Below are 57671 nucleotides of genomic sequence, written 5' to 3'. Positions count from 1 at the left end.
TTCGCGACCAGGAGGACGACGGTCAGGCCATGGCGCGATGGCCTTCAAGTCCTGATACACCAGCACACGACGCTCGCGGGCATCCAGGCCGATTCCAGGCTGATCGAGGCGGGAGCCAGGCTGCGCCACGCCTACCGGCAGCATGGCTGTACCAGTGGCGCTCTCCGTACTGTCCATCTGAGCGTGATCCATTCCCGCCATGCTCGAGTGGTCCATACCGGTCATCGAGCCATGATCCATGCCGCCCATGTTCGAGTGATCCATACCGGCCATCGAGCCATGATCCATGCCCGTCATGCTCGAGTGATCCATGCCCGCCATGCTCGAGTGATCCATGCCCGCCATGCTCGAGTGGTCCATACCGGCCATCGAGCCGTGATCCATGCCGTCATGGGCTCCCATGGCCTCCATTCCTCGATCGGCGATACGTCGGCGTTCCGGCACCGGCGCCACCATCCCCATACGCGGCGCCAGGGTCCCCCTGGCAAAGCCGCTTCGGTCCATGGACTCGGCAAAGATGGTGTAGGCCACATCGTCTTTCGGCGTCACCAGAACGTCATAGGTTTCCGCCACCCCGATGCGGAACTCCTCGACGGGCACGGGCCGGACCGGCTGGCCGTCGGCCGCCACCACCGTCATTTCGAGCCCCGGAATCCGCACGTCGAAGTAGCTCATGGCGGAGCCATTGATGACACGTAGCCGCTGCGTCTCGCCGGGGCGAAACAGGGCAGTCCAATTGTCATCGGGTGAATGACCGTTGAGCAGATAGGTGTAGGTGGCGCCGGTAACATCGGCGATATCACGGGAGCTCATGCGCATCCGGCCCCACATGGCACGCGCTTCCCAGGTGGAGGCGAGCCCCTGACGATCCACATCGGCGATGAAGTCTCCCAGGGTGCGCTCCTGGAAGTTGTAGTACCCCTCCCCGGTCTTCAGGTTGTGGAAGATGGTCGAGGGGTCCTCGAAACTCCAGTCGGTCAGCAGCAGCACGTGCTCGCGGTCATAGCGAAAGGGTTCGCGCTGTTCGGCGTCGATGACCAGGGGGCCCACATGGCCAATCTGCTCCTGCAGTCCTGAGTGGCTGTGGTACCAGTAGGTGCCGCTTTGACGGAGGGGAAAGCGATAGGTAAAGGTTTCGCCCGGCATGATGCCGGCAAAGCTCACGCCGGGGACGCCATCCATCTCAGGCGGCAGGAGAATGCCGTGCCAGTGAATCGAGGTGGGCTCGTCCAGCAGGTTGGTCACCCGCAGCGTCACGTCCTGCCCTTCCTTGAGCCGGATCAGGGGGCCAGGGCTGGTGCCGTTGAGGGTAATCGGCCGTGCAGACTGGCCAGCGATGGGCACGCTCTGGCGACGAATGGCCAGCGAGATATCCGGACCGCTTTCCACCCCCTTGGGGTAACTCGAGGTCTGCCCCCAGGGGTTGGCCCAGGCAGGCGCCAGACCGAGGGCGGCGGTGCCGATTCCCAGGGCTGCGCTTCCCTTGATGAATCCTCGTCGTGATAGCCGATGTGGCGGCAGAAGTGTCGTCGACATGGGTGCTGTCTTCCTGTGCGATGAACTTCTGCCATCTTCCATCGCCAAGCTGAAAGCCAGCTGAATCCTTAACGCACGGCCTCTCTCTCGGAGGTTGACGCCAGCGCCAACGGCAAGCGGATGGTCACCTCGAGTCCACCGCTGGGCGCCGCCCGAAAGCCGACCTCTCCCCGGTACTGCTCGACCAGTTCAAGCAGAATCGACAGGCCAATGCCGTTGCCTGGCCGCCCTTCATCCAGCCTCTGCCCTCGCCGGCCCAACAACGGCAGCAACTCCGCCGCCACTCCGGGGCCATCATCCTGGATCTTCAGCTCTAGACATCGCCCCAACGTCAGCGCGAGCCACACCGACTGGTTGGCCCACTTGCCCGCGTTGTCGAGCACGATGCCGATCATTTCCAGGAAGTCCTGTCGCTCCATCTCGATGCAGGCATCCTCGGCGTCCCCGAGGGCCATGACGAAGCGCTTGTCGGGGTAGAGGCTTCGAAACATGTCGAAAAGCTGGTCGAGTTCCCGCTTGACCCGGGTGTGCTGGCCGCCACCGGGGCCCGCCAGACGCGCCTGACGCAGGTGGGACTCCATCAACTCCTGCATCAGCGTCAACCGCTCCAGCAGACGCTCACGGCGGGATTGATCAAGCTCACGCTTGCTGCGCAGCGCCTGCATCACCGCGGTCAGAGGGGTCTTGAGCGCATGGGACAGGTCGGCAACGGCGTTACGCGAACGCACCAATCGGCGCTCCTGGCTGTCCATCAGACGATTAAGCTGCGAGACCAGAGGGCGGAACTCCTGCGGCACCTTCATTCTGAGACGCTGTCGCTGACCACTTCGCAGCTCGGCCAGCTGGCGCTGCAACAGATCCAGTGGCCGCAGGGCGGCATTGACCGCCAACCCGTTAAGCAGCGAAAGAGCCAGCAGCACCAGACCTGCGATGGCGCCAATCCACCAGTGCAGTGCCGCAAGGCCTTCCTCGACGCTGTCGAAGGATTCTCCGATGAGCAGCACCCCAGGCCTGCCGTCCACCGTAAAGGTTCGCCTCAACACCAGCAGGTGACGCCCCTCCAGGTGCACATCCAGCAGCGACCTGTCAGGCCCATCCAGATGGGGCGTCAGCGCCGACAACCAGGTCGGATGGGAGGTGGTGACGATCTCGCCGCGCTTGAGCACGTAAAGATGATGAAAGACCTCGGCCGACAGGCTCGAGGGCAAGGTGGGGGCCGGTACCGGGTCTGCGGCTTGACGCAGTTGCGCCAGGCGATACTCCGCCTCCTGCCGCAGTCGATCACCCAGAAAGTCCCGCGCGGTCTCGCGCAGCAGCAGGCCATGCATGAACCAGGTCAATCCCATGACCAGCAGGGACACCGCCCCGAGGCTGACCAGCAGGCGCAGACGGAGACTATTGCGTCTAATGCGAAACAAGCACGTACCCCTGGCCTCGGCGGGTCTGGATGACATGCTTGCCCAGCAGACGCCTCAGGCGCGCGATATAGACCTCCACCAGGTTGGGCGCCGGGGCATCCTGCTCCAGGGCGTAGAGCTGATCGAGCAGCTTCGTCTTGGAGTGCACCCGGTCAGGGTGGTGCATCAGGTAGCGCAGCAGGCAGAACTCGGTGGCGGTAAGCGTCTGCCATGGGCCTCCCGCGCAACTGACCTGGCGCTGCTCCTCGTCAAGGCGGATGCCATTGACGATCAGCCGCGCCGTCAATTCGGTACGCCGCCGCAGCAACGCCTGTATCCGCGCCAGCAGTTCCTGTTCGTGAAAGGGCTTGGTGAGGTAGTCATCAGCCCCCCGACGCAGGCCGTCCACCTTGTCCTGCCAGGCATCGCGAGCCGTCAGGATCAGCACCGGAAGGCCTAGGCCGTGTTCACGCTGGAACTCGAGCCAGTCGAGCCCCGAACCATCGGGCAGGCCGATATCCAGGATCATCAGTGCATACTCTTCGCTGTGCAACAGCGCCTTTGCCACGCTCAGTCGCTCGGCAACGTCGACGCGATAGCCATGATCATCCAGCGTATCCTTCAGACTCTCGCAGAGCAGGTCATCGTCCTCGACCAGCAACAGCTTCATCACCATCATCTCCCTGCCAGCGGGCCCCGGCATGCCACGCCTCACTCGAGCCGGACGGGGTGGCCCCGTCCCAGGCTTGCCGCCTATTCTCCCACACTCAGGGTGCCATGCATGCCCGCTTCAAAATGTCCGGGTACATTGCAGGCGAAGGTCAGCGATGCCCCCTGCTCCGGCGCCTGCCAGACAAGCGTCCTGGTCTCTCCCGGCGCCAGAGTCACCGCCGGCATGTCCATGGCGCCTTGCATCTGACTCATGTCGTGGCCGTCACCGTGCATGCCATGCCCTCCTCCCGAGGCCATCTCACGCATCATCTTGCGGTGTTCGTTCTGAGCCTCGGCGGAGCCGATCACGAACTCGTGCTCGAGCTGACCGCTGTTGGTGACCTCGAAGGCCACCACCTCCCCGGGGGCAACGCTCAAGCTTTCCGGGCCGAACCAGATATCGCCGGCCTCGACGGCGATGGTGCGATCCGCCTGATCGGGGTCCATGGCCTCCGATTGAGCGTGGCCGGGACCTGCCAATGCCTGGGTCGACAATAGGCCAAGAGCGACCACCATCAGTGTGCTGCGCATGACGTCATCCTTCCGTTTTGGGTGTCTCCCTCTGTTTGTAGCGCAAGAACCTGAATCCATACTGAATCGGCGATAGATGGCCACGCTGTTCACTGCGCCTACGAATGCTTCCACTGTTCCAGCAGCAGATCGATAAACAGCTGGGCGGTGCCCGAGATACTGTGCACGTTGCTGCGTACCAGGCCGATGGTGCGCTGGATGCGTGGCTCCGGCAGCTCCCGCGAACACAGGATCTCGTGATCCGGGCCCGGCATGGTCATGCGCGGCAGAATCGCCACCCCCAGGCCCGACTCCACCAGCCCCAGCGAGGTGGACAGATGCTGTACTTCGTAGAAGCTGTTGAGGTGGATGCCCTCGGCGGACAGCGCATTGTCCAGCAGGGTGCGATTGCCGCTGTCGCGACTGACGGTGATCAGCCGCACCTGCTCGAGGTCTGACCACTCGATTTGCTCCCTGGCCGCCAGAGGGTGATCGGAGCGCAGCGCCAAGACGAAGGGGTCTCTCATCAACTGGGTGAAAGACACCTCAGGCCGCTGGGCGCTGAACATGTTGATGCCGAAGTCGGCCTCGCCGCTGATGACCTTCTCGAGACCCTCGTTGGCGCTGACATCCAGAATACGAATACGGATGCCCGGCCAGGCCTCGCTGAACCCCCTGATCACGCTTGGCAGAAAGTAGAAGGCAGCGGTCGGCAGGCAGGCGATGGTCACGGTGCCGGTCTGGTGGGTGGCCAGCTCGCGGATACCGAGGATCGAGGACTCGTACTCTTCGATCATCCGTCGCGCCCGAGGCAGAAAGTCGGCGCCTATCGGCGTCAGCCGCGTACGCCGGGTGGTGCGCTCGAGCAGGCCCACCTCCAGCAACTCTTCGAGCTTCTGGATTCGCCGTGACAGCGCAGGCTGCGACAGGTGCAGGCGCTGAGCCGCCTCATGGAAGGAGCCCAGCTCCGCGACCTGGATGAAGGCCTGCAGATCGAGAAATTCAAGACGGTGCTGCATCGGGTCACTCTTGCATGAAGGCTTTTGGACTAATAACCATAGCGCATTAATCCTCATTTCGCATTGATAGACGCCAAACTTTGCATTTGAAGCATCAATAGACGCCTGACAAGCTGATACCACGACCTCCAACAACGGCGTGGCATCACGATGATGAACAGCATCCCCTGCATGATCATGCGCGGCGGCACCTCCCGCGGGCCCTTCCTGCGCATGAGCGACCTCCCCGACGACGAGCCCGCCAGGGCGGAAATCCTGATCAGCCTGATGGGCTCCGGCCACGCCCTGCAGATCGACGGGATCGGCGGCGGCGACCCGCTGACCAGCAAGGTGGCCATCGTCGAGCGCTCCAGCCACCCGGACGCCGACGTGGACTACCTGTTCGCCCAGGTGGACGTGCTCAACCGCCGTGTCGACTTCAACCCCAACTGCGGCAACATGCTGTCTGCCGTCGGCCCCTACGCCATCGAGTCCGGCCTGGTGGAGCCGCAACCGGACTACACCCTGGTGCGGGTACGCAACCTCAACACCCAGCGACTGATCGAGTGCCACGTACCCACCGACGCCGGCCAGGTCCGCTACGACGGTGACACTCGCATCAGCGGTGTTCCCGGCAGTTCCGCCGCCATTCAACTGAGTTTTCTCGACATCGTCGGAACCAAGACGTCGGGACTGCTCCCGACCGGCCAGGCCGCCGACACCATCGACGGTGTCACCGTATCCTGCCTGGATGCAGCCACCCCGATCATCATGATCGACGCGCGAGAGCTTGGACTGAGTGGCCGCGAGACGCCGCTCGAGCTGGATAGCGACAGCGACCTGCTCAAGCGTCTGGAGAGGATCCGTCGTCATGCAGGAGAGCTGATGGGGCTTGGTGACGTCAGCGACAGCGTGCTACCGAAGCCCGTGCTGGCCTCGCCCGCCGAGGATGCCGAGCGCACCCTGTGCACCCGCTACTTTGTCCCCCATCGCTGTCACAAGGCGATCGCTGTCACCGGTGCCATCGCTGTGGCGAGCGCCGTCAGCGTCCCTGGCACCGTCGCCAATCGCATCGCCATCGATGCAGGGCAACTCAAGGCCGGTGACCTCAAGGCGGCCGTCAGCCTGGAGCACCCGTCGGGCTTCATCGATCTCCAGGTGGAGCACCGCGACGGCGACCCCGGCGATATCGCCCGGGCCTCATTGATCCGCACCGCCAGAAAGATCATGAGCGGCACCCTGTTCTACGCCCTGCCCGACCCTACTCTGCCCGGCACGTCTTCCAGCCGCCCCGGCCCGGACTGATCTGCACCGACAAGGACGCTGCCGGCTGCGCCGAGCGCCGCCGCGCCCGACAACCACAACCGCCATAACAATCACCACCTCCCCAACCGACATAACAATCGTCACAACGACCGTCAGGAGACACGCCATGAAGACCCGTAAACCTTCCTCGTTCACCGCATCACGCCTCGCCTTGTCCCGCGTTACCAGGGCCGCGGCACTCGGCATCGCCATCGCAGGCACCAGCCTCGCCGGCAATGCCCAGGCCGCAGAGGTCGAGGTACCCGCCAATATCAAGTGGACCGTGCCGTTCGGCGTCGGCGGCGGCACCGATGTGTGGGCGCGCTTCTTTTCGCCCTGGCTCAGCGACTATATCCCCGGCGAGCCGACCATCATGATCGACAACGTCCCGGGAGGCGGCTCGATCAATGGCGCCAATCTGTTCGCCATGCGCGCCAAGGCCGACGGTTCAAACTGGCTCGGCACCTCGGCCTCCACCCAGTACCCGGCGATGCTGGATGATCGCCGCGTACGCTATGACTACAGCGAATGGACGCCGATCCTGGCAACCCCCACCGGCGGGGTGGTCTATGGCCAGCCGAGCCTTGGCGACACCGCCGACGCGGCGATCGATGCCCTGCTCAGCCAGCCGGTCAAGCTGGCCGCCCAGAATCCCACCGGTCTCGAGCTGCCCGTGCTGATCGCCCTCGACCTGCTAGGCGCCGACGTCCAGGCGGTGTTCGGTATGCGTAGCCGCGGCGAGGGACGACTGGCCTTCGAACGCGGCGAAGCGGACATCGATTTCCAGACCAGCTCGGCCTACCTGAGCAACGTCACCCCGCTGGTCGAGTCCGGCAAGGCAGTGCCGCTGTTCTCGCTGGGCCTGCTCGACGACGACGGCAAGATTGTTCGCGACCCGGCCTTCCCCGACCTGCCGACCTTCAACGAGGTCTACCAGGCGCGTCACGGCGAGGCGCCCTCCGGGCCTGCCTATGAGGCATTTCGCAAGTTCTTTGCCTCTGGCTTCGCCCTGCAGAAGCTGATCATGGTGCCCAGGGACACCCCTCAGGAGCTGGTCGACGCCTACCGTGACGCTGCCCGCGAGTTCGTCGCCACCGATGAGTTCAAGCAGGACGCAGAAGCCCAGCTCGGCCCCTATACCCCGGTCATCGGTGACGTCATTCAGCGCCACCTGGAAGACGCCATGTCGATCGATGAGGCGACCCGTGAGTGGCTGGCCAAGTGGCTCGAGGAGAAGCACAACGCCAGGATCTGACACCGTTCGGGAAGCGCCGGCCACGACGGCCGGCGCCTCCTGGCTCAACGACTTCAACAAGACGCCCTCGGGCGTCACCAACAACTCGAGAGCCACACGCCATGCTTGATATCCTTCTTTCCAGCCTGGGACAGCTGTTTACCCTGTCCCATCTGCTGTTCATGACGCTGGGGGTGCTGGTCGGCCTGGTCGTCGGCATCATTCCAGGCCTCGGCGGCATCGCCGGCATGTCACTGCTGCTGCCCTTTCTCTACGGCATGGAGCCCACGGTCGCACTCGGCATGCTGATGGGCCTGGTGGCGGTCATCCCCACCGGCGACACCTTCGCCTCCGTGCTGCTGGGCATTCCCGGCTCCAGCGCGTCACAGGCCACCGTCATCGACGGTTTCTCCCTGGCCAAGAAAGGCCAGGCCGCACGGGCCCTGTCCAGCGCCTTTCTGTCTTCGATGATCGGCGGTCTGATCGGTGCCGTGGTGCTGACCGGCTTTATCCTGATCGCAAGACCACTGGTGCTGTCGTTCTCGTCATCGGAACTGTTCATGCTGACCCTGCTCGGGCTTTCCATGGTGGCGGTGCTGTCGGGTGCGGACCTGTTCAAGGGTCTGGCCGCCTGTGGCCTGGGTCTGCTGGTGGGCGGTATCGGCATGGCACCAGCCACCGGAGAATTTCGCCTGAACCTCGACATCGACTACCTGTTCGATGGCCTGCCGCTGGTGGTCGTCGGCCTCGGCATCTTCGCCCTGCCGGAGATCATCGATCTGCTGGTCAAGCGAGGCGCCATCGCCGAAAAGCCCTGCCGTCTCGGCGAAGGCTGGCGTCGCGGTATCCAGGACGTCGGCCAGCAGCGCGGGCTGGTCGCACGCTGCGCCGCCATCGGCAGCCTGGTCGGCACCATTCCGGGGCTCGCTGGCTCGGTGGTGGACTGGCTGACCTACGGCCATGCGGTGCAATCGGCCAAGGACAGCTCCGAGTTCGGTAAGGGGGATATTCGCGGCGTCATCGCCCCGGAGTCGGCCAACAACGCCTGCGCCTGTGGCGCCATGGTGCCGACCTTGCTGTTCGGGGTGCCCGGTTCAGGCACTGCGGCGGTGTTCCTCGGCGGCCTGCTGCTGCTCGGCCTGCAGCCCGGGGTCGGCATGATCGAGACCCATCTGGACCTGACCTACACCATCATCTGGTCGCTGGCCCTCGCCAATATCCTTGGTGCCGCGCTCTGCCTGATCCTGGCCCGCCCCGTGGCCAACCTGACCCGGGTGCCCTTTGCCACCCTGGCGCCACTGATCACGGTGCTGATCATGTTCGCCGCCTTCCAGGCCACCCGCGCCACCGGCGATCTGCTCGCACTGGGCGCCATCGGCGTGCTGGGCGTGCTGTTCAAGCAGGCCAACTGGTCACGTCCGGCCTTCCTGATCGGTTTTGTGCTGGCACCGGGCGCCGAGGCCTACTTCTACCAGGCGGTCCAGTTCCAGGGCACCGACGCTTTCCTGCGCCCCGGCGTGCTGATCATCGGCGCCATGATTCTTGCCGCCATGTTCATTCCGGTGATCGGCAAGCAGATCAAGAAGCGGCGTCAGCCGATGTCGGTGGGCGCCGCGGCCACCGAGCCTAAGCCCGACGCTGAATCCCATCGTCTGGGGATCATCGATATCGTGCTGCTGGGAGCCCTGCTGGCGCTGGCGGCCAGCGCCTGGGTCAACGTCTCGGAGCTGTCACTGATCGGCGGCATCATGCCACGGCTCGCGATTGCCATCATGGCCCTCGCCTGCCTGGCCGAGATCGTCCGCAGCGTGGTACGTCGCCCCCGCTGGGAGCGTCAGACCTTCGCCCGAGAAGCCATCTGGCTGGTCGGCTTCTTTGCCCTCGTCGCCGCCATGCTGACGCTGGGCTTCATCACCACGGCCACACTGTTCACCCTGGTGTTCCTGCTGGCCATCGCCAAGCTCAAGCCCTGGGTCGCGGTGCTGATGGCGCTGGGGGTACTGGCATTCCTGCTGGCCATGGCAGAGTTTCTGACCCTGACCTATCCCCAGGGCATCCTCGACCCGCTGTTGTTCTACTGACCCCCGAAGCGACCCGCAGCAGCCCTGCGAGTACGAAAGCCACCGCTGTACACCGTTGTAAAGAGATAAGCCCCGCCTCGGCGGGGCTTATCCTGTAAAGACGTGCGTGAGGGGAACACCATCGAGGTCGACGAGCATCGTCAACGGGGCTCGCTCGCTGGCCGGGCTATCGATCATAGCGAGAGCCACGAACTTGGCCTGAGCCACCTCGAGATTCACCAGCGTCGGCAAGATCCCCTCTGGCGGCAACGAGCCTTAGGAAAACGACTGACTGTCAGCCGCCTGGTGGATACGATTGGACTCGGGCGTGCCATCTGGACATGACCACCGCGCCCCGGCTAGCTTGACCACATGTCGTTCGGCTCGACGCTACTGCCGCACACGACTTCCGGCCGAAAAACCTTCGGCAAGACACTGTCATATAGGCGAAACCGTGGAGATAAGAGCATTTCGAGAAGCTGACAGGAGCGCTACTATTGCGCTATGGCAGAAGTGCAGACTGACCCGCCCCTGGAACGATCCTGACACGGATATTTCCAGAAAGCTCAGCGTCCAACCTGAGTTGTTTTTCGTGGGCGTTGTCGAAAAAGAGGTGATGGCTTCTGCCATGGCCGGATACGACGGGCATCGAGGCTCCGTCTACTATCTGGCTGTCTCGCCGACTATCCAGGGGCTCGGCTATGGAAAACTGATGATGCAAAGGGTCGAAGATGCTCTCAAGGCCATGGGCTGCCCGAAGATCAACATCGTCGTTCGTAAGTCAAATGAAAGCGTGCTTGAGTTCTATGGCCGTCTCGGCTACGCGACAGATGAAGTGACCAACCTTGGCAGAAGATTGATTCCCGATCTGTGACACCCGCATACCGGTGCAGTACTGGCCCTTCTCGGTCGCAACAACAAGAGACGGCGTGGGGGAAGCTCGCCCCCTCAGTGGCTCCCCTCGAACATGCGATGACGGGCGTTGTCGATATGGGCGCGCATGGCGGCTTCGGCGCGCTCGCCATCCTTGTCGCTGATCGCCTCGACGATCGCCAGGTGCTCATCCTGGACCAGCTTCAAGCGCTCCTGAGAGGCCATCAATGACAGCCCCCGGGTCAGGTTCATGCCTTCCTTGATGCTCTCGTTGAGCGACTTCAGCACGGTGATGTAGTAGTGGTTGCTGGCCGCCTCGGTGATCGCCAGGTGGAAGCGATAGTCCTCGTCGGTGGCCAGATCGTGGCGGGCGTTGGCCTCATCGATGATGTCGTAGCAGCGACGGATCTGGTCGAGCTGGTCCTGGGTGCGTCGCAACGCCGCCAGGTGCGCCGCCCGCGCCTCGACATTGGTACGAAACTCGAAGCAGCGCTGGATATCGGCGATGCTCGAGATCGGCGCGAACTTGAGCACCGCACTGTCGGGCTGACGGATCACGAAACTGCCGGAGCCCCGCCGGGACACCACCAGTTCGTCTTCCTTGAGCCGGGCTAGGGCATCACGCAGCACCGGCCGGGACACTTCGTAGCGCTGGCACAGTTGCGCTTCGGTCGGCAGCTTCTTGTTGACCGGATACTGGCCCTCGATGATCGCTTCCAGAATCTTCTCGTAGACCGCCGAAGCCAGTGAAAATTTTTCGTCTTGTGCCATCTTGCCCTGCTCCGGTTCTCTGTTCCCTGGAAGCCGCCTGGCTTGTACCATCAGGCGCCACCTCCCTTTTACCACTGCAAAAGGCGCCCCGCATTGGGCCTTTAGGCCACACAGGGCGCCTCTCACCTCTTCCTGCCCTGTCCGGGCGGATCACCACTACTCGCTGGTCAGGATGCCTCGGTGGTGACTCCGCCGCCCTTACCGGCCTTGCGGCCCTTCCACACGCCGTTGGCGATGATCAGGGTCCAGGTCAGGATCGCCAGCCCCGCCAGCACCATGGCGATGGGCCGGTCGACGAAGGCCATCAGGTCGCCGTCTGACTTGAGGATCGAGCGCATGAAATTGCTCTCGATGATCGGGCCGAGAATAAAGGCCAGAATCAGCGGGCCCAGCGGGAAATCATTCTCCATCAGGAATACACCGACCAGCCCCAGGCCGAGCATCACCCAGACATCGAACATGCTGTTGTTGGCGGAGAAGGCCCCCACGATACAAAACATCAGGATCAATGGGTAGAGAACGCCAGTGGGCACGGCCAACAGCCTGCCGGCGCCCTTGATCGCCATCAGCCCCAGCGGCAGCAGCAACAGGTTGGCCAGCACGAACACCATGAAGATGGCGTTGACCAGAGCCCCCTGCTCGGTGAAGACGTCGGGGCCCGGGGTGATGCCCTTGGTGGTCAGCACACCGATGATGATGGCGGTGACGGTATCACCCGGAATGCCGAACACCAGGGCCGGGATATAGGCGCCGGACAGGGCCGCGTTGTTGGCGGCGCTGGCCGAGACCAGCCCTTCCGGATGGCCGGTGCCGTACTTCTGCGGCTCCCGCGACAGCTTGCGGCTGATGGCATAGCTGATCCAGGAGGCGATGTCGGCGCCGGCGCCCGGCAGTGCACCGATCATGGTGCCGAGCAGCCCGCCACGGGCGACGCCGCCCTTGTAACGCCAGGTGGTACGGGCCACGCCGTCGAGCAGCTTGCCCTTGGGCGTTTCCACCCTTGAGGCGCGCTGCCCGGCGCTGGGCAGGCTGCGCAGCAGCTCGGTGATGGCGAACAGGCCGATCAGCACCGGCAGCAACGAGATACCCGCGAGCAGGTCATAGCTGCCCATGGTGAAGCGCATCTGGCCGGATACACTGTCCATGCCGATCATCGCCAGCGACAGGCCGATCAGCATCGAGATGGCGCCCTTGAGCGGATCACCGCCGGCGACCAGGATCGCACAGGACAACCCCAGCAGCGCCAGCCAGAAGTACTCGTCGCTGGTGAACTGCAGGGCAAATTCGGCGATCCGCGGGGCAAACAGCGCCAGCACCGCGACCCCGATGATGCCGCCGAGCATCGAACAGGTGACGTTGATACCAAGTGCCAGGCCGAGCTTGCCCTTCTTGCCCATCAGGTAGGCTTCGTCGGCGTAGACCGCCGACGCTGGCGTCCCCGGCATGCGCAGCAAGGCACCGGGAATGTCACCGGCGACGATCGCCATGGCGGTGGCGGAGACGATGGCGGCGATGGCCGGCAGCGGCTCCATGAAAAAGGTCACCGGCACCAGCAAGGCGGTTGCCATGGTGGCGGTGAGACCAGGGATAGCCCCCATGAAGAGTCCGAACAACGAGGCGGCGACAATCACCAAAAGCACCTCGCCGTCGAGCACCATGGCAGCGGCTTGCATCAATTCATTCATCAGTAGAGCACCCGTTCAAGCAGTCCTGCCTCCAGCGGCACGTGCAGAAGCTGTGCGAACAGCATCCAGATCACGGTCGTGGCAATCACCGCGATCAACAGCGCACGCCCCCAACCACGACGGTGATAGGCGCGAAACAACAGCGTCAGAAGCGCCACCGCAACGATCGGAAAACCCAGCAGCGGCGTGAGCACCACGTAGGCGATGACACTGGCGACCACCGCCGCCAGCGCCAGCACAAACGCACGGCCGGATACCTTGGAGGTCCAGCGCGCCCAGGGCTGGCGTTGGCGCAGGCCCTTGAGCACCAATAGCCCTCCCATCAACAGCAGCAGGGCCCCCACCACCTTGGGGAAGGTGCCGGCGCCATAGACCTGGCGCGGCAGCGGACTCAAGTCCGCGGAAGCGACGATGAGGGCGGCCCCGAGGGCCGCCGCCATGGTTCCCGATACCGCGTCACTGGTACGCATGATGACGATCTCCCGGGCGTTACCGCACCTTTGTCAGTGCGCCGCCGATGCGGCGCTCAATCGGGTGTATTGCAGACTGTGCCAGCCGACCGCTCGATGAGCTTTCTGTCACCGAGCGGTCTGTCACTGGGCTCTCGTTTACTGGGCCTTCAGTTTCTGGACTCTCGGTTACTGGGCCAGGCCAAGCTTGTCGATGATGGAGGCGTTGTTGGCATCCTGTTCGGCCATGAATGCCTCAAAGCCTTCCGGTCCTTCCCACACGGCGCCGAAGCCGCGGCCTTCCATGAACGACTGGAAGTCCTCGGAGTTCCACACCGTCTCGGCGGCGCTCAACAGGCGCTCGGAGATGTCTTCAGGCAGTCCCTCGGGGCCGACCAGGCCACGCCAGGACCCGTGGGACCAGTCATCACCGGTCACCTCGCCGGCCGCCGGGATATCCGGGAAGGCTTCTTCGCGTTCACTGGACAGCACCGCCAGAGTGCGGACGCGATCGGATTCACGCATGGACTCGGTTTCCGGCAGCGACGAGAAGACGATGTCGACACCGCCCGCCGCCAGCTCCTGCAGGCCCGGCGCGGCGCCTTCGCTGGGTACCAGATTGACGGTATTCGGATCGATGCCCTGCTGATCGAGGAAGCCGGCGAACGACAGGTGGTAGGCAGCACCTGGCGCAGAACCCGATACGGTGTACTCGTTGGGTGACTCGGCCAGGTCGGACAGGGCGTCTTCCAGGTTCTGCCAGGGCGACTCGGCGTTGACAGTGAAGGCCGCATAATCGAGGTTGAGCAGCGCGATCGGGGTAAAGTCCTCGTAGGACAGGTCGGCGGTGCCGATATGGCGATAGGTCGCGATCTCGGCGGTGCCCAGGCCCAGGGTATAGCCATCGGGACGCGCCATCTTCATCGCCATGTGGCCGACCACACCGGAGCCACCGGTACGGTTGACCACGTTGACCGGCTGCCCCAGCTCTTCCTGCAGACCGGCGGCAAACTGACGACCGACGGCGTCGGTGCCGCCACCGGCGGACCAGGGCACGATCAGGGTGATCGGCTTGGAGGGATAGTCGTCACCGACGGCAACCGTGGAGGTGGCCACCAGCAGGGAAGCGCAAAGCAGGCGTGGGAGCGTTCGCATGAGTTATCTCTCTTGTCGTCGAGCGTCTGGGGATCCGGTCAAGGTCGTGGCGACCCGCCACCGGAAAGAACGCTTGCAAGAGTGCCGCCACGGCGCCAACTAGACAAGTTATTACAACTTATACTTTATGCTAACGGGCCCCGTAAACGAACCGTCACCGCCACCTGACGAGAGGAAAAACCGATCGCCGACGCCCTACCAAAACCTTTTATTAACAATGTTTTAACAAAACTCTCAATCGTAAGCACCGGGCTTTCCAAAGTTCTCTTTGACAGCAGCTCCCTGCCCACAAGACCAAAGTACCATGCCCACTTGTTAGTATTTGTTTGAAGTCCATCAGGCGCTAGGCTAAGGTTTATCCCACAATCCCAGGCTGGTCGCGCTGCGCCCTCCTTTCTCCTATCAACATCCATGATGCGGCCTGTTGCAGGCCCGATTCGTTCAGGAGCACTTCATGTTCGCCGATCTCAACGACAAGACCGTCCTTATCACCGGCTCCACCAAGGGCATCGGTCGTGCCGCCGCGGTGGCCTTCGCCCGCCAGGGTGCCATCGTCGGCATCAACAGCAGCCAGAAGGACAGCGCCGCCGAGGAGCTGATCGCCCAGCTGGAGTCCGAGGGTGCGCGCTTCGCCTACTATGAGCGCGACCTGACCAAGAGCGGCGAGTGCGAGACCCTGGTCAACGAATTTGTCGATCAGTTCGGCAGCCTTGACGTGCTGGTGAACAACGCCGGCGGCCTCGGCGTGCGCAAGGGCCTCGAGTCCCTCGAGGACGACGACTTCAACCTGGTGATGGACCTGAACCTGCGCTCGGTGATCATGACCACCCGCTTCGCCATGCCGCACCTGAAGGCCTCCGCCGAGAAGCGCGGCGAGACCGCCAGCGTCATCAGCACCGGTTCCATCGCCGGTCGCGAAGGCGGTGGCCTCGGCGCCTCCCTGTACGGCGGCTCCAAGGCCATGCTGCACAACCTGCATCGCAACTGGGTGAAGGAATTCACCAAGGACAACGTGCGCTTCAACATCGTCGCACCGGGCACCATCGACACCGCCTTCCACGCCGACAAGAGCGCTGAGGTGAAAGAGAAGATCGCCTCCACTATCGCCATGGGCCGCCTTGGCACCTCCGAGGAGGTTGCACCGTCCTTCCTGTTCCTGGCCTCCCACACTGCCAGCGGCTACATCACCGGCCAGGTGATCGACGTCAACGGCGGCCAGATGTGCCCCTGAGGCATATCGCAGCATCCCGGGCCACCGGCGTGACGGCGCTATCGACGTCTACCCCTTGAGCCCCGAGCGGCCGGACATGCTTCCGGCCGCTTCGCTATCCACTCCCCTACTCGGCGTTCGTGCGTACTGCGATCGCAGGTTTCGTGCGCGTCGACCCCGGTTTGGCAGCGGCCGCCCCTTGCCACCTTTCATCATCTTCACTGCGCAATAACAGGAGTCCCCATGACACTCGAAGGTCATCATCTGATCGGCTTTTCCTCGATGGCCGGTGCCACCGACGGACGCACCATCTCGGCGGTCAACCCCGCCTCCGGCGAGACCCTTGCCCCGGCCTACCCCCTGGCGGGCCAGGCCGAGGTCGAGCGCGCCTGCCAGCTGGCCGAGGACGCCTTCCTGGCCTACCGCCGCCTGCCGCTTGCAGACCGCGCGGCCTTTCTCGAGGCGGCAGCCGACAATATCGATGCCCTCGGCGATACCCTGACCGAGCGCGCCATGGCCGAGACCGGCCTGCCCAGGGCACGTCTTGAAGGCGAGCGTGGCCGCACCTGCGGACAGCTCAGACTGTTCGCCGAGGTCCTGCGCAGCGGTGACTATCTCGACGTGCGCATCGAGGACGCCCTGCCCGAGCGCGCGCCCATGCCACGCCCCTCCCTCGCCCAGCAGCAGGTGCCGCTGGGTCCGGTGGCGGTGTTTGGCGCCAGCAACTTCCCGCTGGCGTTCTCGGTGGCCGGCGGCGATACCGCCGCCGCGCTGGCCGCGGGCTGCCCGGTGATCGTCAAAGCCCACTCCGCCCACCCCGGCACCTCGGAGCTGGTCGGGCGCGCCCTGCAGCAGGCCGCCAAGAGCAGCAACATGCCCGAGGGCGTGTTCTCGCTGCTCTACGGCAGCGGAAGCGAGCTCGGCCAGGCCCTGGTCAAGGACCCGCGCATCCAGGCGGTGGGCTTCACCGGCTCGCGCAACGGCGGCACCGCCCTGCTGCGCACCGCCCAGGCACGCCCCCAGCCGATCCCGGTCTACGCCGAGATGAGCAGCATCAATCCGGTGCTGCTGCTGCCGCAGCACCTGGAAGCCAACGCCGAGGCCCTGGGCGACGCCTTCGTCGCGTCGCTGACCATGGGCGCCGGTCAGTTCTGCACCAACCCGGGGCTGATTCTGGCACTGTCCGGCGCCGCGCTTGAGCGCTTCGTCGAGCAGGCCGGTGCCGCGGTACGCGAAGCCGCCCCACAGCTGATGCTGACCCCCGGCATCCACGCCGCCTACGAGCAGGGAGTCGCCCAACTCGTCGACCAGCCGGGCGTCAGCCTGGTCGCCAAGGGCAAGGCCACCGGCCATCTGGCCTGCCCCTGCCAGCCGCACCTGCTGCGCACCAGCGCCAGTGACTTCATCGGCAACGCCGCTCTGCATGACGAGGTCTTTGGAGCCTGCGCGCTGATCGTCGAGTGCGACTCGGTAGCACAGATGCAGCAGGTGCTGACCGCGCTGGAAGGCCAGCTGACCGCCACGGTCCACCTCGAGGAAGCCGACTACGCGCTGGCCGACCAGTTGCTGCCGCTACTTGAGCGTCGCGCCGGTCGCATCCTGTTCAACGGCTGGCCCACCGGCGTCGAGGTGTGCCACTCCATGGTCCATGGCGGCCCCTGGCCCTCGACCTCCGACTCGCGCACCACCTCGGTGGGCAGCGCCGCGATCCAGCGCTTCCTGCGTCCGGTGTGCTACCAGGCGATGCCCGAGGCCCTGGCCCCGGACAGCCTCAAGGCCGACAACCCTCTGGGGCTGACCCGCCAGGTGAACGGCAAGCGCTAGCCCAGCGTTCTTTCTTTTTCTCCTTCTCTCCTTCTCTACTTCTCTACAACAGGCGACGCCAGCCCACCGGCGTCCCTGGCGCACCATCAACGAGGCCCTCGCCACCGGCGAGGGCCTTTTTTGATGGTGTCGATCTACTCTCCAGCGGGCCCCGACTTGTCGCGTCTGCCCAGAAATGCCCCCAAGATGCCCCTGAGACACCCCGGAGATGCCTTCAAGGAGCAAGCTCGCCTAGGCTAGGCACATCCTTTACATACAAGAGGCTCGCGACGATGCGCAGAGGCTACGTCTTTCCATCCAACCGTTCCCAGGCGGTACGCCAGCCAGAGGCAGCCGCCTTTGCCGAAGACGCAAATAGAGGCGGTATCGTCTCCACAGCTCAAAGAGGCGCTCGCACTCCTGCCGACAAGACCTGGGACGACTGGTTTGACGCGGAGGGAGCGAGCGAAGACTTCATGGAGGATCGTGGGCAACCAGGCCACTCGCCCGACCCTTCCGCTCGGCATCATCAACAAAAAAAAGCGCCTGACCCGGGCGATATGCCGTCGGACAGGCGCTGAAGTTTCCTGCTCTGGAATCTGTACGGGCCTCAGGTCGTGTTCTGGCTACCCTTCAACTGCACCGGCTTGCGGATCGCCAGGAAGTACACGAACACCCCGGTCAGCACGATGAAGAACAGACTGTCGGGCTGGGTCACGAAGACCGTCAGGTCACCGTTGGACAGGGTCAGGGAACGGCGCAGGTACTCCTCGAGGCCCGGGCCGAGGATAAAGCCGAGCAGCAGCGTTACCACCGGATAGCCGTGCTTTCTCAGGTAGAAGGCCAGTACCCCCATGACCAGCGTCATCATCATCTGGAAGGTCGAGTAGGTGGCCACGTAGCTGCCCACCACCGCCAGCATGGCGATCGAGCCGAACAGCACATCACGGCGAATGCGCACGATGCGGATAAAGTAAGGCCCGAGCAGGTACATGGTCAGCGGAATCAGGATCAGCGCGCTGAAGATCAGTGCCGCCAGCATGGGCGCGATCAGCCCGGCCTGGGATTCCATCAGCTGCGGCCCCGGCTGGATGCCGTTGATGACCAGCACGCCGAGCACGATGGCGGTGATCGGGTCGCCCGGGATACCGAAGGTCAACATGGGCACCAGGGCGCCGCCGCAGACCGCGTTGTTGGCGCTTTCCGCCGCCGCGATCCCCTGGGGATTGCCCTTGCCGAAGCTGTCCGGCTCGCGCGAGGTACGCACCGCTTCCACGTAGGCCAGAAAGCCACCCATGGAGCCCCCGGCCCCGGGCAACGTGCCTACCAGATAGCCGATGGTGGAAGACTTCAGATAGCAGGCCGCGCCGATACGACGGATCGCCGAGCGCGACGGGATAAAGTCGCGGCGACGAATCTTCGCCACTCCCTTGAGCTTATCGCGAATGGCCTGGGCCTTGTCGTTCTCGGCAAGCTGGGTCAACAGCTCACTGATGGCGAAGGTACCGATGATCACCGGCATCAGGTCGATTCCCGCCGCCAGGTCACCCATGCCGAAGCTGAATCGGGCCACCGGCACCATGGCGTCTAGCCCCACGGTGGCGAGCATCAGCCCCAGACAGGCGGCGATAGCCGCACGGCGGACATTGCCCCGCTGGGCGATGACGATGACGATCAGCGCAAACAGGATCAGCGCACACTTGCCGGTGGTCTGCACCAGCAGCGACAGGTCGGCGATCAAGGGCGCCAGCAGCACCAGCAGTACCGCCCCGAACACGCCGCCGATCATCGAGGCGAAGGAGGCATGGCCCAGCGCCAGAGGCCCTTCGCCGCGCTGCTGCATTGGGTAGCCTTCCAGCGCCGTCATCATCGACGAGGGAGCACCGGGAATATTGATGGTGGTGGCGGTGATGCTGCCACCGCACATGCCGGCCATATAGATGCTGGCACAGGCCATCAGCGCCGTGGTCACGTCCAGGCTGTAGGTCAGCGGCAGCAGCAGCGCCAGCGCCAGGGTCGCGGTCAGACCGGGAATCGCCGAGAACACGGTGCCGATCAGAAAACCGGCCACCACATAGAACAGCACCGTGGGATTGAGCAGCAAACCGAAGCTCGCCAGCACCTGGGTCAGGAAGTCCATGGGTCACCCCCGGCGTGTCGCCCGGCAGCGAGCGCCGAGCGGGTTGCATCAGTCATCATGGCTCAGCCCCAGAGTGTCGGTAGACGGACGTTGAAGACCTGGTTGAACAGCACGAAGCCCACCGCGGTGATGGCCAGCGCGATCAGGGCCTTGCTCAACCACTTGTCGAGCCCCGAGAACAACAGCATCACTCCCAGTACATAGACCAGGGTGGACAGCACATAGCCGAGTGACTGAAACACCAGTACATAGACCAGAGTCGCCAGCATCAGGGTCAGCTCCGGCGAAAGACGACGGCCCCTCGGCCTATCGCCTTCATCGGCCGCGTTGTCCCGATCCAGGGCAGCGGCGCTGCGCACCGAGGACCACCACTGCAGCACGCACAGCACGGTGGCCAGCACACCGATCAGCAACGGAAAGAAGGATGGCGTCAGCTTGCCGGCCTCCAGCGGAGGCCCCATCGCAAGGCCACCGATCAGGTAGCCCAGGGCCAGCAGCGCCAGCACGCCGTGGAAACGGATCGCGCCAGCACTGGAGCCAGGGCCAAGGCCAAGCGCACGCGCCAGCAGAGATGAAGATGAACGAGACATGCGAAACCTCTCTCGGCCCCCAATGACGGGAGACCGACAACACAGTGTTCGTTGGAAGGGAAGTGAAGCGGGCCGGCAGAGGCAGGTGCTCTACCCGCCCGCTCCAGATGGAGGCAGGAAGCGGAAGGTCGCTGCGTGAAGCTCAGACATGTTTCACCGGACCTTCCTCCCCGGACCTTGCACCCCGGACTTACAGGTCCAGCTCATCCATGGCGGCGAAGGTCCGCTCCTGGTAGCTGCCGATCCACTCGTTGACTTCCTCGCTGCCGAGCCAGCCCGGGGTGACACCGATACTGGTGACCCACTCTTGGAACTCGTCGCTCTGGTAAGCCTCGTGGTAGGTCGACTCCAGGGTCTCGATGGCGTCTTCCGGGGTATTGGCCGGCGCCGCCAGCACGATGAAGCTGCCGGTCTCGAGATCCACGTCGAATTCGGAGATCGGCGGCACCTCGGGATAGGCCGGGTTCTGCGAACCGGACAGCTCGACCACGCCAAGCGCATCACCCGAGGACAGGATCCCGGAGAAGTCTCCCAGGCTCGAGATGGCGGCGTCGATCTCGCCGGACAGCAGCGCCTCGGCCTCGGCGGTGGACGACCCCGGATAGGAGATCACGTTGAAGGTGACCCCGGTGGCCGCCTCCAGGCGACGTACCGCCAGGTAGGGACCAGAGCCCTGGGGCGCCACACCGATGCGCACCGTGCCGGGATTTTCCCTGGCCGCCTCGATCAGCTCCTCGTAGGAGGTGAAGCCCGACTGCTTGGATACCACGATGGCGTCGGCTTCCTGGGTCACGCGGGCGAACGGCTCGAGCTTTTCCAGCGAGTAGCCGGGCACCATGTTGCCCCGCGGCAGGGTGACGACGCTGTCGTAGGTCAGCACGCCGATGGTGTGGCCGTCGGGACGCGCCTTGGCCAACTGCATCAGGCCGGTGGCGGTCACCGCCCCGCCGATGTTCTCGACGTAGATCGAGGTCGGCAGCGACTGCTCGGCCAGGTTGCTGATCTTGCGCGAGATGGCATCGGCACCGCCGCCGGCAGGCCAGGGCACGATCATGCGGATGTCACGCTGGGGGAAGTCGGCCTGGGCCGTGGGCACGGCGACGACCGCGGCCAGCGCCACACCGGCCAGGGTAGCGCCGGTCGCGCCCTTGATCAGGCGCTTGCGCAGGGTCGTGCTGAGGGTGGCGTTGAGGGGAGTGAGAGCAAACATGGCGACTCCTGGAATTATTTGTGATTGTGTGGGGATAGATGAGGCGGCGCTTGTCTGGCCGCGCGACTCCTGCTTCAGCCGCGAGACTTCTGCTCGCGCAGGTAGGCCTGGTATTCCTCCTGGGCCTGTTCGTTGGGCGGATAAAGACCGATGACCGCCGCGCCGTTGTTGACCTTGTCCAGCACGTAGGCTTCGAAGGCCTCCATGCCACTGGCTTCTTCGGCGATCTCGTCGGCCAGCTCAAGCGGCACCACCATGACGCCGTCGCCGTCGCCGACCAGCACGTCGCCGGGATAGACCGGCACGCCGCCACAGCCGATGGGCTGCTGGATGTCCACCGCGTGGTGCTTGGTCAGGTTGGTCGGGGCGCTGGGCTTGGTGCAGAACACCGGCATCGACATGCTCTCGGCGTACTCCGAGTCACGCACACCGGCGTCCGACACGAAGCCCGCACATTCGCGCACCTGCAGGCGGGTCAACAGGATGCTGCCGGCACTCGCGGCGCTGGCATCCTGACGGCAGTCGGATACCAGTACGCGGCCAGGCGGCACACTCTCCACCGCCAGACGCTGGGGGTGCTCCGGATCACGGAAGGCGGCCACCACGTCCAGGTCTTCGCGGGCCGGGATATAGCGCAGGGTATAGGCCTGCCCCACCATCTTGACCTGGCTCTTGTTCATGCGACCGACGTTCTGGATATAGGTGTTCTTCAGACCCCGCTTGTGCAGCAGGGTATGCAGCGACGCCGTCGAAGCCCGCATCAGTCGCTCGCGGGTCAGGTTGGACAGCTCTGCGTGGGGGTAATCGTTGATGATGCTCATGGGCTCCGCCTATCGCTGGCAAACTGGGTTGTTCGTTGACGGAGTCACTATAGGAAGCGTCGAAAGGCTTTTCAAACAACTTTTTACAACTTGGCTTTCATCTTGACCTTAACACGGCACTCGAGACCACTTCGACAACCCGAAGCATAACATTTAAACGTTTAGTTTCAATTATTTGAAAAACCACCTTCACTCAGGATCGATCAATATGCCTGCTCCTTAGACATAGGTCTAATAAGAAAGAATTTGTCTTTAAAAGGTACAAGATGTGGTCGAGACGGAGCACTGCCATCCGCACGATACCCCTCCCCGGCCTTTCCCGCGCCCGGGATGCCCACTAGGCTGATACCCCCCGTTGCTATACATGCCTGTCCGATCACTCAGGAGATTTTCGATGGCTGTACTGACGACCTTTGCACTCGACGGCAAGACCGCCCTGGTGACAGGCGCGAGACGCGGCATCGGCGCGGCCATGGCGCTGGGCCTGGCCGAAGCCGGTGCCGACATCATCGCCGTCAGCACCAGCATGACCGCCGACGGCGGCGAGCTGGGCGAGCGAGTGCGCGCCCTGGGGCGAGACTGCACAGGGATCGCCTGCGACCTGTCGGACCGCAGCGCGCTGATGGCGATGGTCGAGCAGCTTGCCGACCGGCGTATCGATATCCTGGTCAACAACGCCGGCACCATCGAACGCGCCCCCGCCACCGAACACACCGATGCGCTGTGGGACAGGGTCATCGACGTCAATCTGAGCGCCCCCTTCGTGCTGACCCGGGAGATCGGCAGGCAAATGGTCGCGCGAGGCAGCGGCAAGGTGATCTTCACCGCCTCGCTGCTGTCGTTTCAGGGCGGCATCACCGTGCCCGGCTACGCCGCCAGCAAGGGCGGCATCGCCCAGTTGACCAAGGCCTTCGCCAACGAATGGGCCGCCCACGGGGTCAACGTCAACGCCATCGCTCCTGGTTACATCGCCACCGACAACACCCAGGCACTGCGCGACGATCCCGAGCGTTCCCGCGACATCCTCGCGCGCATCCCCGCCGGTCGCTGGGGGGACGCCGCTGACTTCAAGGGACCGGTGGTGTTTCTGGCCTCCAGCGCCTCGGACTATATGCACGGCAGCGTGATGACCGTGGACGGCGGCTGGATGGGGCGATAGGCAGGAGGACGCACCATCGTCCCCCCTCAAGCAAACGCCCCCGACGAAGACGTCGGGGGCGTTGGTTGTCAGGGGCGCAACGTGTCCCCTTGCCTGCTCGATGCTAGGGCTTGTCTGAAAAGTGCCTGCGCTCGGTAATACGGCGTTAAAAATCGGCTGGTGCGCCAGCCCGGTCAAAATGCTCATTTACACCCCGTAAACTGCGCTTTCTCACCGATTTTTGCCTTGTCTAACCTTCGCTCGTCGACTTTTCGGACAGCGCCTAGCGATAGATCAAGGTCGGCAGCCACAGCGAGATGGAGGGCACGAAGGTGACCAGCATCAACACGACCAACAGCGGGATCAGGAACGGCAGGGTCGCCGAGGCGCAGCGTTCGAAGGGCACCTTGGACACCTGCGAGAGCACGTAGAGCACCAGTCCCACCGGTGGCGTCAGTAGGCCAATCATCAGGTTCAGCACCATGACGATACCGAACTGCACCGGGTCGACGCCGAGATTGACCGCGATCGGCAGCAGGATCGGCACCAGGATGGTGATCGCCGCGATGGTTTCCATGAAGCAGCCCACCACGAACAGGATCAACGTCATCAACAGCAGGATGATGGTGGGGTTGGAGGTAACCGCCAGCATCCAGTTGGCGAAGTTCTCGGCCACATGGTGACTGGTCAGCAGCCAGGAGAAGATCGACGAGGCGGCGATGATCATCATGATGATCCCGGTGGTCTCGATGGTCTCCATGGTGACCGCCAGCAGTCTCTTGAAGGTCAGGGTGCGATAGACCACCGCCCCCAGCAGCATGGCGTAGATCACCGCGGCGATGGCGGCCTCGGTCGCGGTGAAGATGCCAAGCACGATGCCGCCGACGATGATCACCGGGGTCAGCAGCGACAGAAAGGCACGACGGAAGGTCAAGGCGATCCAGCCCAGGGCGAAGCCGACGTCACGCGGATACTGATAACGCACCGCGTACCAGGCCACCATCAGCATCAGCGAAAGCGCCATCAACAGTCCCGGGACCAGGCCGGCGGCGAACAGCTGTCCGATCGAGGCCGAGGCCATCACGCCGTAGATGACCAGCGGCAGGCTAGGCGGAATGATCGGCCCGATGGTGGACGAGGCAGCGGTGATACCCACCGAAAAGCCGGGATCATAGCCCGCCCGGCGCATCGCCTTGATCTCGATCGCGCCGAGCCCACCGGCGTCGGCCACCGCAGCACCGGACATGCCGGCAAAGATGACCGAGGCGCCGACGTTGACGTGGCCGAGCCCCCCGGGCATCCAGCCCACCAGAGCCCTGGCGAAGTCGAAGATGCGACTGGTGATGCCGGCGGAGTTCATCAGCGCACCGGCCAGGACAAAGAAGGGAATCGACAGCAGCGGAAAGCTGTCCATGCCACCGACCATACGGTGCAGCACGATAAAGTCGGGGACGCTGCCATCGACCAGGATCGCCGCCAGCGACGAGGCGCCAAGCGCCACCATCACCGGGAAGCCCATCACCAGCATCAGCAGCAGGCCGCCGAACAGGACCAGTAGCGTCATGATGCCTCCTCGCCGGTGGTGTCAGCTCGCTGCGCCGCCAGCCACTGTTTCGGACCGCTCGCCCGCACCAGCTGCCAGGCCTGCCGCAGCGCCATGATGGCGATGCTCAACAGCACCACGCTGTAGAGTGTGTCCATGCCGACCGCCATCGAGGTCATCTTCTGGGCGCTCATCAGCGGCAGGATCTTCCAGGTGACCCACCCCAGCAGCACGAAATAGACGAGCTGGCCCAGGTCGACCAGCCAGATCATCGCCGCCGAGGCACGCAGGGGAAGGTAGCGATACAGCAGTTCGAGGCGGATGTGGCTGCGCTTGCGCACCCCCACGGTCGCCGCCAGAAAGCCGACGCAGATCAGCAGATAGCGGGCGACCTCCTCGGTCCAGCCCAGCGGCGAGCCAAGCACGTAGCGGCTGAAGAACTGGGCAAACACCACCGCTGCCATGGTCCAGAAGACCACCAGGGTGAGCGCGTCCTCAAGCCCGATGTCGCGCCAGGCGAAGGTCGGGCCGTCGTCGTCAAAGTCGATATCCGGGCCTTGCGGCCCCTCACGGGCATCCTCCTCGGATGCCCGTGCGGAGCCCAGGGCCTCGCTGTCAGTGTGGTTCATAGCGTTATTCCCGAGGCGTTACAGCGCCTGCAAGCGATCGAATTGTTCCTGGGTCCAGGTCGCCTCGTCGCCGTTGAGCACCGGCAACGTCTTCTCGCGGAAGGCCTCACGCTCGACCTCCAGCACCTCCACGCCCTGCTCCTTGAACCAGTCGATGGATGCCAGCTCCTGCTCGCGCACATCGTCGGAGACCTTCCTGGCCACCTCGCCGAGCACCTCGCGGAAGATCTGCTGATCCTCCTCGGACAGGCCGTTGAAGAAGGGACCGCCGGCAACGATCAGGTTGGAGCCGGTCACGTGGCCGGTCAGGTTGATGTAGTCCTGGACCTCGTAGAACTTCTTGGCGCGGATGGTCGGCAAGGGGTTCTCCTGGGCGTCCACCACCCCCTGCTGCAGGGCCAGATAGACCTCTGAGAAGGCCACCGGTGTCGGCTGGGCGCCGACCGCACGGGGGAACAGGCTGTAGATGGGCGCATTGGGCACCCGAATCTTGAGGCCTTCCATGTCGGCGGGCTCGACGATGGGGGTATTGGAGGTCACGTGGCGCTGGCCGTAGTAGCAGTCACCCAGGATCACGTTGCCGCCGGAGGCATCACGGTAGCCGTCGGCGAATTCCGCGAACAGCTCGCTGTCGGCGTAGGCCTTCCAGTGCTCGTAGTCACGGAACACGAAGGGGGCGTCGGACAGCGCCAGCGGCCCGTAGGTCTGGGCGGCGAAGCTCTGGCCGGTGTAGATGATGTCAACGGTGCCGAGCACCAGCCCCTGGTTGATCTCGACCTCCTTGCCCAGGGTCGAGGCGGGGAAGACCTCCACTTCGTAGCGACCGTCGGTGCGCTCGGCGATCTGCTCGGCGCCCCACTCGGCCCAGTGATGGTAGGCCTCGGAGGGTTCGTACACATGGGCCCACTGGACGGTGTCGGCAGCCTGGGCAGCACTGGCTGCGGCGGCGAGACCTACGCTCAGGGTCAGCGGCAGAAGAGTCAGGCGTGTCATCGGATGCTCCTTTTTCATTGTTGCTATTGGTTGCTGTCGGTTGCTGTCGGTTGCTGTCGGTTGCTGTCGGTGCTTGAAAATCCGTTCAGTAGATCAATGCATCGCCGCCCCGGTGGCCTTCGCCTCGGGCGCTGCAGCGTCGCGCCGGGCGTCCTGGCCCAGGCCGGCATCCTCGCCGATAAAGTCGGCGCAGCGGCTGCCCAGCATCATCGCCGGGGCGGTGGTGTTGCCGGCGGGTATATCGGGTACCGCGGACATGTCGCAGACCCTCAGCCCGCGCACCCCACGGACCCGCAGTCGCGCATCGAGCACCGCCATGGGGTCGTCATCGGCACCCATGGCCGCAGTACCGGCCGGGTGGTAGTTGGTCTTGACGAAGCGTCGGCAGTGTTCGAGCAGCTCATCGTCGCTGGCGCCGCTTCCGGCGAAGGGCAAGGCCACACCGTGCAGGTTTTCCTTGAGCGGTGACTGTTCGAAGGCGCGCAGAAAGAACTTCTGCCCGTCCACCATCGCCTGCATGTCGTCGGGATGGCCAAGCAGGTTGGGCGACACCCGCGGCATGTCGCCGGGGTCGGCCGAGCGCAGGCAAACGCTGCCTCTGGCCTTGGGCTTGACCACCACGGTGGTCACCGTCAGGCCGTAGTCGTCCTTGAGCGCGTCCCGGGTATCCCGGTCCAGATAGACGATGGGTACGCAGAAGGCCTGGATGGTCGGTGCCGCCTGAGGGTCGACGGGATTGACGAAGGCGCCCGCCTCGACCCCGGCCGAGGTCACCGGGCCACTGCCGAACAGCTTGAACTGGAGCCCGTTGGCCAGCATCCGCCAGCCGACGCCCTGGCGATAGTAGCCACACGGGGTCCTGGCGTAGGCGGTGATCGGCACCTCGGGATGGTCGATCAGGTTCTGCCCCACCCCCGGCAGGTCCGCCTTCACCGCAATGTCGTGCTGCGCCAACTGCTCGGCTGGCCCGATACCCGAGAGCATCAGAAGCTTCGGGGTCACCAGCGCACCCGCCGCCAGGATCACCTCGCCCTGCGCGCGCACCCGGCGCACCTTGCCCTTGCGGTCGCGGTACTCGACGCCCACGGCACGTCCGTCTTCGACCAGCACCTGCTGGACCTCACAGTCGAGCGCGACCTCGAGCCCCGGGTGCTCGCGCAGCGGCTCCACGTAGGCGTAGGCGGCAGAGCAGCGCTTGCCCGCCCGATTCATGAACTGATAGAAGCCGACCCCGGTCTGACGCTCGCCATTGAAGTCGCCGTTGTAGGGCAGCCCCGCCGCCTGGGCGGCCTGGATAAACCAGCGCGAGGCCACATCCACATGGCCGGGGTCAGAGACCTTGAGTGGCCCGCCGCGCCCGTGGCGATCATTGACCAGACGGTCGTTGTCTTCCATCCGGCGAAAGTGCTCAAGTACCCCTTGCCAGGACCAGTCGGCCCTCGCCGCGTTGCCGGCGAGTCGCCGATCCCAGTCGTCGTAGTCCTCGGGCCGCCCGCGCATGTAGACCTGGGCATTGACCGAGGTACCGCCGCCGAGCACGTGACCCTGGGGAATGTCATGGACCCGTCCCCCCAGATGAGCCTGCGGCTCGGTCTGGTGATAGCGCATGAACTTCGAGCCATTGATCATCTTGAAGATGCCCGGGGGCATGTCGAGCAGCGGGTGGTGGTGGGACGAGCCCGCCTCCAAAAGCAGCACCCTGGCACCCTGCTCGCGCACCAGGCGGGCGGCTACCACGCACCCGGCGGCCCCGCCCCCGACAACAATATGATCGACGTCGCTCACTCGTTCTCTCCTGCAAAGAAGGTGCTGCGCACAAACTCCCATGAGGCCTCGAGGTGATCGACCAGGGCGCGCTCCGCCGCGTCGGGATCACGCATCAGGATGGCCTCGTAGATCGCCTGGTGTGCCAGGAAGTTGTCGTGATTGCGCTGCTCGCTGCGTGGCATCCGGCTCCATTGGGGCGCCAGCCACTCGACAAAGCCGGCGTGAATGGCCGGATAGGCCGGGTTGCCCGAGATGGTGTAGAGCACCCGGTGAAAGGCCACGTCGGTGGCGTAGAAGCGCTCGGAATCGCAGATCGCCGCCTGGTTGTCGTCCAGTGCATCCTTCAGCCGCTTGAGGTCGTCCTTGCCCGCCCCGGTGGCGGCGTCCCGCACCAGCACCCGCTCGAACAACACCCGCACCTGGTAGAGGTCATGTACGCCTCGGGAGTTATCGAGCAGGTGCTTGATCACCCCTCCCGCCGCCTGCATCGCCGAACTCGCATCCGGGCGACAGACGATCGGGCGATAGCGCGGACGACTCTTCAAGAATCCCTTGGCGGTGAGCGCGGTGATCGCCTCGCGAATCACGGTGCGACTGGCGCCGTACTGCTCCATCAGCGCCCGCTCAGCGGGCAACGGACGGCCTTCCTCCAGCTCGCCGGCAACGATGGAGCGCTCAATATCCAGAGTGATCGAGTCCGCACTGCGTCCGCTCATACAACACCTCGTTTATCGTCGTACCAAACTAATCATTAAATTCTCGACCAACAACTACAACCAATGGCTAATATCGCCACAGCAACCACTAAAATCGCTATTTTTCATAATCTTAAAACAAACATAGACAATGGTCGTAGCGCCTTACGCTTGCCACCCACCTCGACCATCAACAGTATATGGTCGTACCAAACGTCATTTCAGCGTTATCCAACAGACGTTCTGACCACCCCAACGTTGTTCTGGCGTTAGCCAATCATCGTTCTGGCCTTACCCAACAGAGGACGCCCCATGGATTTCCAACAGTTCGGTGCCACCCCCCTGGAAGGCCGCATGTGGGTCGACGGTAGCTGGTTTGAGCATGCCGGCTCCCACGCCATCGAGGTGGACAACCCGGCCAGCGAGGCGCTGCTTGGCCAGGTCCCCGCCGGTGACGCCGCCGCCGTGGACGCCGCCGTCGCCGCGGCCACCAGGGCTCAGTCCGACTGGGCCAGGCGACCGGCCAACGAGCGTGGCAAGTTGCTGACCCGCTGGGCCGAGGAGATCGATCGCCATCTCGAACCCTTCGCCCGGCTGATTGCCCTGGAGCAGGGCAAACCCCTGTCCCAGGCTCGCGGCGAGGTCGGCGCCTGCAGCGAATTTCTGCGCTACAGCGCCCAGTGGGCCAGACGCATCGAAGGCGACATTCTGCCCTCGGACAATCGCCACGAGGAAATTCAGATTCGCTCGCTGCCGCTCGGGGTAGTCGCCGGACTGACCGCCTGGAACTATCCGGCGGCCCTGGCCACGCGCAAGGCCGGCCCCGCCCTGGTGGCGGGCAACACCTTTATCCTGCTGGGTCACGAGATCACCCCCTTCGCCGGACTTTACCTGGCGGCGCTGTCCGAGCGCGCCGGGTTTCCGCCCGGCGTCTTCAACGTGGTGACCGGCCAGGGGCCGGTGGTGGGCCAGGCGCTGGTGGAGCACCCCGACACCGATCTGATCACCATGACCGGCAGTACCCGGGCGGGGCGACAGATCTTTCGCAGCGCCGCCGAGGAACTCAAGATCGTGCGGCTGGAGCTCGGCGGCAAGGCGCCCTTCATCGTGATGGAAGACGCCGACGTCGACGCCGCGGTGAAGGCCGCCGTCACCGCGCGCTATACCAACTGCGGCCAGATCTGCACCTGCAGCGAGCGTATCTACCTGCATCGCCAGATCGCCGACGAGTTCATCGACAAGTTCATCGCCGCCTCGCGCGCACTGAGCATCGGCAATCCGCTGGATGACCCCGACATGGGCCCCAAGGTCAGCCGTGGCGAACGCGACAAGGTCGCCGCCATGGTCCAGCGCGGTATCGCCCAGGGCGACAGCGTGCTGCTCGAAGGCGGCCCGCTCGACTCAGGCGACTACGCCAAGGGCTACTGGATCGCCCCGACCATCGTCGAGACCCGGGACAATCGCTCGCCGCTGATCGACGACGAGGTGTTCGGACCGGTGGTGCCGATCCAGCGGGTCGACGACTTCGAGCAGGCCCTGGCCTTCGCCAACGACACCTCCTACGGCCTTTCGGCCTATGTCTTCACCCGCGACCTCAAGCGGCTGATGCGGCTGCCCTCGGAGCTGCGCTTCGGCGAGATCTACTTCAATCGCGCCAACGGCGAGCAGGTCCACGCCTATCACTCGGGCTGGGGCCACTCCGGCGTCGGCGGCGAGGACGGCAAGTACGGTTTTTCCGCCTACTTCAAGAAGCAGACGATGTACGTCAACTGGGGCGATTGAACGCCCCCTCCCTGCAGCACGGAGCACTGCCGACCCGGTGCTCTTTTGACAACAAGCACAATAGCCCAGGAGAACACGATGCCTTCGACCCACCACTCCCCGACCGCCCGTCACCCCCGCACCCGCCGCCTGGCGGGGCTTGCCACCGCCGCCCTGCTGGGACTTTCCTCCATGCCCGGCTGGGCCCAGCAGTTGCCGCCGCTGGAACAGAAGGACAGCTACCGGGTGGGCTTCGCCCAGATGGAAAGCAACAACCCCTGGCGCATCGCCGAGACCCAGTCGTTTCGTGATATCGCCCCCGAGTGCAACTGGCAGCTGACGGTGACCGACGCGGCCGGTTCCGCTGCCAAGCAGGTCGCCGACGTGGACAGCATGATCGCCCAGGGCGTCGATGCGATCTTCCTGCCCCCGCGCGAGGAAAAGGCGCTGATCCCGGCGGTGATGAAGGCCCGTGCGGCAGGTATCCCGGTGTTCCTGGTCGACCGTATCGTCGATGACGAGGTCGCCAAGGCCGGTGAGCACTATGTCAGCTTCCTCGGCTCCGACTTCATCGAGCAGGGGCGCATCGCCGCCCAGTGGCTGGTCGACAACTTCGAAGGCGATCAGGCCCACATCATCGAGCTCGAGGGCACCACCGGCGCCTCCTCGGCCAATGACCGCAAGGAAGGCTTCGATGCGGTCATCGCCGAACAGGACAACATGGAGATCATCGCCTCCCAGTCCGGCGACTTCGCCCGCGATACCGGTCGTCAGGTGATGGAGACGCTGCTCCAGGCCCATCCTGAGGTCAACGTGGTCTACGCCCACAACGACGAGATGATCATCGGTGCCATCCAGGCGCTGGAACTGGCCGGACGCACCCCCGGCGAGGACGTGCTGCTGGTCTCCATCGACGGCACCCGCGACGCCCTGCAGGCGATCCTCGACGGCAAGCTCGGTGTCAGCGTCGAGTCGTCACCACGCTTTGGTCCGATGGCCTGCGACGTGCTCAACCGCTACGCCGCCGGCGAGACCATCGAGCCCTGGGTGCGCGTCGAGGACCGTGTCTTCACCCAAGACAACGCCGCCGAGCATATCGACGACGCCTATTGAGCTGGGCCACGCCGGTTGATCCCGACCTGACATTCCAACCAGGTACCACGTCATGACAGCGCTTATCGACATGCGCGACATCCACAAGCGGTTTGGAGGTACCGTCGCCCTCGACGGCGCCTCACTCACGATCGCGCCGGGTGAGGTGCACGCCCTCATCGGCCAGAACGGGGCGGGCAAGTCCACCCTGATCAAGGTGCTGACCGGGGTCTACACACCGACCAGCGGCCAGATCCTGCTCGACGGCAAGCCTGTGGCCTTCTCCGGCCCGCGCCGGGCCCAGCAGGCAGGCGTTGCCACCATTTACCAGGAGCTCAACCTGGTGCCGCTGCGCTCGGTCACCGAGAACATGATGATGGGCTTCGAGCCGCTTCACTGGTGGGGCGGGATCGACTGGCCCCAGGCCCATCGACGGGCCCGCACGGTGCTCGAGGAGCTGGGGCTGGACATCGACGTCCGCCGTCCGCTCAGCGAGTACTCCACCGCCATCCAGCAGCTGGTGGCCATCGGCCGAGCGGTGTCCCAGCAGGTCAGGCTGGTGATCATGGACGAGCCGACCAGCTCGCTGGACGAACGCGAGGTGCAGCGGCTATTCGAGGTCATCCGACTGCTCAAGTCCCAGGGCACCTCGGTGCTGTTCGTCTCGCACTTCCTCGAGGAGCTCTACGCGGTGTGCGACTGCGCCACCATCATGCGCAACGGCGCCACGGTGGAGCAGCGTACCCTCAGCGAGACACCGCGCCTGGAGCTGGTGGCCTCCATGCTTGGCCGCAAGGCCTCGGACATCCAGGCAAGCGGCACCACCAGCTTTCGCGAGATGGAACTCGACACCGACGAGACGCTGCTCGAGGTTGAGTCCCTGGCCACCGACAAGGGCCTGCGCGGCGCCTCGCTGGAGGTGCATCAGGGCGAGATGGTCGGCCTCGGTGGTCTGCTCGGCGCCGGTCGCAGCGAGCTTGCCCGCGCCCTGTTCGGGCTCGATCGCACCACCCGGGGCAGCATGCGGCTGGCCGGCCAGCGCTACGCCCCCCGCCACAGCCGCGACGCCATCGCCGCGGGGGTGGCGCTGCTCAGCGAAGACCGCAAGGTCGAGGGCATCATCCCCGAGATGAGCGTGCGCGAGAACATGACCCTGCCCCTGCTCGGCACGCTGAGCCGTCGCGGCGTCATCCAAAGGCGGCGCGAGCGCGAACTCGCCGCGCACTATATCGAGGCGCTCAAGATCAAGACCGCCTCCATGGAACAACCCATCGGCCAGCTATCCGGCGGCAACCAGCAGAAGGTACTGCTGGCGCGGTGGCTGGCGACCCAACCGCGACTGCTGATCCTCGACGAGCCGACCCGTGGCGTCGATATCGGCGCCAAGCGCGAGATCCAGCGCATCGTCCAGGACTATCAGGCCCAGGGCGGCGCGGTGCTGATGATCAGCTCGGAATTCGAGGAACTCGCCGAGGGCGCCCAGCGGGTGGTGATCATGCACGAAGGCCACTCGACCCGGGTGCTCGACAACCCCGGGCTCAGCGAAGACGCCCTGGTCACCGCCATCGCCACCGCCCAGCACGACCGAGCCGACGGCGCGGCCCGTGACGACGAGAGATCCCCCGCTACCGCCACCGACCACCAGGAGACCGTACCATGACGTCGCTCCACTCCTCCCGTCAGGCGACGCCCCGGTCGGCCAGCCCGCGATGGCGCCAGGCCATGCCGGTGAATCCCCGCAGTCTGGCGCTGCTCGTCGCCCTGCTGGCACTGATCCTGTTCAATGTCGCGATCACCCCCAACTTTCTCGAGTGGCAGACGCTGTCGGTCAACGTCTCCCAGGTGTCGACCATCGCCATCGTCGCCATCGGCATGACCCTGGTCATCGCCACCGGTGGCATCGACCTGTCGGTGGGCGCGGTGATGGCCCTGGCCGGCGCCCTGGCGCCACTGATCTTTCTGTCGGAGTTCGGCCAGCAGGCGCCGCTGGCGATGACCCTGGTGGCGATCGTCGTGGCCCTGGCCGTCGCCGTGGCCTGTGGGCTGTTCAATGGCGTGCTGGTCAGTCGCTTCGGCGTGCAGCCGATCATCGCCACCCTGGTGCTGTTCATCTCCGGTCGCGGTCTGGCCCAGGTGCTGACCAACGGCAACCTGCAGACCTTCGACAATCCCGCCTTCGAGTTCCTCGGCGCCGGTCGGCTACTCGGCCTGCCCTTCCAGGGCTGGCTGGTGGTGGTCATCGCCCTGGTGGTGGCCTGGGTCATCGCCCGCACCCGCTACGGCCGCTACCTGCTGGCCACCGGCGGCAACCCCCAGGCAGCACGCATGGCCGGGGTCCCGGTGACCCGCGTCAAGCTCGCGGCCTACACCAGCTGTGCCCTGCTCGCTGGTCTCGCCGGGCTGATCACCGTGGCCATCAATTCCGCCTCGGACGCGGCCAAGAACGGCAACCTGATGGAACTCGACGCCATCGCCGCGGCGGTGGTCGGCGGCGCCCTGCTCAAGGGCGGCAAGGCCCCCATCGCCGGGGTCATCCTCGGCGCCGCGATCATTCAACTGGTGCGCTACACCCTGCTCGCCAACGGCGTCGCCGACGAGGTAGCGCTGGTGGTGAAGGCCGCCATCATCGTGCTGGCGGTGTACCTCCAGACGCCCAGAGGAGCCCACTGACATGACCACCGTCTCCTGGCGCCAGCGCCTTGCCGACAATGGCCAGGCCACCGGGGTCTGCGTGATCCTGCTGGCACTGGTCTGCCTCGGCCTGATCCGCTACGACAATTTCGGCAGCGCCTACAATCTTTCGTCCTTTCTCAACTACAACGCCATGTTCGTGCTGATCAGCCTGGGCATGTGCCTGGTGATCATCACCGGTGGCATCGACCTGTCGGTGGGCACGGTGGCGGCGCTGTCCTCGGTCACCGCCGCCTACGTCAGCCCCTACGGCCTGGTCCCGGCGCTCCTGGCAGGGCTCGCCACCGGACTGGCGGCGGGTCTGGTCAATGCGGTGATGATCACGCGCCTGCATATTCCTCCCTTTATCGCCACCCTGGCGAGCCTGCTGGCGGCCAAGGGCACCGCCCTGATCATCAGCGGCAACCAGACGGTGCCGGTGGACTGGGCCAGCGGCTTTACCCGACTGGGGATGGAGTCGATCGGCGGCCTGCTGCCCTGGAGCTTCGCCATCACCCTGGTGGTCGGCGCCGGTCTCTGGTGGCTGCTGGAACAACGCCCCATCGGCCGCACCATGCTCGCGGTGGGCGACAACGAGGAAGCCGCCCACCTGATGGGCCTGCCCGCACGCAAGGCCAAGACCCTGGCCTACCTGATCAGCGGTGGTTGTGCCGGGCTCGCCGGGGTCTTTCTGGCCTCGGGCTTCGGCGCCGGCCAGCCGCTGGAGGGACTAGGCTGGGAGTTGACCGCCATCGCCGCCGTCGTCGTCGGCGGCACCCTGCTGACCGGCGGCAAGGGGTCGCTGGTGGCGACGCTGATCGGCGCCTTGATGCTCGGTCTGATCTTCAACCTTTTGAACTTCGAAAACGGACTCGGCACCTTCAACCTCAGCGCCTACTGGCAGATGGTCATCCGCGGCGCCTTTCTCTTCGTCGTGATCGCGATCCAGGTGCAGATCACGCGCACACGCAACACAGGATAATCCTCCCATGTCGACGATCACCTCCATCGAGCTCGACCTCTACCGACTGCCGCTGAGCGAGCCCATGGGCGATGCCAAGCATGGCGTGCACACCGACTTCGAGGTCGTGACCGCCACCGTCACCACCGCGGATGGCCACAGCGGCACCGGCTACACCTACACCGGCGGGCGCGGCGGACACGCCATCCTGGCACTGCTCGAGCACGACCTGGCGCCGATGCTGCTGGGGCGTGACGCCGGTGACATCGCCGGCTGCTACGACGACATGCTATGGCATATCCACTACGTGGGCCGCGGCGGCATCGCCGCCTTCGCCATCTCGGCGCTGGATATCGCGCTGTGGGACCTCAAGGGCCGCCGCCTCGGCCAGCCGCTATGGCAGATGGCCGGCGGCCAGGGCCGCCAGTGCCAGGCCTACTTCGGCGGCATCGACCTCAACTTCTCCCTCGAGCGGCTGCTCGCCAACGTTCAGGGCTACCTCGACCAGGGCGCCGAGGCCATCAAGATCAAGGTCGGCCGCCCGACCCTTGCCGAGGATGTCGAGCGGGTGGCCCGGGTACGCGAACTGATCGGCCCCGAGCGTCCCTTCATGGTGGACGCCAACTACGCGCTGAGCGTCGATGGCGCCATCGAGGCCGCCAGGGCCTTCGCGCCCTATGACATCACCTGGTTCGAGGAACCCACCCTTCCCGACGACTACCAGGGCTATGCCCGCATCGCCGAGGCGACCGGCATGCCGCTGGCCATGGGCGAGAACCTGCACACCTCTCACGAATTCGGCTACGCCTTCGAACAAGCGCGGCTATCCTTCATCCAGCCCGACGCCTCCAACTGCGGCGGTATCAGTGGCTGGCTCGATGTCGCCCGCCAGAGCCGCCACTACGGCCTGCCCATCTGCAGCCACGGCATGCAGGAATTGCACGTAAGCCTGGTGTCGGCCCAGCCCAACGCCGGCTGGATGGAGATCCACTCCTTCCCCATCGACCACTACACCCGACGTCCGCTGGTCCTCGACCAGGGTCGCGCGGTGGCCCCGGACAGTCCCGGCATCGGGGTCGAGTTCGACCGCGACCGGATGGCCCCCCATCGCACCGGCGGTGCACGGCTCGGCAGCGACAGCGGTACCGAGCGCCAGCAGCACAGCGCCTGAATTCTCCCTCTTCACAACGCCCCGACGACACGAGGAACCCCCATGGAAGCACTGGTCTATACCGGCCCCCGACAGGTCGAGGTCACCGAGGTACCGGAGCCCGCCGAGCGGGCCGGCGCCGTCAAGGTTCGCATGCTCTACTGCGGTGTCTGCGGCACCGACATCGGTATCTACTCGGGCAAGCACCCGCGCGCCCAGGCGCCCCTGGTGCTGGGCCACGAATTCGTCGGCCGCGTGGAGCAGACGCCGCCGGACTCGCGCTTCGCGGTGGGCGACCGAGTGGTGGCCTACCCGCTGATCTCCTGCGGCGACTGCCATCCCTGTCGCAACGGCACCCCGCATGTCTGCGCCAACCTGCGGCTGATCGGCATCGATCGTGACGGAGGCATGACCGACCATCAGTGGATCGACGAAAGCGTGCTGTTCAAGGTGCCGGACAGCCTGTCCGATGAGGTGGCGGCGCTGGTGGAGCCCCTGGCGGTGGTGGTCAGGACCCTGCACCAGGCGCGCTTTGCGCTGCTCGACAGCGCAGTGGTGATGGGCGCCGGCCCCATCGGCCTGTTGACCGCCATCGTGCTGCGCCACTCAGGCGCCTCCCGGGTGATCGTCTCCGACGTCGACGAAGGCCGCCTGGGACTTTGTCGCCAGCTCGGCTTCGATACCGTGGACGTGCGCAGCGAGAGCCTGGTCGAGCGGGTGGCCAGCGCCACCGGCGGCGACGGCGCCGACGCCGTGTTCGAGTGCTCCGGCGTCGAGAGCGCGGCGCTGGAGATGACCAAGGTAGTACGCGTCGGTGGCACCATCTGCCTGACCGCCACCCACAAGGCGGCCCACGCGGTCAATCTGATCGACGTGAACTTCAAGGAGCTGACCCTGATCGGCTCCCGGGTCTACACCCACAAGCAGTTCGGCGACGCCCTGGCTCTGGCCGACACCCTGGCCGATGAACTGCGCCAGACCATCACCCAGGTGGTGCCGCTGTCCGACGCGGCCGGTGTCTTCGAGATGATCGCCACTCCCTCCCTCAACACCGTCAAGGTTCTGGTGGACTGCCAATCATGAAGCTGTTCGATCTACACGGCCGCAAGGCCATCGTCACCGGCGGAACCCGGGGCCTCGGCCTCGGCATGGCCGAAGCCCTGCTCGAGGCAGGCGCCGAGGTCGTCATCCTGGGCTCGTCGGACAAGGTCCATGAGGTCGCCTCGGGCCTGTCCACGTCGACCAGCGCCTGTCATGGCGTGGTCGTCGATCTGGCTAGCCGCCAGCAGCGCAGCGAGGGCTTCGACGCTGCCCTTGCCAAGCTCGGCGGTCGCCTCGACATCCTGGTCAACGCCGCCGGCGTCCAGCGCCGCCACCCTTCCGAGCACTTCCCCGCCGATGACTGGGAGGCGGTGCTCGAGGTCAACCTGACGGCGGTGTTCGAGCTGTGTCAGCTCGCCGCCCGGCATATGCTCGAGCGCGACGTCGAAGGGCCCGACGGCCAGGGCAAGATCATCAATATCGCCTCGCTGCTGTCGTTCTTCGGTGGCATGACGGTGCCGGCCTACGCCGCCAGCAAGGGCGGCGTGATGCAGCTGACCAAGGCCCTGGCCAACGAATGGGCGGCCAGGGGCATCAACGTCAACGCCATCGCCCCGGGCTACATGGCGACCGACATGAATAGCGCACTGCTGGCCGACGAGGGTCGCAACGCCGAGATCACCGCACGCATTCCCGCCGGGCGCTGGGGCAATGGCGACGACATGAAAGGACCGCTGCTGTTTCTGGCCTCCCCTGCCTCGGACTATGTCCACGGTGTCACCCTGCCCGTCGATGGCGGCTACCTCGGCCGCTGACAGGAGACTTGCATGAAGATCGTCTTTACCGACCTCGACCACGCCAACCACGACGTGGAAACCGAGATATTCAAGCGCGCGGGCTTCGATGTCCCGCTGCTTGAATGCCAAAGCGAAGATGCGCTGATCGAACAGCTCCAGGGCGTCGATATCGCCCTGAACCAGTACGCCCCCTTCACCCGCCGGGTATTCGAGGCCCTGCCCGATCTCAAGCAGATCGTGCGCTACGGGGTCGGCGTCAACAACGTCGACCTCGAGGCCGCCAGCGCCGCCGGGGTCCAGGTCTGCAACGTCCCGGACTACGGCATGCACGAGGTATCCGATCACGCCCTGGCGCTGAGCCTGGCGCTGATTCGCAAGCTGGTGCCGATGAACGCCGGCTGCCAGGCCGGACGCTGGGAGTACGCCGATGCCATGCCGATCCGGCGCCAGACCCGGATGACCGCCGGGGTGGTCGGCCTGGGTCGCATCGGCCGGCTCTACGCCCGCAAGATGGCGGCGCTGGGCTTCAATGTCATCGCCCACGACCGCTACCATCAGCCCAACGCCGAAGACGGCACCGACCAGCTTCGCTGCCTGGAACTCGATGAGTTGTTCCGGGAGGCCGACGTGATCGGGCTGTTCTGCCCCTTGACCGAGGAAACCCGCCATCTGGTAGACGCCGCGGCGCTGGAGCGGATGAAGGACTCGGCCTATCTGATCAACACCTCTCGTGGCGGCATCATCGACGAGACGGCCCTGGCCCAGGCCCTGAAGGAAGGCAGGCTTGCCGGCGCCGCCCTGGACACCACCGAGCAGGAACCCTTGCCCGCCGATAGCCCGCTCAGGGGCATCGACAACTGCCTGATCACCCCGCACATGGCTTGGTATTCAGAAGACGCCGCGCAAGAGCTCAAGCGCAAGGTGGCCGAGGAAGCGGTGCGCTTCGCCAGTGGCGAGAAGGTGCTGTGGCCGGTGAACCGACTGCCCGCCTGAAGGCCTCGCCGGCCACCGAAAAGTCTGCCTGGAGAGAACGCGTGGAGTGAACGCCCGGAGACCGCTCCGGGCGCCTTCGGCGTCGTCCGAAAAGTCGACGAGCGAAGGTTAGACAAGGCAAAAATCGGTGCGACAGCGCAGTTTACGGGGTGTAAACGAGCATATTGACCGGACTGACGCACCAGCCGATTTTTAACGCCGTATTACCGAGCGCAGGTACTTTTCAGACAAGCCTCAATAGTCGACCCCGGTCATCACCCAGACCACCCGGGTCTCGATATCGCCGGGGTTGCGGATAAGGTGGGGCTGATCGCCGGTGATGGAGAAGCTGTCGCCCGCCTCCAGCAGATGGCATTGATCACCGATGGTGAGTTCGAGCTGCCCGGCTTCGACGTAGCCGGCCTCTTCGCCCTTGCGCTGCCTGGGCACCTCACCGCCGCTGCCGCCCGGTTCCAGCCGCGTCATGATCAGAATCAACTGGCCGCTGAGACGCGGCGACAGCAGCTCTTCACGGACGCCGATGCCTGAAAATTCCATGGACCGGCGGCCGGAGGCGCGCACGATCACGTCCCGCTCGTGCTCGGGCACGTCATTGTCGGCCTCGAAGAACCAGCTCACCCGCACCCCCAGCGCCTCGCTGATCGCCTGCAGCACGCCGATGGGCAGCGACGACGCGCCCCGCTCGACCTGGCTCAGATAGCCCACCGAGCGGTTGACCCGTTCGGCAAGCTCGGCCAGCGTCATCTGACGCGCCTTGCGCAGATCGCGGATCTGCTGACCGAGCCGCAGGGCGTCCTGACCCTCGCGGGTATCCCGGGTGGCGTCCTTGCTGGCGTCCTTCGTCCTGGCCATCGCTTTTCCCATCATTATTGGCGTGGACCTAGACTACCAGAGGCTCGACCGGGGGCTAAGGCATCGCACGGCGACTAAGGCGTCAACTGGGGTCAAAGGCGGGACGCTGCTTGCGAAACGCCTGCTTGCGGGTGATCTTGCCATCTCGCACGCTGAACAGATCGACCCCGTCCGCCTCGACTCGCTTGCCGTCTGGCTGGGTGGCGACGAAGGTCGACTCGGAGACGATACGCTCGCCGCCAGCGTCTGGCCCATCGCTGCCACCGTCGGTGACGCCGGCCATGACAAAGTAGTGCCTGCCGTTGATCCACTGCACGTCACGCATGGTGCCCCAGGTGTTCTCGAAGGCCGCCTTGACGGCCTCCCAGCCCTCTATGCGGGTGCCATGGGCCTGGTCCCCGGCGACGGTATCGAAGACGATATCGTCGGCAAAATAGCTCATCACCGCGTCGATATCGTGGGCGTTGAAGGCCGCGAAGAGGCGATTGAGCGTCTCGTTTGTCATTGTCGTCATGGGGTGTGTCTCCTGTCGGGACATGTTGGCCGCTGTGTGTAGCGGTCGCTGTGTGTAGCGGTCGTTGTGAGTAACGGTTGTGAGTAGCAGTTGTCGTGAATCGTGGTGGTGAGAAGAGGACGCCAGGCCTAAGCGGCGCCCTCCATTGCCATGGCTATCGCAGGCTGTCGAGCACCTGGAAATACCGGTAAAGGGCACGCTGGCCCAGACGACGCACCGGCCTCAGCGGGTGCCCGGGCAAGGGCGAATTGAAGATCGGCAGGTCGGCCTCCTTGAGCGATTCTCCGGCGATCAGCGCCGCCATCTTTTTTGAGGCGTAGGCGGAAAATGCCACGCCATTGCCGCTGTATCCCTGGGCGTAGAAGATGCTGCTGCCGGGGTCCGGCTGCACGATCCTCGGCATCATGTCGTGGGAGATATCCATCCAGCCGTGGGAAAACCAGGGCGTCTCGATACCGGCGATGGCCGGGAACTTTCGCGCGATGGCATCGTGGACCACCTTGAGGTGTCGCGGGTTCTGGGCGTCGGCACCGCTGATCGCGCTACGGGTGCCGATCTGCAGGCGCCTTTCCGGCAGAAAGCGATAGTAGTAGCGCAGCTTGCGGGTATCGGTGGTCAGCACGGTGGAACGAAAGCCGCAGGCCTCGACCTCGTCGTCGGTCAAGGTCCGGGTCCACACCGAGTTGGCCATGATCGGCATATTGCGGTAGGCCGTGACCCGGTGCAGCTGGGGGCTGGTATAACCCGCGGTGGCGATGCCCACGGCACGCGCCCGCACCACACCCCCCGGGGTCCTGAGGTGATGCACCCCACCCTCGGTGGTCCAGCCCTGGACGGGGCTTGCGGCGTGAATCCTGGCTCCGAGCCGCCGTGCCACCCGGGCGTAGCCGTAGGCCAGCTTGAGCGGCTGAACGGCGATTCCCACCGGCTCCAGCATGGCGCCCTGGGCCTCCTGGTCGCCGATGTAACCCTCGAGCACATCATCGCGGCCGAGCACTCGAGTCGGGTAGCCCAGCAGCCGATTGCACAGCCGTGACTCCTCCTTGAGTCCATCGAGTGCCTTGGCGCTGTGAGCGATCAACAGGTTGCCGTGGTTCTGCGGCTCGCAGTCGATCTCGGGGTCCTCGGCCATCGACTGGAATACCTCGAAGCCCTCGAGGCTATTGGCGTGAAGACGCCGGGCGACGTCCTGGCCCCAGCGCTTCACCCACTGGCTTCGACTCAGGCGGCCCCAGGCGAGATGCCCCTGGCCGCCATTGCGGCTGGTGCAACCCCAGCCGATCTGGTTGGCCTCCAGCACGGTCGCCTTGATGCCATACTCACGCGCCAGAAAGAGCGCAGTGGCAAGGCCTGTAAAACCAGCGCCGATCAGCACCACGTCGACGTCCATGTCGCGATCCACCGGGCCGTCGTCCTGCGGTGGAGGCCCGGCGTGATGGCGCCAGTAGCTCGGCGCGTAGTCCCGCCCGACACCGGGAGTGGCGTCTTTCAACGGGTCATAGCTGGGGTCGAACGGCGTGAGTACTGACATCAGACACTCCTCCTCGATGGTTGGCGGCAAAGGACGACGACACGGGGTTCAAGCTCGATCATCACTATGCCTCTCGCTATTGGCTCCCTGGCGGCCGATTTTGTAAGGCACCATGCCTCGGTAGAAGACGCCGATCCTGTCGTTGTGCACACCGCCTTTCTTGGCGGACTTGAGCATCCGGTAGACCGACACCATGTAGGCGATACCAACCACGAAGAAGGGAGCGCCGACCACGATGGCGAGGCTTCTGATCGCGTCGAAGCCACCGGTCAACTGGAACATGATGCCGGTAAACCCGATCACCACGCCCCACAGCAGGCGCATCGACACCTTGGGGTTTTCATCGCCGTTGGAGACCTGCATGGCGGCAAAGAAGGACGCCGAATCGGAGGTCGTCACCGCGAAGATGACGATATTGAAAAGCACCCCCAGACTCAGCCACCAGCCACCCGGCATGCTCTCGAGCAGGGCATAGATCCCCGACTCGGGCTTTTGCTGCACGCCTTCCCATAGAGGCGCGATACCGGTGACCTCGACGTAGCCGGCGGAGCCTCCCCAGATGCTGAACCAGCCGATTGCCAGCAGCATGGGCACCAGGATCACGCCGACGATGAACTCGCGCAGGGTCCGGCCGCGGGAAATCCGCGCGATGAAGCCGCCGCAGAAAGGGATGTAGGAGATGTACCAGAGCCAGTAGAACACGACCCACCAACCGAGCCATTCACGCTGCTCGAAGTTGCCGGCATCGCTCCAGAACTGCAGCGCAAACACCTCGCCGAAATAGTCGCCGACCTGCTGGGTGGCAAGGTTCAGCAGATATTGAGTGGGCGCATGGCCGAAGAACAGCAGCGCCAGCAGAATCGCCCCAGCCATCACCATATTGGCCTGGCTCAGCACCTTGATGCCGCGCTCCACACCGGTGGCGGCGGAAATCACGTAGGCCACGATCACCACGATCATCACCAGGGCCTGGCCAACGGGACCAAGGTCCCATCCGAACAAGGTCGCCAGACCGTAGTTGATGGAGGCCACCCCGAGCCCGATCATGGTGGCATTGCCGCCGATCGTGCCGATGATCCCCAGGGCATTGGCCAGGCGCCCCCAGACACTGGTGTTGCAGCGCTCTCCCAGGATGCCATAGAGACCGGTGGCCACCGTCAGCGGCAGGCCCAGGCGGTAGGCCGGAAAGGCGATCGCCCAGGCGGCGATGGCAAATACCGCCCAGCCATGCATGCCCCAGTCCAGCAAGGTCAGCTGGACCGCCTTGGCGACCCCGGCGGCTTCTCCCGTCGCCCCCATGTCGATGACGTGGGAGGACTGATAGAGGTGGGTCAACGGCTCGGCCACGCTGAAGAACACGAAGCCGATGCCAAAGCCGCAGCTGAACAGCATCGAGATCCAGGCGCCGTAGGAGAACTCCGGCACCTCATCGTCGGCGCCAAGCTTCAGATCACCATAGGGGCTGATCACCAGGTAGAGACAGAACAGCAGCGCACCCCCCATCCCCAGCAAAAAGCCCCAGCCGAAGTTGAAGATCAGAAAGTCACGGGTCGAGGACAACACCTGACCGGTCAGGGTCGGAAAGAACAGCGCGCAAGCCATGATCAAGCCGTAGATCAGCAGCACAGGCCAGAACAGCGAGCGATCATACTGGCCGAAGATGCGGCTGACCGGTCCCGCTGGCGGATGGCTTTCGACATTCGTTATCGATTGTTGGGTCATCGAAAACTCCTTGGTGGATGACACCCGAAGGCGGTGACACGCCGCCAGGCCGCAACCCCGGCCCCCGCGACAACGCCGCCGACTTCGAGCAATAGCTGGCGTAGAACTCTTTGACTTCACAAAAATGAAAAATAGCAGCTATTTTTTCACCAACAAGAAACATAACGGATTCATTTTAAGAATCTCGACCAAAGTTCTAGCCTGGCGTCGATCACTCAGATGCCGTCCAGCGCGCCAGGAAAGCGGCCCATATGCCGGAACATCAGCACCTTGGCGAGACAGGGGCGTCTGTCCCCGAGCGTTGTACGAAGCGCAGACGAAAACGCCCCCGACGAAGACGTCGGGGGCGTTGGTATTGAAGGCCATCGGCGCCTGACCGTTACACCGGCGCCGGTGGCTGGGCTGATCAGCCCTTGGCTTTGGCCAGCTGAGCCCTGCGCGCGTGCAGTTTCTTGTAGCTCTCGATCAGGCGCTGGTGCTTTTCCAGCCCTTCGAGCGCCATGCTGGTCGGGGTAAGGCCAGGGAAGCGCAGCTCGCCGCTGACCACACCGACCACGCTGTCCATGGTCTCGTCCCCGAACATGCGACGCAGGTTGTAAAGGAAGTCGTCGAGCATTAGCTCGTCGTCCAGGGTGATTTCCAGCACCGCCCGCACCGCCTGGTAGTAAAGGCCACGCTCGACGGTGTTGTCGTTGTACTGCAGGAACATCTCGACCCGATCCAGCGCCTCCTCGTGCTGACCGAGCGCCAGGTGGAGCATCAGCTTGAGCTCGAGGATCGTCAGCTGGCCCCACACGGTGTTCTCGTCGAACTCGATACCGATCAGGGTGATGATGTCCATGTGCTCGTCGATCTGGCTCTCTTCCAGCCGCTCGAGCAGATCCGCGAGCTGGTCGTCGTCGAGACGATGCAGATTGAGGATGTCCTCGCGGTAGTCCAGCGCCATGTTGGTGTTGTCCCACACCAGGTCCTCGACCGGATAGACCTCGGAATAGCCCGGCACCAGGATGCGGCAGACCGGCGCGCCCAGGTCCTCGTGGACCATCATGTAGGCTTCCTTGCCCATCTCCTCGAGGATGCCGAACAGGGTCGCCGCCTCTTCGTCGTTGCTGCCGGAGAAGTCCCACTCGACAAACTCGACGTCGGACCTGGCGCTGAAGAAGCGCCAGGACACCAGCCCGGAGGAGTCGATGAAGTGCTCGACAAAGTTGTTGGGCTCGGTCACCGCCAGCGAGTTGAAGGTGGGCGGCATGAAGTCATTGAGGCCCTCGAAGCTGCGCCCCTGCATCAGCTCGGTCAGGCTGCGCTCGATGGCGACCTCGAAGCTCGGGTGGGCGCCGAAGGAGGCGAACACGCCGCCGGTCTTGGGGTTCATCAGGGTCACGCAGGCCACCGGGAACTGGCCGCCGAGGGAGGCATCCTTGACCAGCACCGGGAAGCCCTGGGCCTCCAGCGCCTTCACGCCCTCGACGATGTCCGGATACTTCGCCAGCACCTCCTCGGGCACGTCTGGCAGCGCCAGCTCCTGCTCGAGGATCTGGCGCTTCACGCCGCGCTCGAAGATCTCCGACAGGCACTGCACCTGGGCCTCGGCCAGGGTGTTGCCGGCGCTCATGCCGTTGGACAGGTAGAGGTTCTCGATCAGGTTGGAGGGGAAGTAGATCACCTCGCCATCGGACTGGCGCACGAAGGGCAGCGCGACGATGCCGCGCTCGACATTGCCGGAGTTGGTGTCGATCAGGTGCGAGCCCTGAAGCTCGCCGTCGGGATCGAAGATCTCCAGGCAGTAATCGTCGAGGATGCCCTTGGGCAGCTCGTCGTTGGGCCCGGGCTTGAACCACTTTTCAAAGGGATAGTGGACGAACTCGCTCGAGGCGATCTCCTGGCCGAAGAACTGATCGTTGTAGAAGAAGTTGCAGCTCAGCCGCTCGATGAACTCGCCCAGCGCCGAGCACAGAGCGCTCTCCTTGGTCGAGCCCTTGCCGTTGGTGAAGCACATGGGCGAGGCGGCGTCGCGGATGTGCAGTGACCAGACGTGGGGCACGATGTTGCGCCAGGAGGCGATCTCGACCTTCATGCCGAGCTCGGCAAGCATCCCGGTCATGTTGGCGATGGTCTGCTCCAGCGGCAGGTCCTTGCCCTCGATCCAGGTGCGCTGGCCCTCTTCCGGCTCCGCCATCAGCAGCGCCTGGGCGTCCTCGTCGAGGTTCTCCACCGTCTCGATCTGGAACTCGGGGCCTGTCTGCACCACCTTCTTCACGGTGCAGCGCTCGATGGAGCGCAGGATGCCCTGGCGGTCCTTGTCGGACAGGTCTTCGGGCAGCTCTACCTGGATCTTGAAGATCTGGTTGTAGCGGTTTTCCGGGTCGACGATGTTGTTCTGCGACAGCCGGATATTTTCGGTGGGGATATCCCGGGCAACGCAGTAGACCTTGACGAAGTAGGCGGCACACAGGGCAGACGACGCCAGGAAATAGTCGAAGGGGCTCGGCGCCGAGCCGTCACCCTTGTAGCGGATGGGCTGGTCGGTAATGACGGTAAAGTCGTCGAACTTGGCCTCGAGCCTCAGGTTGTCGAGAAAATTGACCTTGATTTCCATGGAGTCAGCACCGGAGTAATGGGTTTGGGTCGCCGGACACTCGCCACCGACAACGCCTTTGGGGCGCATTATCCAGTTTTCCCCCGGCGACGTCTTGGCCAGCCGGATGAAATTTGCTCGTGATGGCCTGGCGATAACCTCTATTGCTTCAGCAGTCGCGAGACAACCAACTGACACACGGCCACGATCATAAAGAAGCCTGCGCCGAGCCAGGTATCGGCGAGTACCGCCAACAGCAGCGATACCAGTGCGACGTACCGCACCAGTCGCGGCGCCAGCTTGCGCGACGGCCCACCGCTGTCCGGCGTGGTGTCCGCGGCCACCGGACGCTCCAGCCGGGCAAACAACTCGTCGACCTCTGCCTGGCGGGCGGTGCTTCTGGGTGGTGCATGGACGAAACGCGCCAGGTAGACGAAACCCACCACGCTGACGACCTGCAGCGTCAGCGAGACCGCGAGCTTGATATCGACCAGTTGGGAGGGATGGATCGACGGCAGGCCGAGCCATTGGCCGAACGCCTCGACGTCGAGCCACAGATAGCTCGTGGTGGTCACCAGGATACCCACCAGCACCCCGCCCCAACCGGCCCAGTCAGGGGCGCCGGTCCTGGCGATGGACAGCATGGCCGGCAGCGCCAGCGGCATCTGGAAGATCACCCCGAACATCACCATGATGTCGAACAGGCTGAGGTGGTGGACCTGGCCCAGGGCGATGGCCAACGTCACGATGATGACGGCACCGATCACCAGGGTGACGAAGGCCACCCGAACATCGAACACCGCGCCGAGAAACAGCGACACGCCATAGAGCGCGATGGAAGCAGTCATCAGGGTGAGAAGGATCTGGCTCACCACATAGAAGAGTTGGGTGAACCTGCCGTAGCTCATCCGAATATTGCAGACATACGACTAAAGACGTATAACTCGAAACCAAGAGATAAAACCCTATTTCACAATTTCTGGAATCTTGGCCCTATGGCTACTGAAGCGAAGGTCGACAACGTCACAGCGGTACTCAAGGTCATGGCGATCCTGGAGGCTCTGGATGAGGGTGGAGAATCCAGCCTGGCGGTGCTGTCCCAACGCGCGGTGATGTCAAAGAGCACCGCCTATCGCTTTGTGCAGACGCTCAAGAACCTGGGCTACATCGCCCAGAATCCGGAAAGCGAGAAATACCGGCTGACGATGAAGGTCTTTGCGCTTGGCAGTTCAGCGCTCGGCAAGGCCGACCTGATCAAGATGGCCGATCCCGACATGGCGGCGCTGTCCGAACTGACCCGCGAAGCCGTGCACCTGGGCACCCTGGACACCACCACCGCCGAAGTGATCTACGTACACAAGTACAACTCTCAATTCAACCTGTGCATTCACACCCGCATCGGCGACCGTAGCCCGGCCTACACCAATTCCATCGGCAAGGCCCTGCTGGCCCACCTGCCCCCGGCGCAGCTCGACGCCCTGCTCGCGAACGTCAAGTTCGAACCACGCACCCAGAACACCGTGACCACCGAAGCGGCACTGCGCGAAGAGCTGGCCGAGATCGCCGAGAGCGAGCTGTCCGAGGATCTCGAAGAGATGGATGAAGGCGTCTGCTGCTTCGCCACCCCGATCTTCGATCACACCGGGCGCGCCATCGCCGCCCTGAGCATGTCGATCCCGAGCATCCGCTACCACCAGGACAAGACCTCGGAGTACAAGCGCATTCTGGTCGAGGCCGGTCGCAACATTTCGGGCAACCTGGGCTACCTGGCGCGGCGCTGACGCGACCTCCCTGCCCTGCCGCCTGCCATGACGAAAGAAGCCGCCCCAAGGGGCGGCTTCTTTGGTTGCGGCCTGTCCCTCGCATCGAGGTCAGGTATCGCAACGGGTCAGTGCGAGTTGCGTCTCACACCAGGGCGCGGTGGCCCTTTTTCGCCTCACGACGATCGCGGGCAACGGCGCGGCAGATCAGCAGCAGCACGCCCAGGGTGAGCGCAGGCCAGACCAATACGTAAAAGCCAAAAAGCAGGGTCATGGGGAATCTCCGTCGGTGGGCGCCGCCAGCCTGCGGCGCCCGTCAAACAAGGGTTCAGCGCTGGGTCGCAAGTCCTGCCGGGGCGGGCTTGGACGGGTGCTCGCCGGCTACCGTCGCGGCCTCGGCGGCATCATAGTTGCCGACCCGCTCGGCGATGGTGTCGAAGTCGAACCGCTCGCGGCTGGCCAGGCTCATCACCACGCACACCAGGGTGCTGGTGCCGTAGGCGGTCAGCGAGGCCAGCAGCACCGTGTACTCCCTGAGGAAACCGGTGGCGAACACCAGCATGGCGACAAAGGCAGCGAGCCCGGCGACGGCGCCGGCCACGCGGCCGAGGAAGCCGAACACCATCAGCGCGATGATGATGCCACCACCGATGCTGGCCAGGAACTCGAAGCCAAGGCCGGCCACACCGGTCATCGGCAGCCATTCAAAACGCGCCACGCAGAAGGTCACCATGGCCACCAGCACCGAGGTGGTGAAGGCCGCGTTGGTGACCCGGCTCCAGAAGCAACTGGCGATCACCGGGAAGACAATGGCCCCCCACAGTGCCCCGACGAAGACCAGCATCACCAGGATATCCAGCGAGAAGCTGGCGAAGACGATACCGATGGCGGTGGCCACGATCATGGTGATGCGCCCTACCAGCAGCATGCGGCGGGGGTCGGCCTTGCCTCGAGCGATGTTCTTGCCGTAGACGTCGGCCATCATGATCGCCGACAGCGCCGACAGGTCGGAATCGGCGGTCGAGGACAGCGAACCGATCACCAGAATAAAGAAGGCAGCGATGAACACCGGCGGCAGGTAGCTGGACACCATCTGCGGGATCAGGTTGTTCATGTCACCGTTGAGCGGCTCGACCCCCAGGGTCAACGCCATCAGGCCGATCATGCCAAGGCCGATGACGATGGCACCGTAGCCCACGGTGGCGGTGAGGAAAGTCGGCTTGATGTGGTCCTCGTTCACCGCGAACAGACGCTGGGAGATGGTCTGGTTACCGATGGCATAGGCCAGCACCGCGACAAAGAAGGGTGCGCCCTGATTGAGGATGGCGTCCATCGAGAAGAAGTTGGCCTGCTCGGCGGTGAGGTTGTCGAGCCCGGCCACCAGTTCAGTGGGCCCGCCCATGGCGAAGAACACCGCCGGGATGATCACCACGGCGATCGCCATCAGCGCCACCAGTTGGGCGAAGTCCGTCAGCACCGAGGCGCGGAAGCCCGACCACAGCGTGTACAGCAGCACCCCGACACCGGCGATGATGACGCCGGCCTGGAACGACAGCGGCGAAAGTACCGATACCAGCGCCCCGGCGGCGGTGAAGTTGACCATCAGGCTGATGATGCTGCCCAGCAGGTTCGATAGCGCCAGGATCAGCTGGCTGGAGGAGCCGTGGCGCGCGTGGATCAGCTCGCCCAGGGTGTGGGCGTTGGGCGCCAGCCGCCGGAAGCGGCGGCCGAACGGATAGATGAACAGGATCATCAGCGCGCCCCACAGCCCGTAGTGGATCGGGCCGGACACACCATAGGTATAGCCGGAGGTGGCAGCGGCGTAGAAAGAAGCGGCCCAGATCCAGGTGGCCGTCATGCTGGCGGCACCGATGCCGAAGCCGACCCGGTGGTTCGAGACCATGAAGGCGTCGGCGTCTTCCTTCTTCTTGCGAATGCTCAGGGTCAGCAGGTAGGTGCCGCCATAAAAAGCGATCATCAACAGGATGACCGTCAGGGTCGAAAACTGGTGGAGGGAGGCGCTATTCAAGGGCAATTCTCTTGTTGGTGGAACACAGGCGAGCGACGGTTCATGCGAGCGCATGCCGGCACTTCACCGCGAAAAACTCACTAGACGAGCACGACAACGCCACAGGAATTCCGCCCACGAAAAGGACGAAGCTTCCTCGGGATCATTGAAGTCTCAAGGGCCGAAATAAAACGGATTACTGCCGCTTTTTCGGTACAGAAAGGCGTCGGGACGCGCCGCAGCACATGGCCAGCCATTGCAGCAGGGGCAGGCGGGCCGACATTGCGACAACCGGCGGGGCGTATCGAAGACGCCAGCAGACCACTGGTGGGTCAGGGAGGCGGGCGGCGCGGCATGCAGCGGCCCTGGTCGGTGTAGTGGGGCGACATCTCGGTCCTCTCCAGCGACAACGCAGGAACAGCATTAGACAAGACAAACAGGTCCCCGCCGGGCCATTGGCCCCGGGGTAATCCAGTCGGGAAGGTGCCACATCCATCCAGCGATGGCACTTCTCCTGGCGGTATAACGCCAGCTTGGCATCGGATCGCGAGCCAGGATAAGGGCTCGGCGTTCAGAGCGACGTGAGGCCTGTAAAAGGCGGGATAAAACCATCGCTGCGGCGCACATACCCTACTGTGCTGTGCAGAAAATGTCCAATCAGGCGGACGAAGGATAATTTACCCATTTTCGACCAGACGTCAAGATAGCGAAATTCTCTCGGCTCGCGGCGTAACCTTTCCTGCATTAAACCCAGTAACGCCCCCTGAATCTGCTTCGGCAATAGACGGACACACCAGAAAAAATCAAACGAACGATAGCGTTGAAGTCGACGTCCCCGGGATGATTGCTCGCACGCGACAGACTACCCACTTGCGCCTGGTGCGCGTCGGTTACGGCCGCGAGTTCGACCAACTACGATGCGATGGAGTCGTCGTCGGGTCAGCGTGCTGGACGGCCAAGATGAGTTCGGTCATTCGTGGCAGAGCGTCAAACGATGCCTTGCCGGCAACAACATGGCGCCCCTTGCCGATCAGCGGTACGCCGGACACACTGACGATTAGCGGCGGCGGCGATGGACTGGCGCCGCGGTACCCCAGACGACAACAGACTTCCGTCGCCCCCTCCCCGGACAAGCGAGGCCGCCGTGACCACATCGACTCCCACTTCCACCCTGTCGGCGGCCTGGAGCCTCTGGGCGCTGCTGCTCGGCGTCGGCCTGCTGATGCTCGGCAATGGCCTGCAGGGCAGCCTGCTCGGGGTGCGCGCCGCCGAGGAATCCTTCGGCAACACGGTCACCGGGCTGGTGATGTCGGCCTACTTCGTCGGCTTTCTGGCCGGCTCCACCCTGACCCCACGCAAGCTTCGCGACGTCGGCCATATCCGGGTGTTCGCCGCCCTGGCCTCGATCACCTCCATCGCCATCCTGGTCCACGTCATGTTCATCGACCCCTGGGTGTGGGCGGCGATGCGGTTGATGACCGGCTTCGCCTACGCCGGGCTCTACGTGGTGACCGAAAGCTGGCTCAACGGCCACGCCAGCAACCACCTGCGCGGGCGTCTGCTGGCGTTCTACATGGTCATCAGCTATCTCGGCATGGGCGGCGGCCAGTTGCTGCTGAACGTGGCCGACCCCAGCGGCATCCTGCTGTTCTTGATCGTCTCGATACTGATGTCGCTGGCGCTGGTGCCGATCCTGTTGAGCTACACCCCCCAGCCGGACACCAGCCAGCCCGAGGCGATGAACCTGCTGCGCCTGTATCGACTGTCGCCGCTGGGCACCCTCGGTTGCCTGCTGACCGGGATCGCCAACGGCACGGTGTTTGGCATGGGCGCGGTGTTTGCCGCCAACCATGGGCTGGAAACCCACCAGATCGCCGCCTTCATGGGGGCATTCATCCTCGGTGGGGCGCTGTTTCAATGGCCCCTAGGCAAGCTCTCCGACAAGACCGATCGCCAATGGGTGATCCTCATCGTCGCCGCCCTGGCCACCGCCTTCTCGCTGGCCGGGCTGCTGTTCGACCAGGGCGCAAGCCATGCGCTGACGCTGCTCGGCGTGCTGCTGGGTGGCACCACCCTGACGCTCTATTCACTGTTTCTCGCCTGCGCCAATGACGTCCTGACGCCACAGCAGACGGTGTCCGCCAGCAGCAGTCTGGTGCTGGCGCTCGGCATCGGCGCCATCCTCGGCCCGCTAAGCACGGGGCTATTGATGGACCTGCTGGGCTCTGCCGGCTTTCTGTGGGACCTGGCGCTGATCCACGCGCTTATCGTGGTCTTCGGCGGCTACTGCCTGTGGCGCTATCCGAACCAGCCCTCGGACACCCACGGCCACTATGTCGCGGTCCCCGCCGGCACCGCCTCCCTGGGGGCGACCTGGGTCGAGGAAGCGGCCGACGATCCGGTGCAACTCGACCTGGAACTCATGGAAGCAGACGAGGAGTCCTCCCTGGAGGAAGGTCAGGTGAGCGCCGCCGAACCCGAGCGCAGCTGACAGGCCCCTGCCGAACGCGCCCACCAGAACACGCCTACCGTCGTTTTTCCCCGCCAGCGCCTTGCGCTGGCGGGCCTCGCATCACCGCCAATGTCCCTTCCCACCTCCAGCGGCGTCTTCTACCGCCGGCCGCCTTCTGCCAGATCGTCGTCTTGCCCCTGGTCGTTCGCGTCAGGGCTGCTCTTCTTGCCTGGTTTCCTTTTCTTGCCTGACCTTCTCTTGGTTCCTGACCTTCTCCGCTTGCCCGGCCCCTGCACCAGGCCAATGGTGCCACTTCGCCAAAAAGTTCTGCCGTTTTGTGCATTTGTGGCATCTCGCATAGACAACTTGGCAGCGCTCATAAACACCCGCCAATGGAAACGTGAATAATTTGCATTCTTAAAACATAAACAGGGAACCCCTTTCGTGCCGCACCATTCCGCTCCCCTCACCTGCCTTGTTCCTGGCCGTCTCGTTCCGGGCCACCTCGTTCCTGGCCGCCTGGCTATCGCCATTGCCCTGGCCTCCGGTGCCGCCCTGTCGACCCCGGTGCTGGCCCAGGACGCCGAGCAACTCGCCAGCATGACCGTGGTCGGTGACGATCTGCGTGCCACCACCGAATCGACCGAGAGCTATCAGGTGGCCTCCAGCACCAGCGCCAACGGCCTGACGCTGACGCCGCGCCAGACGCCACAGTCGATCAGCTTCCTGACCCGCCAGCAGATGGACGACGAGGCCATCACCAGCACCACCGAGGCGGTGGAACGGCTGCCCGGCGTCTCGGCGATCCGTCTGGACGGCACTCGCACCAGCTTCCAGTCCCGCGGCTACACCATTCGCAACTTCCAGTTCGATGGCCTACAGAGCAATACCAGCGCGTTCTGGCCGTTCGGCGACGCCGAGTGGGACACCGCCATCTACGACCGGGTCGAGGTCGTGCGCGGCGCCACCGGCCTGATGACCGGGGTCGGCGATCCATCCGCCACCGTCAACTTTGTGCGCAAGAAGCCGCTGGACGAGGCGGCGGGTAGCGTGACTGCCGCGGTGGGCCGCTGGGACCGGGGGCGCGGCGTGGTCGATGTCAGCACTCCGCTGGACAGCGAGGGGCGCGTCGGCGTGCGCTTCGTGGCGGCCAAGGACAGCTCGGACAGCTTCATGGACGGCGTCGAGAACGACCGCGAGACCCTTTACGGGGTGATCGCCGCCGAGCTGACCGACAACACCGAGCTCAGCGTGGGCATCGAATACCAGCACTACGACCAGGATGGCGCCTACATCGGCGTACCGCAGTACTACCTGGACGGTGGCCGTACCGACTTCGACCGCTCCACCGCCAACAACACCGACTGGGCCAACTTCTTCACCGAGAACACCCGCGCCTTCGTCGACCTGACCCACCACTTCGACAATGGCTGGTCTGCCCGCGCCGCCTACAGCTACGGCGACGCCAACTATGGCCTGACCTACAACTACCGCGGCGGCTATCCGGATCGCGAGACCGGTGTGCTCTACTACACGCCCAGCTACGCCACCGAATCCTACCTGGTCGACTATCGCGGCGATCGCACCCAGAAGAATCTGCATGTCAGCGCCGAAGGTCCCTTCACCCTGTTCGGCCGCGAGCATCAGCTCGGCTTCGGCTACATGGACCTGCACGAGGACTACCAGATCAACAGTCGCGGCCCGGCCGGCGACGTGCCGGCGCTGGGCAGCTTCAGCGACCGCAACGACCCGGCCCTGGCAGAACCGGTCTGGGGCGAGTGGGGCCTGACCGATGACACCGTGACCGAACAGCAGGGCTACTACGCGGTATCCCGCTTCTCGCTGGCAGACCCGGTGCACTTTATCGTCGGCGCGCGCATGACCGACTGGAAGATCGACCAGGACTATCGCGGCGAGCGTGAGTACGAATACGACAACGAGTTCACCCCCTACGCGGGTCTGATCGTCGATATCACCGACGACCTCAGCGCCTACGCCAGCTACACCGAGATCTTCAACACCCAGAGCGAGCGCTCACCCAGCGGCGCCCTGCTGGATCCGCTGGAAGGCATCAACTACGAGGCCGGCCTCAAGGCCGAGCTGTTCGACGATCGTGCCGACGTGTCCTTCGCGGTGTTCCACAGCCAGCAGGACAATCTGGCGGTGGAAATCCCCGGGGTCTTCGTCGCGGGCACCACCGACCAGGCCTACACCACCACCGACGGCGCCGAGGTCGAAGGCTTCGAGCTCGAGATCGCAGGCGAGGTGGCCGACGGCGTCAACCTGTCCGCCAGCTACGCCCTGGTGGACGCCGAGGACGCCGACGGTGAGCAGCTCAACACCAGCTATGCCCGCCAGCAGGCCAAGCTGTTCGCCAGCTGGCAGCTGCCTGGCCGCTGGTCGAACCTGACCCTCGGCGGCGGTGCGCGCTGGCAGGGTGACACCTACCGCGACAACGACACCCCCAACGGCACCGAGAAGATCGGTCAGGGTGACGTCTTTGTCGCCGATGCCATGGCCCGCTATCGCATCAACGACAGCATGAGCGCCCAGCTCAACGTCACCAACCTGTTCGACGAGGAGTACTACTCGCAGCTCGGCTTCTATAGCCAGGGTATCTATGGCGAGCCGCGCAGCGCGCTGCTGAGCCTGACCTACGACTTCTAGTGCCCTGGAACGCCGAAACCTCGACATCCGCGTCGGGCGCTGTGCGCCCGACCGGCACTCGCGACACCACTGTCAAACCGGCTCTCCTGCGAGAGCCGGTCATCGCCTCTATAAGGAAGACCCCATGCCCCTGATCCACCCACGCTGGCCGCTCGGCCTTGTGTTACTCGCCGCCGTCCAGCCTGTCCTCGCCGCTGGCGACGATGGCTATCCAATCGAAATCGAGCACGCCCTCGGCGTCACCGTGATCGAGGAAAAGCCCGAACGGGTCGCCACGGTGGCCTGGGCCAACCACGAGGTGCCGCTAGCGCTGGGAGTGGTGCCGGTGGGCTTTCCCGCTACCACCTTCGGCGATGACGATGGCGATGGCCTCTGGCCCTGGGTGGAGCAGCGTCTTGACGAGCTCGACGCAGGCCCCCCCAACCTGTTCGACGAAGGCGATGGCATCGACTTCGAGGCGGTGGCCGCGAGCCAGCCCGACGTTATCCTGGCGGCCTATTCCGCCCTCAGCCGCTCCGACTACGACACCCTCAGCAAGATCGCCCCGGTGGTGGCCTACCCCGAAGCTCCCTGGTCGTCGGGCTGGCGTGACATGATCCGACTCAACAGCGCAGGCATGGGCATGGCCGAAGAAGGCGAGGCCCTGATCGCACGCCTGGAAGCCCAGGTGGAGCAGCAGATCACCGAGCACCCGGAACTCGCCGGCAAGAGCGCCATGCTGATCAGCCATATCAAGCCCACCGACCTCAGTCAGATCAACTTCTACAACGACAACGACGCCCGGGTGCGCTTCTTGCACGAGATCGGCCTGACCTCGCCCCAGTTCGTCACCGACAGCTCCGTTGACGGCCGTTTCGCCGGCTCCATCAGCGCCGAGCGTATCGACGAGATCGCCGATGTCGACATCATCATCACCTATGGTGGCGAGCCGCTGGTGGAGCGACTCAACGAGCATATGCTGACCTCGCGCCTGCCCGCGGTGGAACAGGGCTCGCTGGTGCTGCTCGGCAACAATCCCACCGGAACCGCAGCCAACCCGACGCCGCTGTCGATTCCCTGGGTGCTCGACGACTACGTCGAACGACTGGCCGAAGCCGCTCGCAAGCGTCAGCAACCCTGAATCAAGCGTCTGGACAGGATGGATACGCGCAAATGAGCAGGAAGGGAAGGATATGAAGGCAAGGCCGCTGGCGCCTGGCAGGACAGGCCATTCGCGCCCGACCGGCGTCTATCTGCTGCTGGCGGCGCTGGCCGCCAGCATCATGATGTCGGTGGTCATCGGCGCCAGGCCGACGGACCTGACCGCGCTCATGGGTCTGCTGGATGGGCGTATCGACTCCATCGACGAAGCGGCGATCGCCAGCCGTCTGCCCCGCACCCTGCTGGCGTTGCTGGCAGGGGCCGCGCTGGCCGTGGCCGGGGCGACCATGCAAGGCCTGACCCGCAACCCTCTGGCCGATCCAGGCCTGCTCGGGGTCAACGCCGGCGCCGCGCTGGCAGTCGTCATCGGCATCGCCTGGTTCGATATGCAGCAGGCCTCTGGTTACATCTGGGTGGCCATCGCCGGCGCCGGCGCCAGTGCACTGCTGGTCTATCTGGTGGCCAACCTCGGACGAGGCGGAGCCACCCCTCTCAGGCTGGCGTTGAGCGGCGCGGTGGTGACCGCCGCCCTGACCTCGCTGACCTCCGCCGTGATTCTACCCCGCGCCGACATCGCCGGGCTGATCCATTCCTGGCTGATCGGCGGCGTCGGCGGCGCTACCCTCGATCGCATCACCCCGGTGTTGCCCTTCCTGGTCCTGGGCCTTGCCGCGTCGCTGCTGGCGGCGCGCAAGCTCAACCTGATGGCGCTGGGCGATGAGGCGGCGACCGGCCTCGGCGAGCGCGTGGCCCTGGCCC

47 protein-coding genes (1 of these 47 running past the window's edge) are annotated in these 57671 nt (G+C 64.6%); 21 read left to right on the top strand and 26 right to left on the bottom strand.

Translation table 11 applies throughout. The features are described from left to right. The 5 genes from NH448_RS10235 to NH448_RS10210 form a co-directional block, all read right to left on the bottom strand. Positions 1–1536: the 5' portion of a copper resistance system multicopper oxidase gene (locus tag NH448_RS10235; protein WP_045994648.1), read on the bottom strand. It extends 345 nt beyond the left edge of the window; only the first 1536 of its 1881 coding nucleotides appear in the window; it begins with the start codon at positions 1534–1536; its stop codon lies beyond the left edge, outside the window. Positions 1537–1604: 68 nt separating this feature from the next. After that, complete coding sequence (locus NH448_RS10225; RefSeq protein WP_239452590.1) at positions 1605–2954, bottom strand: ATP-binding protein; 1350 nt, start codon at positions 2952–2954, stop codon at positions 1605–1607. Further along, positions 2941–3603: a response regulator transcription factor gene (locus NH448_RS10220; RefSeq protein WP_045994131.1), complete on the bottom strand. Its 663-nt coding sequence runs from the start codon at positions 3601–3603 to the stop codon at positions 2941–2943. The genes NH448_RS10225 and NH448_RS10220 overlap by 14 nt, the downstream gene beginning before the upstream one ends. A gap of 83 nt (positions 3604–3686) precedes the next feature. Continuing rightward, positions 3687–4175 (bottom strand): plastocyanin/azurin family copper-binding protein, encoded by a 489-nt coding sequence (locus tag NH448_RS10215; RefSeq protein WP_253028746.1) that lies wholly within the window; start codon positions 4173–4175, stop codon positions 3687–3689. Positions 4176–4273: 98 nt separating this feature from the next. After that, positions 4274–5173 carry a LysR family transcriptional regulator gene (locus NH448_RS10210; protein WP_045994126.1) on the bottom strand — a complete coding sequence of 300 codons (900 nt, stop codon included), beginning with the start codon at positions 5171–5173 and terminating at the stop codon, positions 4274–4276. 150 nt (positions 5174–5323) lie between these two features. Between NH448_RS10210 and NH448_RS10205 the strand changes: the two genes are divergently transcribed. From NH448_RS10205 to NH448_RS10190, 4 genes are all read left to right on the top strand, one after another. Then, positions 5324–6457 (top strand): 4-oxalomesaconate tautomerase, encoded by a 1134-nt coding sequence (locus NH448_RS10205; protein ID WP_253028745.1) that lies wholly within the window; start codon positions 5324–5326, stop codon positions 6455–6457. Between the two features lie 127 nt (positions 6458–6584). Then, entirely contained in the window at positions 6585–7712 is a 1128-nt protein-coding gene (locus NH448_RS10200; protein WP_253028744.1) for a tricarboxylate transporter, read from the top strand. A gap of 101 nt (positions 7713–7813) precedes the next feature. After that, positions 7814–9772, top strand: coding sequence for a tripartite tricarboxylate transporter permease (locus tag NH448_RS10195; protein ID WP_045994123.1), 1959 nt, complete (start codon positions 7814–7816; stop codon positions 9770–9772). Positions 9773–10205: 433 nt separating this feature from the next. Further along, complete coding sequence (locus NH448_RS10190) at positions 10206–10625, top strand: GNAT family acetyltransferase (RefSeq protein ID WP_253028743.1); 420 nt, start codon at positions 10206–10208, stop codon at positions 10623–10625. 74 nt (positions 10626–10699) lie between these two features. Here the strand turns inward: NH448_RS10190 and NH448_RS10185 are convergent, their stop codons facing one another. The 4 genes from NH448_RS10185 to NH448_RS10170 all read right to left on the bottom strand — a co-directional run bounded on the left by NH448_RS10185 (position 10700) and on the right by NH448_RS10170 (position 14684). Further along, positions 10700–11395: a FadR/GntR family transcriptional regulator gene (locus NH448_RS10185; protein WP_045994121.1), complete on the bottom strand. Its 696-nt coding sequence runs from the start codon at positions 11393–11395 to the stop codon at positions 10700–10702. A gap of 167 nt (positions 11396–11562) precedes the next feature. After that, complete coding sequence (locus NH448_RS10180; RefSeq protein ID WP_253028742.1) at positions 11563–13080, bottom strand: tripartite tricarboxylate transporter permease; 1518 nt, start codon at positions 13078–13080, stop codon at positions 11563–11565. Continuing rightward, complete coding sequence (locus tag NH448_RS10175; protein ID WP_222515337.1) at positions 13080–13550, bottom strand: tripartite tricarboxylate transporter TctB family protein; 471 nt, start codon at positions 13548–13550, stop codon at positions 13080–13082. Before NH448_RS10175 ends, NH448_RS10180 begins: the two co-directional genes overlap by 1 nt. A gap of 168 nt (positions 13551–13718) precedes the next feature. Next, positions 13719–14684, bottom strand: coding sequence for a tripartite tricarboxylate transporter substrate binding protein (locus NH448_RS10170; RefSeq protein ID WP_253028741.1), 966 nt, complete (start codon positions 14682–14684; stop codon positions 13719–13721). Between the two features lie 454 nt (positions 14685–15138). On the opposite strand from NH448_RS10170, the gene NH448_RS10165 reads away from it, so the two are divergent. Continuing rightward, entirely contained in the window at positions 15139–15915 is a 777-nt protein-coding gene (locus NH448_RS10165; RefSeq protein ID WP_253028740.1) for an SDR family NAD(P)-dependent oxidoreductase, read from the top strand. Between the two features lie 222 nt (positions 15916–16137). Next, positions 16138–17718, top strand: a complete 1581-nt coding sequence (locus tag NH448_RS10160; protein ID WP_253028739.1) for an aldehyde dehydrogenase (NADP(+)) — start codon at positions 16138–16140, stop codon at positions 17716–17718. 589 nt (positions 17719–18307) lie between these two features. On the opposite strand, the gene NH448_RS10155 is transcribed toward NH448_RS10160, so the two are convergent. The 4 genes from NH448_RS10155 to NH448_RS10140 form a co-directional block, all read right to left on the bottom strand. Then, entirely contained in the window at positions 18308–19837 is a 1530-nt protein-coding gene (locus NH448_RS10155) for a tripartite tricarboxylate transporter permease (protein WP_108449895.1), read from the bottom strand. A gap of 62 nt (positions 19838–19899) precedes the next feature. Beyond that, positions 19900–20427, bottom strand: a complete 528-nt coding sequence (locus tag NH448_RS10150; RefSeq protein ID WP_108449894.1) for a tripartite tricarboxylate transporter TctB family protein — start codon at positions 20425–20427, stop codon at positions 19900–19902. A 190-nt stretch (positions 20428–20617) separates the two neighbouring features. Next, a complete protein-coding gene (locus NH448_RS10145; RefSeq protein ID WP_253028738.1) occupies positions 20618–21637 on the bottom strand; it encodes a tripartite tricarboxylate transporter substrate binding protein in 1020 nt (339 codons plus the stop codon). Between the two features lie 74 nt (positions 21638–21711). Continuing rightward, positions 21712–22458, bottom strand: a complete 747-nt coding sequence (locus NH448_RS10140; protein WP_045994114.1) for a ribonuclease activity regulator RraA — start codon at positions 22456–22458, stop codon at positions 21712–21714. A 394-nt stretch (positions 22459–22852) separates the two neighbouring features. Here NH448_RS10140 and NH448_RS10135 point away from each other — a divergent pair, with 394 nt between their 5' ends. Further along, positions 22853–23617 (top strand): SDR family NAD(P)-dependent oxidoreductase, encoded by a 765-nt coding sequence (locus NH448_RS10135; protein WP_253028737.1) that lies wholly within the window; start codon positions 22853–22855, stop codon positions 23615–23617. Between the two features lie 262 nt (positions 23618–23879). Here NH448_RS10135 and NH448_RS10130 read toward each other — a convergent pair whose 3' ends face one another. The 5 genes from NH448_RS10130 to NH448_RS10110 form a co-directional block, all read right to left on the bottom strand. Further along, positions 23880–25160 (bottom strand): TRAP transporter large permease, encoded by a 1281-nt coding sequence (locus NH448_RS10130; protein ID WP_045995133.1) that lies wholly within the window; start codon positions 25158–25160, stop codon positions 23880–23882. Next, entirely contained in the window at positions 25157–25768 is a 612-nt protein-coding gene (locus tag NH448_RS10125) for a TRAP transporter small permease (RefSeq protein ID WP_253028736.1), read from the bottom strand. The genes NH448_RS10130 and NH448_RS10125 overlap by 4 nt, the downstream gene beginning before the upstream one ends. 18 nt (positions 25769–25786) lie before the next feature. Next, a complete protein-coding gene (locus NH448_RS10120; RefSeq protein WP_231498535.1) occupies positions 25787–26761 on the bottom strand; it encodes a sialic acid TRAP transporter substrate-binding protein SiaP in 975 nt (324 codons plus the stop codon). 93 nt (positions 26762–26854) lie between these two features. Next, the gene (locus tag NH448_RS10115; RefSeq protein WP_253028735.1) at positions 26855–28546 is read right to left on the bottom strand and encodes a GMC family oxidoreductase N-terminal domain-containing protein; all 1692 of its coding nucleotides are present in this window, start codon (positions 28544–28546) and stop codon (positions 26855–26857) included. Next, the gene (locus tag NH448_RS10110) at positions 28543–29244 is read right to left on the bottom strand and encodes an FCD domain-containing protein (protein ID WP_108131711.1); all 702 of its coding nucleotides are present in this window, start codon (positions 29242–29244) and stop codon (positions 28543–28545) included. The genes NH448_RS10115 and NH448_RS10110 overlap by 4 nt, the downstream gene beginning before the upstream one ends. Positions 29245–29535: 291 nt before the next feature. On the opposite strand from NH448_RS10110, the gene NH448_RS10105 reads away from it, so the two are divergent. The 9 genes from NH448_RS10105 (at position 29536) to NH448_RS10065 (ending at position 39688) form a co-directional block, all read left to right on the top strand. After that, positions 29536–31005 (top strand): aldehyde dehydrogenase family protein, encoded by a 1470-nt coding sequence (locus NH448_RS10105; protein WP_253028734.1) that lies wholly within the window; start codon positions 29536–29538, stop codon positions 31003–31005. Between the two features lie 78 nt (positions 31006–31083). Further along, positions 31084–32097 carry an ABC transporter substrate-binding protein gene (locus tag NH448_RS10100; protein WP_253028733.1) on the top strand — a complete coding sequence of 338 codons (1014 nt, stop codon included), beginning with the start codon at positions 31084–31086 and terminating at the stop codon, positions 32095–32097. A 52-nt stretch (positions 32098–32149) separates the two neighbouring features. Beyond that, entirely contained in the window at positions 32150–33736 is a 1587-nt protein-coding gene (locus tag NH448_RS10095) for a sugar ABC transporter ATP-binding protein (protein WP_253028732.1), read from the top strand. After that, positions 33733–34746, top strand: a complete 1014-nt coding sequence (locus NH448_RS10090; RefSeq protein WP_197037066.1) for an ABC transporter permease — start codon at positions 33733–33735, stop codon at positions 34744–34746. The genes NH448_RS10095 and NH448_RS10090 overlap by 4 nt, the downstream gene beginning before the upstream one ends. A 1-nt stretch (position 34747) precedes the next feature. After that, on the top strand, positions 34748–35728 hold the full coding sequence (locus tag NH448_RS10085) for an ABC transporter permease (protein ID WP_045995138.1): 981 nt from the start codon (positions 34748–34750) through the stop codon (positions 35726–35728). A gap of 7 nt (positions 35729–35735) precedes the next feature. Next, positions 35736–36878 (top strand): mandelate racemase/muconate lactonizing enzyme family protein, encoded by a 1143-nt coding sequence (locus tag NH448_RS10080; RefSeq protein ID WP_045995139.1) that lies wholly within the window; start codon positions 35736–35738, stop codon positions 36876–36878. 42 nt (positions 36879–36920) lie between these two features. Next, the gene (locus NH448_RS10075) at positions 36921–37940 is read left to right on the top strand and encodes an alcohol dehydrogenase catalytic domain-containing protein (RefSeq protein ID WP_045995140.1); all 1020 of its coding nucleotides are present in this window, start codon (positions 36921–36923) and stop codon (positions 37938–37940) included. Further along, positions 37937–38713: an SDR family NAD(P)-dependent oxidoreductase gene (locus tag NH448_RS10070; RefSeq protein WP_045995141.1), complete on the top strand. Its 777-nt coding sequence runs from the start codon at positions 37937–37939 to the stop codon at positions 38711–38713. The genes NH448_RS10075 and NH448_RS10070 overlap by 4 nt, the downstream gene beginning before the upstream one ends. 12 nt (positions 38714–38725) lie before the next feature. Further along, positions 38726–39688 (top strand): C-terminal binding protein, encoded by a 963-nt coding sequence (locus NH448_RS10065; RefSeq protein WP_108449887.1) that lies wholly within the window; start codon positions 38726–38728, stop codon positions 39686–39688. A gap of 234 nt (positions 39689–39922) precedes the next feature. Here NH448_RS10065 and NH448_RS10060 read toward each other — a convergent pair whose 3' ends face one another. The 6 genes from NH448_RS10060 to NH448_RS10035 form a co-directional block, all read right to left on the bottom strand. Continuing rightward, on the bottom strand, positions 39923–40540 hold the full coding sequence (locus NH448_RS10060) for an XRE family transcriptional regulator (RefSeq protein ID WP_052704184.1): 618 nt from the start codon (positions 40538–40540) through the stop codon (positions 39923–39925). Between the two features lie 82 nt (positions 40541–40622). After that, the gene (locus tag NH448_RS10055; protein WP_158981902.1) at positions 40623–41054 is read right to left on the bottom strand and encodes a nuclear transport factor 2 family protein; all 432 of its coding nucleotides are present in this window, start codon (positions 41052–41054) and stop codon (positions 40623–40625) included. A 154-nt stretch (positions 41055–41208) separates the two neighbouring features. Beyond that, complete coding sequence (locus tag NH448_RS10050; RefSeq protein WP_045990929.1) at positions 41209–42585, bottom strand: FAD-dependent oxidoreductase; 1377 nt, start codon at positions 42583–42585, stop codon at positions 41209–41211. A 48-nt stretch (positions 42586–42633) separates the two neighbouring features. Then, the gene (locus NH448_RS10045; RefSeq protein ID WP_253028731.1) at positions 42634–44307 is read right to left on the bottom strand and encodes a BCCT family transporter; all 1674 of its coding nucleotides are present in this window, start codon (positions 44305–44307) and stop codon (positions 42634–42636) included. Between the two features lie 406 nt (positions 44308–44713). Further along, positions 44714–46906, bottom strand: coding sequence for an OsmC domain/YcaO domain-containing protein (locus NH448_RS10040; protein ID WP_253028730.1), 2193 nt, complete (start codon positions 46904–46906; stop codon positions 44714–44716). 140 nt (positions 46907–47046) lie between these two features. After that, entirely contained in the window at positions 47047–47793 is a 747-nt protein-coding gene (locus tag NH448_RS10035) for a hypothetical protein (RefSeq protein ID WP_045990931.1), read from the bottom strand. Between the two features lie 87 nt (positions 47794–47880). Between NH448_RS10035 and kdgR the strand changes: the two genes are divergently transcribed. Beyond that, a complete protein-coding gene (gene kdgR, locus NH448_RS10030; RefSeq protein WP_045990932.1) occupies positions 47881–48666 on the top strand; it encodes a DNA-binding transcriptional regulator KdgR in 786 nt (261 codons plus the stop codon). Between the two features lie 124 nt (positions 48667–48790). Here the strand turns inward: kdgR and NH448_RS10025 are convergent, their stop codons facing one another. Next, entirely contained in the window at positions 48791–48919 is a 129-nt protein-coding gene (locus tag NH448_RS10025; protein ID WP_239452487.1) for a putative transporter small subunit, read from the bottom strand. 54 nt (positions 48920–48973) lie between these two features. After that, positions 48974–50674 (bottom strand): sodium:solute symporter family protein, encoded by a 1701-nt coding sequence (locus NH448_RS10020; protein WP_052704186.1) that lies wholly within the window; start codon positions 50672–50674, stop codon positions 48974–48976. A 1123-nt stretch (positions 50675–51797) separates the two neighbouring features. Here NH448_RS10020 and NH448_RS10015 point away from each other — a divergent pair. From NH448_RS10015 to NH448_RS10000, 4 genes are all read left to right on the top strand, one after another. Then, positions 51798–53144 carry an MFS transporter gene (locus tag NH448_RS10015; RefSeq protein ID WP_239452488.1) on the top strand — a complete coding sequence of 449 codons (1347 nt, stop codon included), beginning with the start codon at positions 51798–51800 and terminating at the stop codon, positions 53142–53144. 405 nt (positions 53145–53549) lie between these two features. After that, positions 53550–55772, top strand: a complete 2223-nt coding sequence (locus NH448_RS10010; RefSeq protein ID WP_157032930.1) for a TonB-dependent siderophore receptor — start codon at positions 53550–53552, stop codon at positions 55770–55772. Between the two features lie 124 nt (positions 55773–55896). Next, entirely contained in the window at positions 55897–56892 is a 996-nt protein-coding gene (locus tag NH448_RS10005) for an iron-siderophore ABC transporter substrate-binding protein (protein ID WP_045990933.1), read from the top strand. A gap of 52 nt (positions 56893–56944) precedes the next feature. Beyond that, the coding region (locus NH448_RS10000) for an iron ABC transporter permease (protein ID WP_253028729.1) at positions 56945–57671 on the top strand (727 nt) is incomplete at its 3' end.

Source organism: Halomonas sp. OfavH-34-E (assembly GCF_024124525.1).
Classification (GTDB): Bacteria; Pseudomonadota; Gammaproteobacteria; order Pseudomonadales; family Halomonadaceae; genus Halomonas; species Halomonas litopenaei.
The sequence above is the reverse complement of the archived record's forward strand: the minus strand, read 5'-3'. Positions and strand labels throughout refer to the sequence as shown.

Coding starts and splice junctions, on each gene's coding strand:
- NH448_RS10100 (WP_253028733.1), top strand. CDS start 31,084: ATGCCTTCGACCCACCACTCCCCGACCGCCCGTCACCCCCGCACCCGC.
- NH448_RS10180 (WP_253028742.1), bottom strand. CDS start 13,080: ATGAATGAATTGATGCAAGCCGCTGCCATGGTGCTCGACGGCGAGGTG.
- kdgR (WP_045990932.1), top strand. CDS start 47,881: ATGGCTACTGAAGCGAAGGTCGACAACGTCACAGCGGTACTCAAGGTC.
- NH448_RS10210 (WP_045994126.1), bottom strand. CDS start 5,173: ATGCAGCACCGTCTTGAATTTCTCGATCTGCAGGCCTTCATCCAGGTC.
- NH448_RS10055 (WP_158981902.1), bottom strand. CDS start 41,054: ATGACGACAATGACAAACGAGACGCTCAATCGCCTCTTCGCGGCCTTC.
- NH448_RS10175 (WP_222515337.1), bottom strand. CDS start 13,550: ATGCGTACCAGTGACGCGGTATCGGGAACCATGGCGGCGGCCCTCGGG.
- NH448_RS10050 (WP_045990929.1), bottom strand. CDS start 42,585: ATGTCAGTACTCACGCCGTTCGACCCCAGCTATGACCCGTTGAAAGAC.
- NH448_RS10160 (WP_253028739.1), top strand. CDS start 16,138: ATGACACTCGAAGGTCATCATCTGATCGGCTTTTCCTCGATGGCCGGT.
- NH448_RS10170 (WP_253028741.1), bottom strand. CDS start 14,684: ATGCGAACGCTCCCACGCCTGCTTTGCGCTTCCCTGCTGGTGGCCACC.
- NH448_RS10105 (WP_253028734.1), top strand. CDS start 29,536: ATGGATTTCCAACAGTTCGGTGCCACCCCCCTGGAAGGCCGCATGTGG.
- NH448_RS10080 (WP_045995139.1), top strand. CDS start 35,736: ATGTCGACGATCACCTCCATCGAGCTCGACCTCTACCGACTGCCGCTG.
- NH448_RS10040 (WP_253028730.1), bottom strand. CDS start 46,906: ATGGAAATCAAGGTCAATTTTCTCGACAACCTGAGGCTCGAGGCCAAG.
- NH448_RS10065 (WP_108449887.1), top strand. CDS start 38,726: ATGAAGATCGTCTTTACCGACCTCGACCACGCCAACCACGACGTGGAA.
- NH448_RS10155 (WP_108449895.1), bottom strand. CDS start 19,837: ATGGACTTCCTGACCCAGGTGCTGGCGAGCTTCGGTTTGCTGCTCAAT.
- NH448_RS10135 (WP_253028737.1), top strand. CDS start 22,853: ATGGCTGTACTGACGACCTTTGCACTCGACGGCAAGACCGCCCTGGTG.
- NH448_RS10070 (WP_045995141.1), top strand. CDS start 37,937: ATGAAGCTGTTCGATCTACACGGCCGCAAGGCCATCGTCACCGGCGGA.
- NH448_RS10140 (WP_045994114.1), bottom strand. CDS start 22,458: ATGAGCATCATCAACGATTACCCCCACGCAGAGCTGTCCAACCTGACC.
- NH448_RS10025 (WP_239452487.1), bottom strand. CDS start 48,919: ATGACCCTGCTTTTTGGCTTTTACGTATTGGTCTGGCCTGCGCTCACC.
- NH448_RS10205 (WP_253028745.1), top strand. CDS start 5,324: ATGATGAACAGCATCCCCTGCATGATCATGCGCGGCGGCACCTCCCGC.
- NH448_RS10060 (WP_052704184.1), bottom strand. CDS start 40,540: ATGGCCAGGACGAAGGACGCCAGCAAGGACGCCACCCGGGATACCCGC.
- NH448_RS10095 (WP_253028732.1), top strand. CDS start 32,150: ATGACAGCGCTTATCGACATGCGCGACATCCACAAGCGGTTTGGAGGT.
- NH448_RS10075 (WP_045995140.1), top strand. CDS start 36,921: ATGGAAGCACTGGTCTATACCGGCCCCCGACAGGTCGAGGTCACCGAG.
- NH448_RS10185 (WP_045994121.1), bottom strand. CDS start 11,395: ATGGCACAAGACGAAAAATTTTCACTGGCTTCGGCGGTCTACGAGAAG.
- NH448_RS10120 (WP_231498535.1), bottom strand. CDS start 26,761: ATGACACGCCTGACTCTTCTGCCGCTGACCCTGAGCGTAGGTCTCGCC.
- NH448_RS10110 (WP_108131711.1), bottom strand. CDS start 29,244: ATGAGCGGACGCAGTGCGGACTCGATCACTCTGGATATTGAGCGCTCC.
- NH448_RS10200 (WP_253028744.1), top strand. CDS start 6,585: ATGAAGACCCGTAAACCTTCCTCGTTCACCGCATCACGCCTCGCCTTG.
- NH448_RS10035 (WP_045990931.1), bottom strand. CDS start 47,793: ATGAGCTACGGCAGGTTCACCCAACTCTTCTATGTGGTGAGCCAGATC.
- NH448_RS10045 (WP_253028731.1), bottom strand. CDS start 44,307: ATGACCCAACAATCGATAACGAATGTCGAAAGCCATCCGCCAGCGGGA.
- NH448_RS10125 (WP_253028736.1), bottom strand. CDS start 25,768: ATGAACCACACTGACAGCGAGGCCCTGGGCTCCGCACGGGCATCCGAG.
- NH448_RS10215 (WP_253028746.1), bottom strand. CDS start 4,175: ATGCGCAGCACACTGATGGTGGTCGCTCTTGGCCTATTGTCGACCCAG.
- NH448_RS10145 (WP_253028738.1), bottom strand. CDS start 21,637: ATGTTTGCTCTCACTCCCCTCAACGCCACCCTCAGCACGACCCTGCGC.
- NH448_RS10165 (WP_253028740.1), top strand. CDS start 15,139: ATGTTCGCCGATCTCAACGACAAGACCGTCCTTATCACCGGCTCCACC.
- NH448_RS10195 (WP_045994123.1), top strand. CDS start 7,814: ATGCTTGATATCCTTCTTTCCAGCCTGGGACAGCTGTTTACCCTGTCC.
- NH448_RS10130 (WP_045995133.1), bottom strand. CDS start 25,160: ATGACGCTACTGGTCCTGTTCGGCGGCCTGCTGCTGATGCTGGTGATG.
- NH448_RS10090 (WP_197037066.1), top strand. CDS start 33,733: ATGACGTCGCTCCACTCCTCCCGTCAGGCGACGCCCCGGTCGGCCAGC.
- NH448_RS10220 (WP_045994131.1), bottom strand. CDS start 3,603: ATGAAGCTGTTGCTGGTCGAGGACGATGACCTGCTCTGCGAGAGTCTG.
- NH448_RS10085 (WP_045995138.1), top strand. CDS start 34,748: ATGACCACCGTCTCCTGGCGCCAGCGCCTTGCCGACAATGGCCAGGCC.
- NH448_RS10005 (WP_045990933.1), top strand. CDS start 55,897: ATGCCCCTGATCCACCCACGCTGGCCGCTCGGCCTTGTGTTACTCGCC.
- NH448_RS10150 (WP_108449894.1), bottom strand. CDS start 20,427: ATGTCTCGTTCATCTTCATCTCTGCTGGCGCGTGCGCTTGGCCTTGGC.